The 43,143-nt window shown below is 67.3% G+C and carries 37 protein-coding genes; 21 read left to right on the plus strand and 16 right to left on the minus strand.

Features of this window, described 5'->3' with window-relative positions; all coding sequences use genetic code 11:
- Nucleotides 1–393: 393 nt before the first annotated feature.
- Together N7573_RS17080 and N7573_RS17085 are read right to left on the minus strand one after the other, a co-directional pair.
- Nucleotides 394–1,821 (minus strand): amino acid permease, encoded by a 1,428-nt coding sequence (locus tag N7573_RS17080; RefSeq protein WP_010482555.1) that lies wholly within the window; start codon nt 1,819–1,821, stop codon nt 394–396.
- 82 nt (nt 1,822–1,903) lie between these two features.
- A complete protein-coding gene (locus N7573_RS17085) occupies nt 1,904–3,379 on the minus strand; it encodes an amino acid permease (protein ID WP_121503164.1) in 1,476 nt (491 codons plus the stop codon).
- A 132-nt stretch (nt 3,380–3,511) separates the two neighbouring features.
- Between N7573_RS17085 and N7573_RS17090 the strand changes: the two genes are divergently transcribed.
- A complete protein-coding gene (locus N7573_RS17090) occupies nt 3,512–4,126 on the plus strand; it encodes an NUDIX hydrolase (RefSeq protein ID WP_279913762.1) in 615 nt (204 codons plus the stop codon).
- Between the two features lie 78 nt (nt 4,127–4,204).
- Here N7573_RS17090 and serA read toward each other — a convergent pair whose 3' ends face one another.
- Complete coding sequence (serA, locus tag N7573_RS17095) at nt 4,205–5,446, minus strand: phosphoglycerate dehydrogenase (RefSeq protein ID WP_164080839.1); 1,242 nt, start codon at nt 5,444–5,446, stop codon at nt 4,205–4,207.
- Between the two features lie 169 nt (nt 5,447–5,615).
- Here serA and N7573_RS17100 point away from each other — a divergent pair, with 169 nt between their 5' ends.
- The 3 genes from N7573_RS17100 to N7573_RS17110 all read left to right on the plus strand — a co-directional run bounded on the left by N7573_RS17100 (nt 5,616) and on the right by N7573_RS17110 (nt 9,275).
- Nucleotides 5,616–7,004 (plus strand): FAD-binding oxidoreductase, encoded by a 1,389-nt coding sequence (locus tag N7573_RS17100; protein WP_049400143.1) that lies wholly within the window; start codon nt 5,616–5,618, stop codon nt 7,002–7,004.
- Nucleotides 7,005–7,066: 62 nt separating this feature from the next.
- Nucleotides 7,067–7,366, plus strand: a complete 300-nt coding sequence (locus tag N7573_RS17105; RefSeq protein WP_279943231.1) for a DUF2388 domain-containing protein — start codon at nt 7,067–7,069, stop codon at nt 7,364–7,366.
- A 145-nt stretch (nt 7,367–7,511) separates the two neighbouring features.
- Complete coding sequence (locus tag N7573_RS17110; protein ID WP_279913577.1) at nt 7,512–9,275, plus strand: DUF4105 domain-containing protein; 1,764 nt, start codon at nt 7,512–7,514, stop codon at nt 9,273–9,275.
- Here N7573_RS17110 and N7573_RS17115 read toward each other — a convergent pair.
- Complete coding sequence (locus tag N7573_RS17115; RefSeq protein ID WP_032128780.1) at nt 9,253–10,329, minus strand: ATP-binding protein; 1,077 nt, start codon at nt 10,327–10,329, stop codon at nt 9,253–9,255. The genes N7573_RS17110 and N7573_RS17115 overlap by 23 nt on opposite strands.
- Nucleotides 10,329–11,045 carry a response regulator gene (locus N7573_RS17120; protein WP_185959206.1) on the minus strand — a complete coding sequence of 239 codons (717 nt, stop codon included), beginning with the start codon at nt 11,043–11,045 and terminating at the stop codon, nt 10,329–10,331. Before N7573_RS17120 ends, N7573_RS17115 begins: the two co-directional genes overlap by 1 nt.
- Before the next feature lie 129 nt (nt 11,046–11,174).
- On the opposite strand from N7573_RS17120, the gene N7573_RS17125 reads away from it, so the two are divergent.
- The 4 genes from N7573_RS17125 to N7573_RS17140 all read left to right on the plus strand — a co-directional run bounded on the left by N7573_RS17125 (nt 11,175) and on the right by N7573_RS17140 (nt 16,667).
- On the plus strand, nt 11,175–12,323 hold the full coding sequence (locus tag N7573_RS17125) for an efflux RND transporter periplasmic adaptor subunit (RefSeq protein WP_153854905.1): 1,149 nt from the start codon (nt 11,175–11,177) through the stop codon (nt 12,321–12,323).
- A gap of 36 nt (nt 12,324–12,359) precedes the next feature.
- Nucleotides 12,360–15,509 (plus strand): multidrug efflux RND transporter permease subunit, encoded by a 3,150-nt coding sequence (locus N7573_RS17130; protein ID WP_279913574.1) that lies wholly within the window; start codon nt 12,360–12,362, stop codon nt 15,507–15,509.
- Nucleotides 15,490–15,882: a nuclear transport factor 2 family protein gene (locus tag N7573_RS17135; protein WP_032128783.1), complete on the plus strand. Its 393-nt coding sequence runs from the start codon at nt 15,490–15,492 to the stop codon at nt 15,880–15,882. Before N7573_RS17130 ends, N7573_RS17135 begins: the two co-directional genes overlap by 20 nt.
- 83 nt (nt 15,883–15,965) lie before the next feature.
- A complete protein-coding gene (locus N7573_RS17140) occupies nt 15,966–16,667 on the plus strand; it encodes an MliC family protein (RefSeq protein ID WP_279913575.1) in 702 nt (233 codons plus the stop codon).
- Nucleotides 16,668–16,831: 164 nt separating this feature from the next.
- Here the strand turns inward: N7573_RS17140 and yeiP are convergent, their stop codons facing one another.
- The 5 genes from yeiP to N7573_RS17165 form a co-directional block, all read right to left on the minus strand.
- Entirely contained in the window at nt 16,832–17,398 is a 567-nt protein-coding gene (gene yeiP, locus N7573_RS17145; RefSeq protein WP_279943232.1) for an elongation factor P-like protein YeiP, read from the minus strand.
- Between the two features lie 49 nt (nt 17,399–17,447).
- A complete protein-coding gene (locus tag N7573_RS17150; protein WP_132810025.1) occupies nt 17,448–18,218 on the minus strand; it encodes an SDR family oxidoreductase in 771 nt (256 codons plus the stop codon).
- Nucleotides 18,219–18,319: 101 nt separating this feature from the next.
- A complete protein-coding gene (locus N7573_RS17155) occupies nt 18,320–19,213 on the minus strand; it encodes a hydroxymethylglutaryl-CoA lyase (protein ID WP_132810026.1) in 894 nt (297 codons plus the stop codon).
- Complete coding sequence (locus N7573_RS17160; RefSeq protein ID WP_279913341.1) at nt 19,210–19,611, minus strand: VOC family protein; 402 nt, start codon at nt 19,609–19,611, stop codon at nt 19,210–19,212. The genes N7573_RS17155 and N7573_RS17160 overlap by 4 nt, the downstream gene beginning before the upstream one ends.
- 2 nt (nt 19,612–19,613) lie before the next feature.
- On the minus strand, nt 19,614–20,402 hold the full coding sequence (locus N7573_RS17165) for an enoyl-CoA hydratase-related protein (protein WP_032128789.1): 789 nt from the start codon (nt 20,400–20,402) through the stop codon (nt 19,614–19,616).
- Between the two features lie 119 nt (nt 20,403–20,521).
- On the opposite strand from N7573_RS17165, the gene N7573_RS17170 reads away from it, so the two are divergent.
- The 3 genes from N7573_RS17170 to N7573_RS17180 are packed head-to-tail and all read left to right on the plus strand — an operon-like array spanning nt 20,522 to nt 22,892.
- Nucleotides 20,522–20,776, plus strand: coding sequence for a FeoA family protein (locus N7573_RS17170; protein WP_032128790.1), 255 nt, complete (start codon nt 20,522–20,524; stop codon nt 20,774–20,776).
- Nucleotides 20,773–22,638, plus strand: a complete 1,866-nt coding sequence (feoB, locus tag N7573_RS17175; protein WP_279913340.1) for a ferrous iron transport protein B — start codon at nt 20,773–20,775, stop codon at nt 22,636–22,638. Before N7573_RS17170 ends, feoB begins: the two co-directional genes overlap by 4 nt.
- Nucleotides 22,638–22,892 (plus strand): DUF6587 family protein, encoded by a 255-nt coding sequence (locus N7573_RS17180; RefSeq protein ID WP_197616170.1) that lies wholly within the window; start codon nt 22,638–22,640, stop codon nt 22,890–22,892. The genes feoB and N7573_RS17180 overlap by 1 nt, the downstream gene beginning before the upstream one ends.
- 69 nt (nt 22,893–22,961) lie before the next feature.
- Here the strand turns inward: N7573_RS17180 and N7573_RS17185 are convergent, their stop codons facing one another.
- The 4 genes from N7573_RS17185 to N7573_RS17200 form a co-directional block, all read right to left on the minus strand.
- Complete coding sequence (locus tag N7573_RS17185; protein ID WP_279913339.1) at nt 22,962–23,423, minus strand: DUF4304 domain-containing protein; 462 nt, start codon at nt 23,421–23,423, stop codon at nt 22,962–22,964.
- A 116-nt stretch (nt 23,424–23,539) separates the two neighbouring features.
- Entirely contained in the window at nt 23,540–24,121 is a 582-nt protein-coding gene (locus N7573_RS17190) for an NAD(P)H-dependent oxidoreductase (RefSeq protein ID WP_279913338.1), read from the minus strand.
- Between the two features lie 55 nt (nt 24,122–24,176).
- Nucleotides 24,177–24,572, minus strand: coding sequence for a MerR family transcriptional regulator (locus N7573_RS17195; protein WP_279913337.1), 396 nt, complete (start codon nt 24,570–24,572; stop codon nt 24,177–24,179).
- 4 nt (nt 24,573–24,576) lie between these two features.
- The gene (locus N7573_RS17200; RefSeq protein WP_049400121.1) at nt 24,577–25,356 is read right to left on the minus strand and encodes a 3-oxoacyl-ACP reductase; all 780 of its coding nucleotides are present in this window, start codon (nt 25,354–25,356) and stop codon (nt 24,577–24,579) included.
- Nucleotides 25,357–25,428: 72 nt separating this feature from the next.
- Here N7573_RS17200 and dapB point away from each other — a divergent pair, with 72 nt between their 5' ends.
- From dapB to recJ, 6 genes are all read left to right on the plus strand, one after another.
- Complete coding sequence (dapB, locus tag N7573_RS17205) at nt 25,429–26,157, plus strand: 4-hydroxy-tetrahydrodipicolinate reductase (protein WP_279913336.1); 729 nt, start codon at nt 25,429–25,431, stop codon at nt 26,155–26,157.
- A 308-nt stretch (nt 26,158–26,465) separates the two neighbouring features.
- Nucleotides 26,466–27,593, plus strand: a complete 1,128-nt coding sequence (gene carA, locus N7573_RS17210) for a glutamine-hydrolyzing carbamoyl-phosphate synthase small subunit (protein WP_005413213.1) — start codon at nt 26,466–26,468, stop codon at nt 27,591–27,593.
- Nucleotides 27,594–27,741: 148 nt separating this feature from the next.
- A complete protein-coding gene (gene carB / locus N7573_RS17215; RefSeq protein ID WP_279913335.1) occupies nt 27,742–30,984 on the plus strand; it encodes a carbamoyl-phosphate synthase large subunit in 3,243 nt (1,080 codons plus the stop codon).
- An 8-nt stretch (nt 30,985–30,992) separates the two neighbouring features.
- Nucleotides 30,993–31,457, plus strand: coding sequence for a transcription elongation factor GreA (gene greA, locus N7573_RS17220; RefSeq protein WP_026347191.1), 465 nt, complete (start codon nt 30,993–30,995; stop codon nt 31,455–31,457).
- A 4-nt stretch (nt 31,458–31,461) separates the two neighbouring features.
- The gene (locus N7573_RS17225; protein ID WP_189719519.1) at nt 31,462–32,379 is read left to right on the plus strand and encodes a phosphoglycerate mutase; all 918 of its coding nucleotides are present in this window, start codon (nt 31,462–31,464) and stop codon (nt 32,377–32,379) included.
- A gap of 160 nt (nt 32,380–32,539) precedes the next feature.
- The gene (gene recJ, locus N7573_RS17230) at nt 32,540–34,297 is read left to right on the plus strand and encodes a single-stranded-DNA-specific exonuclease RecJ (RefSeq protein WP_279913509.1); all 1,758 of its coding nucleotides are present in this window, start codon (nt 32,540–32,542) and stop codon (nt 34,295–34,297) included.
- 85 nt (nt 34,298–34,382) lie between these two features.
- Here the strand turns inward: recJ and N7573_RS17235 are convergent, their stop codons facing one another.
- Nucleotides 34,383–35,432 carry a DUF1176 domain-containing protein gene (locus tag N7573_RS17235; RefSeq protein ID WP_279913508.1) on the minus strand — a complete coding sequence of 350 codons (1,050 nt, stop codon included), beginning with the start codon at nt 35,430–35,432 and terminating at the stop codon, nt 34,383–34,385.
- 131 nt (nt 35,433–35,563) lie between these two features.
- On the opposite strand from N7573_RS17235, the gene N7573_RS17240 reads away from it, so the two are divergent.
- Nucleotides 35,564–38,476: a VIT domain-containing protein gene (locus tag N7573_RS17240; RefSeq protein WP_279913507.1), complete on the plus strand. Its 2,913-nt coding sequence runs from the start codon at nt 35,564–35,566 to the stop codon at nt 38,474–38,476.
- A gap of 119 nt (nt 38,477–38,595) precedes the next feature.
- Here N7573_RS17240 and N7573_RS17245 read toward each other — a convergent pair whose 3' ends face one another.
- Nucleotides 38,596–39,798 carry an acyltransferase family protein gene (locus N7573_RS17245; RefSeq protein ID WP_279913506.1) on the minus strand — a complete coding sequence of 401 codons (1,203 nt, stop codon included), beginning with the start codon at nt 39,796–39,798 and terminating at the stop codon, nt 38,596–38,598.
- Nucleotides 39,799–39,973: 175 nt separating this feature from the next.
- Between N7573_RS17245 and N7573_RS17250 the strand changes: the two genes are divergently transcribed.
- From N7573_RS17250 to N7573_RS17260, 3 genes are all read left to right on the plus strand, one after another.
- The gene (locus N7573_RS17250; protein ID WP_279913505.1) at nt 39,974–40,834 is read left to right on the plus strand and encodes a LytTR family DNA-binding domain-containing protein; all 861 of its coding nucleotides are present in this window, start codon (nt 39,974–39,976) and stop codon (nt 40,832–40,834) included.
- 70 nt (nt 40,835–40,904) lie between these two features.
- A protein-coding gene (gene prfB, locus N7573_RS17255; RefSeq protein WP_097048047.1) for a peptide chain release factor 2 occupies nt 40,905–42,030 on the plus strand; the annotation gives its coding sequence in 2 pieces (ribosomal slippage) (nt 40,905–40,979 and nt 40,981–42,030; 1,125 coding nt in all).
- A gap of 225 nt (nt 42,031–42,255) precedes the next feature.
- Complete coding sequence (locus tag N7573_RS17260) at nt 42,256–43,038, plus strand: helix-turn-helix transcriptional regulator (RefSeq protein WP_279913504.1); 783 nt, start codon at nt 42,256–42,258, stop codon at nt 43,036–43,038.
- Nucleotides 43,039–43,143: the final 105 nt, after the last annotated feature.

Genomic DNA, 43,143 nt, shown 5'->3' on the forward strand with positions numbered 1-43,143 from the left:
CCTGCACGGCCCACCCTCCCCGCCTCTGACAGGTTCCGGCGTGCGGCCAGCCACGGAGTGAAGAAGGAAAAGCGAAAAGCGGGTCGCTTCGCTGCGCTTGCTCGGAGCGGAGCATGGCTCCGCTCTACAGAATCATTGATTCCGGAATATTCGTTCATGAGAACGCTCCATCCACGCATGGCGTGGATCTACCGGACGTGCCAGGAGACTGTCGGAGGCGGGGAGGGGGGAGGTTGCGGGGGCGTGAGCCGCATGGATGCGACGACCGAGCTTACAGGGATGTACTTGCAGCGTCCCCCGCAATCTCCCCCCTCCCCGCCAAACCCTCAGCCCAGCTCTTGTCGTTGCTCCGGCTTCAAAGGCGGGTGCAGGGCCGCAGGCCCTGCAATCCCTTTACTTACCCCGCAGGCGGCTGTGCCTGAACCCGTAGCAGAAATAGATCACGAAGCCGACGAACGTCCACACCCCCATCAGCATCCAGTTGTGCATCGTCATCGCCGACAGCAGGGCAAGGCAACTCAGCACGCCCAGGCTGCAGATCAGCCACGCCATCGGCATGCGGAACGGACGCGGCAGGTCCGGCTGGGTGCGGCGCAGGATCAGCACGCCGGCGCACACGGCAGCGAACGCGATCAGCGTGCCCATCGAGGTCAGCTCGCCGAGGATGTCCAGCGGGAACAGCGCCGCCAGCAGGGCGATGCCGATACCGGTGATCACCGTGTTGATGTGCGGGGTACGGTACTTCGGGTGGATCTTGGTGAACACCGGCGGCAGCAGGCCGTCGCGGCCCATGATCATGAAGATGCGCGGCTGGCCGATGATCATCACCAGCACCACCGAAGACAGGCCGACCAGCGCGCCGACCTCGACCACCCAGCGCAGCCAGCCCAGCTGCGGATGCGCCGCCACCGCGGTCACCACCGGCTCGTCGGTGCCCAGCAGCTGGAACGGCACCAGGCCGGTCATCACTGCGGCCATCGCGATGTACAGCACGGTGCAGATCACCAGCGACAGCATCATGCCGAACGGCATGTCGCGCTGCGGGTTCTTCGATTCCTGCGCCGCCACCGACACCGCCTCGAAACCGATGTAGGCGAAGAACACCATCGCCGCGCCACGCAGCACGCCTTCCATGCCGTACTTGCCGGGGCCTTCGTTGGCCGGAATGAACGGGGTCCAGTTGCTGGTGTCCACGTACTTCCAGCCGACCACGATGACCAGCAGGATCAGGCCGGTCTTCAGCACGACCATTGCCATGTTCATCGCCGAGGACTTGCTGATGCCGACGTAGCACAGCCAGGTCAGCAGCAGCACCAGTGCGGCGGCGGGCAGGTTGGCGATCGCGCCGGTCGGGCGCAGCTGCGCGTCGAGTGGCGCGCTGACCAGCGCCGCCGGTAGATGGATGTCGAACTGGCTGAGCAGGCTGAGGAAATAGCCGGTCCAGCTGACCGCGACCGCGGAGGCGGAGACGCCGTATTCGAGCACCAGCATCCAGCCGATGAACCAGGCCGAGAGCTCGCCGAAGGTGGCGTAGGTATAGGTGTAGGCGCTGCCGGAAACCGGCACCATCGAGGCGAATTCCGCGTAGGCCAGCGCGCAGAAGGCGCAGCAGATGGCGGCCAGTACGAAGGACAGCATGATGGCCGGGCCGGCGTGGTTGGCGGCGGCCTGGCCGGTGATGACGAAGATGCCGCCGCCGATCACCGCGCCGATACCCAGGGCAGTCAGCCCCCAGGGGCCGAGGTGGCGGCGCAGGCTCAGGCCGTTGGCGTCTTCATGGGCGGCATGCGGGTGCTTGGTGGCCCACAGTTGCTTGAACATGTGTGGTGGTCTTGTCGAAGCGCGCCATGACCGGCGCGCGGGGAAAACGGACGGGCCGGCGCGAGGCCGGCCCGTAGGCGGATCAGGGCGACTTGGCCAGCTTGCTGTTGCGGATGCCGTAGCCCAGGTAGATCAGGAGGCCGAGCAGCGTCCAGCCAACGAACAGGTGCCAGTGCACCACGAACGCCTGCCAGAACAGGAACAGGCAGGTGGCTGCGCCGAGGGGGCAGATGATCCAGACCGCCGGCACGCGGAACGGGCGGTGGATCTCCGGCTTGGTATAGCGCAGCACCAGCACGCCGATGCAGACCGTGGCGAAGGCCAGCAGGGTGCCCATCGAGACCAGTTCGCCCAGCACGTTCAGCGGTACCAGGCCGGCCAGTGCCGCGGCGATCACGCCGACCACGATGGTGGCGACGTACGGGGTGCGGAAGCGGGCGTGGACCCTGCCGAAGAACTTCGGCAGCAGGCCGTCGCGGGAGATGGTGTAGGCGATGCGGGTCTGGCCCATCATCATCACCAGCACCACCGAGGACAGGCCGGCGATGGCGCCGATCTCGACCAGGGTCTTCAGCCAGGACAGGGTCGGGTAGGGTTCCAGCGCGGTGGCCACCGGCTTGTCGGTGCCCAGCAGGTGGTACGGCATCATGCCGGTCAGCACCGCGCAGACGATGATGTAGACGATGGTGCACACCGCCAGCGAGCCGAGCAGGCCGATCGGCATGTTGCGCTGCGGGTCCTTGGTTTCGCCGGCGGCGGTGGAGACCGCATCGAAGCCGATGTAGGCGAAGAACACGATGGTGGCCGCACGGAACACGCCGCTCCAGCCGAACTCACCCGCCACGCCGGTGTTTTCCGGGATGAACGGCTGCCAGTTGGCCGGGTCGATGTGGGCCGCGCCGATGCCGATGAACAGGCAGATGACGGTGACCTTGATCGCCACGATGATCGCGTTGACGAAGGCCGATTGGGTCACGCCCACGTACAGCAGGCCGGACACCGCCGCCACGATCAGCACGGCCGGCAGGTTGAACAGCTTGCCCGACGCGATGAACTCGCTGCCGGTCCAGGCAATCGGGGCCGCGCTCAGGGCATCCGGGAACGGCATGTGCAGCGTGGTGGTGATGAAGCTGATCAGGTACGCCGACCAACCCACCGCGACCGAGGCCGAGGCGAACAGGTATTCCAGCACCAGGCACCAGCCGATGAACCAGGCCATGCCCTCGCCGAGGGTGGCGTAGGAGTAGGAGTAGGCGCTGCCGGAGACCGGCATCATCGCCGCGAATTCGGCGTAGCACAGGCCCGCCAGGGCGCAGGCGAAACCGGCGATGACGAACGACAGCATCACTGCCGGGCCAGCGTGGTTGGCCGCAGCCTGGCCGGTCAGCACGAAGATACCTGCGCCGATCACCGCACCCACGCCAAGCAGGATGAGGTGTTTAGCCGTGAGGGTCCGTTTCAACGTGGCTTCGCCGTCCAGGCTGCCTTCGATGGGTTCGCCAGCATCGACGTGCCCGGCCGGTTCAACCGGCTTGACCCTCAACAGAGCTTTCAGCATGCAGTACTTCCTAGTGATCGGATTGGGTGGGCCGCCGATACGTTGCCGGCAACCCTGGATGGTGAAGGCCGCGCGAACGGCCCGCTGTACCTTAGCCAAAGCTGAAGCCAACGCACAAGCGCAATCGCAACAATGAACGGCGATAATGAGCAGTATTTTTCCAAACGCCGCCCATTCATGAGCCAGACCGCCGAAACCCTTGCCCTGCTTGACGATCGCCTGCGTGGCCTGCTGCGGGACTATGCCCGGCGCGAGCCCGCCCACGACGCACTGGCTGCCGAATTCGGCACATTGTTGGACGATCCGGAAGATCCGTTCCGGCGCGAGCGCCTGGCCGGCCACTTCACCGCCAGCTGCTGGCTGGTCAGTGCCGACGGCCAGCGCCTGCTGCTGACCCATCACCGCAAGCTGCAGCGCTGGCTGCAGCTGGGCGGCCACGCCGACGGCGATCGTGACCTGGCCCAGGTGGCGCTGAAGGAGGCCGAAGAAGAATCGGGCCTGAGCGGCCTGGTGCTGGAAGACCCGACCATCTTCGATCTGGACAAGCATTGGATTCCGGAGCGCAAGGACGTGCCGGGACACTGGCACTACGACGTGCGTTTCGTGATCCGCGCGCTGGGCGGCGAAGCCTTCGTGCTCAGCGAGGAGTCACTCGACCTGGCCTGGCGGCCGGTGACCGAGGTCGCCGCCGATCCGGAATCTGACGAATCCATGCAGCGCATGGCCCGTCGCTGGCTGGCACGTTGAGGTAAAAGGGGACGGAGGGGATTAAGTCGTTTATGGCGCATGTGCGGCAAACGACTTAATCCCCTCCGTCCCCTTTTCTCAGTACAGAATGCGCGTGCGCAGCGTGCCCGGGATCGCGGCCAGCTCGTCGCGCACGGCGGCGGCCTGTTCCTCGCTGGCGGTGATGTCGATCACCACGTAGCCCACCTTCGGGTCGGTGCGCAGGAACTGGCCGTCGATGTTGACGTTGTGGCGCGAGAAGATCTCGTTGACCTTGGACAGCACGCCCGGCACGTTCTGGTGGATGTGCAGCAGGCGCAGGCTGTCGGCGTGCTCGGGCAGGGTCACTTCCGGGAAATTGACCGCCGACAGGGTGCTGCCGTTGTCGCTGTAGCGCACCAGCTTGGCGGCCACTTCAACGCCGATGTTGTCCTGCGCCTCCAGCGTGCTGCCGCCCACGTGCGGGGTCAGGATCACGTTGTCGTGGCGGGTCAGCGGCGATTCGAAGATATCGCCATTGCCCTTCGGTTCGACCGGGAACACGTCCAGCGCGGCGCCGCCGACGTGGCCGCTGGCCAGGGCCGCGTCCAGCGCATCGATGTCGACCACGGTGCCGCGCGCGGCGTTGATCAGGTGCGCGCCCTTGCGCATCTTCGCCAGCTCGGTGCTGCCGATCATCCACTGCGTGGACGGGGTCTCCGGCACGTGCAGGGTGACGATGTCGGCACGCGCCAGCAGGTCGTCCAGGCTGGCCGCTGAACGGGCATTGCCCAGTGCCAGCTTGGTTTCCACGTCGTGGAAGATCACCTGCATGCCCAGCGATTCGGCCAGCACGCCGACCTGGGTGCCGATGTGGCCGTAACCGATGATGCCCAGCGTCTTGCCGCGCACTTCATGGCTGCCGCTGGCCGACTTCGACCAGCCGCCGCGATGGCATTCGGCGTTCTTCTGCGGAATGCCGCGGGTCAGCATGATCGCCTCGGCGATCACCAGTTCGGCCACGCTGCGGGTGTTGGAGTACGGCGCGTTGAACACCGGGATGCCGGCCAGCTCGGCCGCGTCCAGGTCGACCTGGTTGGTGCCGATGCAGAAGCAGCCCACCGCGATCAGGCGCTTGGCCTCGGCCAGCACTTCGGCGCTGAGCTGGGTGCGCGAACGGATGCCGACGATGTGCGCCTCGGCGATGCGCGCCTTCAGTTCGTCCTCGGGCAGCGCCTTGGTGTGCGCTTCGATCTGGCTGTAGCCGGCGGCGCTGAATACCTCCACGGCGGTCTGGCTGACCCCCTCCAGCAACAGCACGCGGATATCCTGCTTCGGGAACGAGGTCTTCTTCGGCGACATGGGGCGACACGGCCAGTGGGACAGGGGCTGACCACTATGCCAGATCGCAGCGACCATGGTGCAGTGCGCAATTGGTTGCATCCGTAGCTATCTGCACGGCTGCGGGGCTGGACGCTGGCGCGTGCCGCTGGCACGCTTGCCCGTTCTTCACGCACCGCGCTGGACCGTCATGACCGATTCCCGCATTGCCTCGCTGCAACAGGCCTGCCCCGGCTTGAAGCTGAAGACCGATCCGTCCGACCTGGAGCATTACGGGCGCGACTGGACCCGGCGCTGGACGCCGGCGCCGCTGGCGATCGCACTGCCGGCCACGGTCGAGGAAGTGCAGGCGGTGATGCGCTGGAGCGCAGGCGAGGGCGTGGCCGTGGTGCCGTCCGGTGGCCGCACCGGCCTCTCGGGTGGCGCGGTGGCCGCCAACGGCGAGCTGGTGCTCAGCCTGGAACGGATGAACAAGGCGCTGGCCTACGACGCGGTCGATCGCACCCTGGTGGTGCAGGCCGGCATGCCACTGGAGGCCGTGCACAACGCCGCGCTGGACCACGGCCTGATCTACCCGGTGGATTTCGCCGCGCGCGGGTCCTGCTCGATCGGCGGCAACATCGCCACCAATGCCGGTGGCATCCGCGTGATCCGCTACGGCAACACCCGTGAGTGGATCGCGGGACTGAAGGTGGTCACCGCTGACGGCGAGTTGCTGGAACTCAACAAGGGGCTGATCAAGAACTCCAGCGGCTACGACTTCCGCCAGCTGCTGATCGGCTCGGAAGGCACGCTGGGCGTGATCGTCGAAGCCACGGTGAAATTGACCGATCCGCCGCCGGCCAGCAATGTGATGCTGCTGGCCGTACCCAGCTTCGAGGTGCTGATGCAGGTATTCGCCGCGTTCCGCGCGCGCCTGCAGCTGCAGGCCTTCGAATTCTTCACCGACCGGGCGCTGGAGCACGTGCTGGCGCATGGCGCGCAGGCGCCGTTCGACGAAGTGCACCCGTATTACGTGGTGACCGAGTTCGCGGCCGGCGACGAGGCCCAGGAAGCGGCGGCGATGGCCGCGTTCGAGGACTGCATGGGCAATGGCTGGGTCAGCGATGGCGTGATCAGTGCCAGCGACGCGCAGGCCGCGCAGCTGTGGCGCCTGCGCGAAGGCATCACTGAGTCGCTTGCCCGTTACAAGCCCTACAAGAACGATGTTTCGGTGCGGATCTCGTCGATGCCGGCGTTCCTGGCCGAGACCCAGGCGCTGATCGGGCAGGCCTATCCGCATTTCGACGTGGTCTGGTTCGGCCACATCGGTGACGGCAATCTGCACATCAATGTGCTTAAGCCGGACGACACCAGCGACGCTGATTTCGTGGCGCAATGCGAGCACGTAACCAAGCTGTTGGCGCAGGTGCTGGCCCGCTTCGATGGCAGCATCTCGGCCGAGCACGGCATCGGCCTGGTCAAGAAGGGCTACCTGGACAGCACTCGCGGCCCGGCCGAGATCGCGCTGATGAAGGCGGTCAAACGCGCGTTCGATCCCCAAGCGCGGCTGAATCCCGGCAAGCTGTTCGACGTTTGAGTCGGGCAAATCCTTCACGTACCCGTTACGCTCCACGCTTCCTAACAACCGGCTTTGAACCGATGACCCGTCCGCTTCTGCTGCTTGCCCTGCTGTCCCTGCCGCTGGCCGGCTTCGCTTCCAGCTTCGCCGGCACCTCGGCCGGCTCGGCCACCGGTGCGTCCTCCGGTTCCTCGGGCAGCAGCTCGGGCGATGACAAGGTGGTGCTGGCTGCGCGCGACGATGCCGCCGCGTTCGTCGCCAGCGACGGCCAGATCCGTGGCGCTCGCCTGCAGGCGGCGCTTGTCCACCTGCGTGAGCAGAGCACTGCCGCACACCAGCAGAGCGACCTGGAACTGGCCCGCGCGCTGCTGGCGCGTTGATCCGGGCTGCATGACCTCGGCGTCATCGCTTTCTGTAGAGCCGAGCCATGCTCGGCTGAACGCCCAGCGCACGCGGATCCCAACAGCAGCCGAGCATGGCTCGGCTCTACAGTGGTTTGGGCGGTGGAACGCGGCCACGCACGGCGTGGCTCTACTGCTGATCGCTCACGTCGCGCACGCGGCTGACCGCCTGCAGCTCGATCCTGCAGGGCTGAGCCCTGCACAGCAGCAGGTGGCGACGCAGACCCTGGCCGACGTGCAGTCATTGTTGCCAGATGGCCTGCTGCGCGCCCTGCCGGCGCAGGTGCAGGTGCGCTGGAGTGATGGCCTTCCCGCCGAGGTGCATGGCCGCGCCTTCGCCGGCCGCATCACGTTGCGCCGCGATCTGCTGGATGACGGCATGCCCGGCGCCCGGCGCGCACGCCGCAGCGCGCTGGTACACGAACTGAGCCATGTTGCCGACCGTACGGGGGCGAACTGGTCGCGCAGTGTGCGCTGGCGTGATCTGGCCGGGTGGCAGCGCAAGCCGTGGCATCTCGGCCGTGGCGGCAATGACTTCCGAGACCGTAGTCCCGATGCGTATGAACTGAAAGATCCGGCCGAGTACCTGGCAGTGAACGCCGAGCATTTCGTGCTCGACAGCGAGTTTGCCTGCCGGCGCCCGGCACTGGCGCAGTGGTACCAAGCCCATTTCGGAACCCCGCCGTCGCTGCCGCAGTCGCACTGCGCGACCACGTTGCCACTGCTGCAGGCCGAACCGGAAGAGGGTGCGGCGTCGTTGCTGCACCTCGACCCGGCACGCGTCTACGCGGTGGACTACCTGTTTGCCGAAGGCAGCGCGCAGCCGATGAGCCGCTGGGGCCACAGCATGCTGCGGCTGGTGATCTGCCGGCCGGGCCGTGCGCCGGGGCCGGACTGTCGCCTGGACCTGGAATACCACCGTGTGCTTTCGTTCCGTGCCTTCGTTGGTGACGTGCAGATTTCCAACTGGCGTGGCCTTACCGGTGGCTACCCGTCGCGACTGTTCGTGCTGCCGCTGCAGCAGGTAGTGGACGAGTACACCAAGGTCGAGCTGCGCGGGTTGCAGTCGCTGCCGTTGCAGTTGTCGCCCGGCGAGATCGCCAGCCTGCTCGAGCGCACTGCGCAGGTGCACTGGAGCTATGACGGGCGCTATTACTTCGTCAGCAACAACTGCGCGGTGGAAACCGCCAAGCTGCTGCAGGCGGGTGTGCCGCGGCTGGGCGAGGCCGGGCTGGCCCAGCTGAGTCCGCGTGGTTTGAAGCGTCGGCTGTCGCAGCTGCATGTGCTGGACGAGCAGGTACTCACGGACCGCAATGCAGCACAGGCGCAGGGTTACTACTTCGCCTCGGCACGCGATCACTACCAGCAGTTGTTCGGCGTGGCGGCAGCCCAGCTGGCATTGCCCGCACGCGATGTACGCGGCTGGTTGAAGCTGCCCGCACAGCAGCGTGCGCTGTGGTTGCTGCAGGGCGACCTGCGCGCAAGCGCCGGCCTGCTGCTGCTGGAACAGGCTGCGCAACGCCGCGCCGAGCTGCGCGCGCGCGATGTGCTGAAACGGCGCCTGCTGGCCGCACCGGACAGTGCCGAGACCCGGGGCCTGCGCCAGTTGCTGGAGCAGGGTGGGCAATGGCTGCGCCCGGGTACGCTGCTGGCGGACGGCGGCTACGGGTTGCCGCTGGCCGATGAGCAGGCGGTGCTGGCCGAAGCGGTTGCCACCGCCAGCGCACAGGCGGTGCCGGCCTGGCAGGCGCTGCGCGTACAGCTGCGTCAGCAGCTGCCGGAGAAGCAGCGCAACGAAATGGATGCGATCGACGCCAACCTCGCTGCGCTCGGTGCCCGCCTGCGGGAACAGGCAGCCACGCCGGCTATTGGCGCGGCAGCTCGATAACGAAACGGCTGCCACCAGCGTTGCCCGCCGTGCAGTAGACGCGGCCGCCGTGCGCGTCGGCGATGGCCTTGACCACCGCCAGGCCGAGCCCGCTACCGCCACCCTGGCGCGAACGCGAACCGTCGGCACGCATGAACGGAGAGAAGATGTCGGCGTGCAGCTCAGGGTCGATGCCCGGGCCCTCATCCTCGATCGCTACCTGCACATGGCCCGGTGTGTCATGCACGGCAATCCGCACCTTGCCCGGGCTGGCATAGCGGCGCGCGTTCTCCAGCAGTGCCAGCAATGCCTGGCGCAGGCGGGTCGGGTCGCAGTGCGCGTTGTGTTCTTCGCGGCTGGTTTCCAGCTCCAGCACGAAGCCGGCGGCGCGGAACTGGGGATCGACCAGGGTCATCACCGAATGCACTTCGGCCACCACGTCGGTACGTGCGCGGCGCACGTCCAGCCGCGCATTGTCGGACAGGCTCAGCACGCGCAGATCCTCGATCAGTCGTGACAGGCCCTCGACCTGGGCGAGCAGGCTGCGGAACTGTGATTCGTCCGGCTGGAAGACGCCCTCGGCCAGGCCCTGCAGGCGGCCGCGCAGGATCGTCACCGGAGTCCGCAGTTCATGGGCGATGGCTGCATGCCACATCGCACGCTCGCTCTCCACGTGCTGCAGCCGCCGCGCCATGGCATTGAAGTCCTCGACCAAGGTGGCCACTTCGCCCGGCGAGTTTTCCTCGACGCTGGCACGGGCACCGAGGTCGCCGCCCGCGAGCGCGCGCACGCTGTCCACCAGCGAATTCAACGGCGACAGGATGCGATGGGCAAGACGGAACGAGGCGGCAATGGCCAGCGCCAGGCCGGTCAGGATCACGCCGACCATCCATGCCAGTTCAGGGCCGGTCGGCAGCCAGCTTTCCGGCTCCTCGGTAGTGCCGGGGAAGAATTCGACCAGGACCGCATACAGCAGCCACGATGACAGGATCATCATCACGATGACGCCGATCACCATCAGCGACATCGAGACGATGATGTGGCGGCTGAGCCCGGAGCGGCGCAGGCGGGCCATCAGCGGTCGGCCATCAACCGGTAGCCGACGCCACGCACGCTGGCCGGCACATTGACCATGCCCACTTCATCCAGCTTGCGGCGCAGCTTGCTGACATGGCTGTCGACCGTGCGCTCCAGCGCCTCGCTTTCCGGCAGGCATTCGTGCATCAGTTCGCTGCGGCTGAAGATGCGGGTCGGCGCCAGCGCCATGCAGTGCAGCAGCTTGAACTCGGTGAGCGTGAGCAGCACTTCGTGGCTGTAGCCTTCGCCTTCCACGTGTACGGCGTGGGTGGCCGAGTCGATCAGCAGCGGGCCCGCCCGCAGCGCGGTCGGGGCATCCACGCGCGAGGCGCGCAACGTACGCCGCAGCACGGCGCGCACGCGCGCCGCCACTTCGGCCGGATTGAATGGTTTGACCACGTAGTCATCAGCGCCCATGCGCAGTGCGGTCAGCTTGTCCAGGTCCTGGTCCAGTGCGGTCAGCATGATCACCGGCGTCTCGCCGCGCTGGCGCAGCTGGGTCAGCACGCTCCAGCCATCCAGCCGCGGCAGCTGCACGTCGAGCAGGACCAGGTCGGGGCGGGCGCTGCGATGCAGGTCCAGTGCGCTGTGGCCGTCGGCGGCGCGCAGCGTACGCAGTCCTTCGCGTTCCAGATAGGCGGTGAGAATATCGGCGATCTCGGCCTCATCCTCGACGATCAGGACGAGGGCGGCGAGGGCAGGGGAGGCATGCATGCAGGGGCGGGGCCTTAAGGTGCTTGCCTCCATCGTATCTCCACAGTTCCTCCATCGAAACCCCATCATCGCCACGCACACTGGGTTCTTCAGAACCTTTCAGCCGCCTGCGCGGCATTGTGCACAGCAATGAGAACCTTCAGGACTCCGGTCGCGTTGATCGCGGCCCTCGCCTTGGCCATGACGGCCTGCTCCACCCCCGAAGCCGCGCCGGAAGCCGCACCCCGCGTCAGCGTGGTCGCCGTCGGCCCACAGGTGGTGCAGCGTGACGACGAACTGCCTGGCCGCGTGGCCGCCGTGCGCACCGCGCAGATCCGAGCGCAGGTGGGGGGCATCGTGCAGCGCCGCCTGTTCGAACAGGGCGCCGAAGTGGCCGCCGGCCAGCCTCTTTTCCAGATCGATCCGGCGGCATTCCGCGCCGATGTCGATTCGGCGTTGGCCGCGCTGCAGCGCAGTGAAGCGGCGCTGGGCCGCAGTCGCGTGCAGTCGCAGCGCCTGCACGCCCTGGCTGCCGCGCAGGCGGTCAGCCAGCAGCATCGCGACGACGCCAGTGCCGAGTACGAGCAGGCGCGCGCGGCGGTGAATGAAGCGCGCGCGATCCTGTCCCGTCGCCAGCTCGACCTGCGCTATGCGACGGTCAGCGCACCGATTGCCGGCCGTATCGATCAGGCATTGGTCACCGAAGGTGCGCTGGTGGGCGTGGCCGATGCCGAGCCGATGGCGGTGGTGCAGCAGATCGACCAGGTCTACGTGGACGTGCGCCAGCCGGCGGCGCAGCTGGAGTCGCTGCAGCGCAGTGCCGCCGGTGGTGGCGAGCTGCCGGTGACGATCATCGGTGCCGCCGGCAAGCCGCTGCCCGAGCGCGGCCAGCTGCTGTTCTCCGGCATCAATGTCGATGCACGCACCGGCGATGTGATCCTGCGCATCCTGGTCGACAACCCGCAGCGCCAGCTGTTGCCCGGCATGTACGTGCGCGCGAAGGTGCCACGCGGTGCCCCGGCCAGTGCACTGACCGTGCCGCAGCAGGCCGTGCTGCGCAGTGCTGGCGGCCAGGCCTACGCCTGGGTGATCGGCGCCGACGGCAAGGCGGTGATCCGCACGCTGGAGGTGGACGGCAGCGTTGATCGCCAGTGGCTGGTGCGTACCGGCCTGAAGGCGGGCGAGAAGGTGGTGGTCGAGGGCCAGGAGCGCCTGCAGGAAGGCGTGGTGGTCGATGCGCGCGACTGGCAGAGGCCGGTCGCCAGCGCCGGTGCGATGCAGGCCGGCAGCAAGGGCTGAGCCTTTCCCGGGCCGGTCCCTCCAGGGAAATCCAACATGGCACGTTTCTTCATTGATCGCCCGGTGTTCGCCTGGGTGCTGGCGATCTTCATCATCCTGGCCGGCGTGTTGGCGATTCCGCGGCTCGCCGTGGAGCGCTATCCGGCGGTTGCGCCGCCGAGCGTCAGCATCTATGCCAGCTACCCGGGTGCCAGCCCGCAGACGCTGAACGATGCGGTGGTCGGCCTGATCGAGCGCGAGCTGTCCAGCGTCAAGCACCTGTTGTACTTCGAGTCGTCGGTGGACACCTCCGGCGAAGCCTCGATCACCGCCACCTTCAAGCCCGGCACCAATCCGGAGCTGGCGCAGGTGGACGTGCAGAACCGGATCAAGGCGATCGAGCCGCGCCTGCCGCGCAGCGTGCGCCAGAACGGCCTGTTCGTGGAGGCCGCTGATTCCGGCTTCCTGATGCTGGTCGGCCTGCGTTCGCCGGATGCCAGCGTCAGCGAGGCGGCGCTGGGCGATTTCATGGCGCGCAACATCATCGAAGAGCTGCGCCGCATCGATGGCGTCGGCCGCGTGCAGTTGTTCGGTGCCGAGCAGGCGATGCGCGTGTGGCTGGACCCGACCCGGTTGACCGGCTACGGCCTGACCATGGGCGATGTGGCCGCCGCCATCGAGCAGCAGAACCTGGAGATCTCGCCGGGACGCATTGGTGATTCGCCGGGTGTTCCAGGCCAGCGCATCACCGTGCCGCTCAGCGCCGAGGGCCAGTTGTCCACGCCGGAACAGTTCGCCGCCATCGTGCTGCGTGCCGGGGCCGACGGTTCACGGGTGGTGCTGGGCGATGTCGCCCGCGTTGAACTGGGCGCGCAGAGCTATGCCTGGGGCACCCGCGAGGACGGCCATCCGGCCACCGCCGCCGGCGTGCAGCTGCGTCCCGGCGCGAACGCGGTGCGTACCGCGTCGGCGGTGCGTGAGCGCATGGCCGAACTGGCGCCGCTGCTGCCACGCGGCGTGGAATCGAGCATTCCGTTCGACACCGCGCCGTTCGTCAAGATCTCGATCCAGAAGGTGGTGCAGACGCTGCTGGAGGCGATGCTGCTGGTGTTCGCGGTGATGTACCTGTTCCTGCAGAACTGGCGCTACACGCTGATTCCGGCGCTGGTCGCACCGATCGCGCTGCTCGGCACCTTCGCGGTGATGCTGGCACTGGGCTTCTCGATCAACGTGCTGACCATGTTCGGCATGGTGCTGGCGATCGGCATCATCGTCGACGACGCCATCGTGGTGGTCGAGGGCGTGGAACGGATCATGGCCGAGGAGGGCCTGCCGCCGCGCGAGGCCACCATCAAGGCGATGCGCGAGCTGACCGGTGCGGTGATCGGCATCACCCTGGTGCTGACCGCCGTGTTCATTCCGATGGCCTTGGCCAGCGGCTCGGTGGGCGCGATCTACCGCCAGTTCACCGTGGCGATGGCAGTGTCGATCCTGTTCTCGGCGCTGCTGGCATTGAGTCTGACGCCGGCGCTGTGCGCGACCCTGCTGCGCCCGAACACCCATGGCCACCATGGTCGGGGCGGTCTGTTCGGCGCCTTCAATCGTGGCTTCGAGGCGATGACCGGGCGCTACCAGCGTGGCGTGGCCTCGGTGCTGCAGCGAAGCGGGCGGGTGATGGGCGTGTTCGCCGCACTGGTAGTGGCGCTGCTGCTGGGCCTGCACTGGCTGCCGGGCGCATTCCTGCCCGAAGAGGACCAGGGCTATTTCATGACCTCGATCCAGCTGCCGGCCGAAGCCACCGCCGAGCGCACGCTGGCCGTGGTCGAAGCCTACGAACGGCATGTGGCCTCGCGCCCAGGCATCGGCTCCAATCAGTCGATCCTTGGCTACAGCTTCTCTGGCTCCGGCCCGAGCGCGGCGCTGACCTACACCATGCTCAAGGATTGGGGCGAGCGCGCAGGCGCCACCGCGGCCGGCGAGGTGGAGGCCGCGCAGAAGGCGATGTCCACGATTGCCGAGGGCGAGGTGATGAGCGTGATGCCGCCGGCGATCGACAGCCTGGGCCGTTCGTCCGGGTTCTCGCTCGCCCTGCAGGCGCGCACCGGGCAGAGCCAGGCCGAGCTGCGCGCGGCCCTGCAGCAGCTGCTGAAGCTGGCCGAGGCCAGCCCGCTGCTGTCCGAGGTGCATGCCGATGGCCTGCCGGCCGGCACCAGCGTGCGGCTGGACATCGACCGGGCCAAGGCCGAGGCGATGGGCGTGGGCTTCGAACACATCAGCAGCACGCTGTCGGCTGCGATGGGCTCGCAGTACGTCAATGACTTCCCCAACAAGGGCCGGTTGCAGCAGGTGATCCTGCAGGCAGACGCCTCGCACCGGATGGAACTGGAGGACGTGCTGAAGCTGTACGTGCGGAACAGCGAGGGCGGCATGGTGGCGCTGTCCGAACTGGTGACCCCGCACTGGACCGAGGCGCCGCTGCAGCTGCAGCGCTATCTCGGCTTCCCGGCGCTGAATCTGTCCGGCGCCCCGGCCTCCGGCGTGTCGACCGGCCAGGCGATGGCGGAGATGGAGCGGTTGGCGGAGAAGCTGCCGTCCGGCTTCGCTCTGCAATGGACCAGCCAGTCGCTGCAGGAGCGCGAATCCGGTGCGCAGGCGCCGTGGCTTTTGCTGCTGTCGATGCTGGTGGTGTTCCTGGTGCTGGCGGCGCTGTACGAGAGCTGGTCGATTCCGCTGGCGGTGATGCTGGTGGTGCCGCTGGGCCTGCTCGGCGCGGTCGCCGCCGTGTTGTTGCGCGGCATGCCCAACGACGTGTTCTTCAAGGTCGGCATGATCACGGTGATCGGGCTGTCGGCGAAGAACGCGATCCTCATCGTCGAGTTCGCACGCCAGCTGCAGCAGCAGGGCCGTGGCCTGGTCGAAGCGGCCTTGGAGGCGGCACGGCTGCGCCTGCGGCCGATCGTGATGACCTCGCTGGCGTTCGCGCTGGGCGTGGTGCCGCTGATGCTGGCGCAGGGCGCATCGAAGGAAACCCAGCAGGCGATTGGAACCGGCGTGTTCGGCGGCATGGTCAGTGCGACCGTGCTGGCGGTGTTCTTCGTGCCGGTCTTCTATGTAGTAGTGCAGGGCGCGCGGCAGTGGATCGCGCAACGCCTGCGCAGGCGCCGGCCGATGCCGGAAGGATCCGTGGATGGAACGGGACATCGTTGAAGACCTGCATGAGCGGCAGCTGGCAGCGCTGGAACAGCGCCTGCGGCAGGCATTGCTGGATGACGACCACGATGCGCTGACCGCGCTGGTATCGCCGGCCTTGTTCATGATGGACGGGCAGGGCGGGCGCATGCTCGATCTGCCCTGGCTGGGCGACTGGCTGGCCGGGAACCTGCGGGTGAGCAGCCTGCAATCGTACGCGGTGGAAACGCTGCTGTGCGGACGCCTGGCATTGTTGTCCAGCGACGTGCGCTTGTCGGTGCGCGGGCAGGGCCAGGAGCGCGAGCTGAAACTGCGCCTGCTGCGGGTCTGGACCTGCAGTTCCGGCGACAGCGGCGCGCAGCTGCTGTCGATGGCGGTACTGGCCGCATGAACGCGGTCAGGCCGCTTTCAGGCCCCGCTCACCGGCAGGTGGTAGGGTCGAAGATCTCTGTAGTGTCGACAAGGAGTCGAGCCATGCGTGTAGTCCCCAGTCTGTTGGCAGCCTCCCTCGGGTTGGTCCTGGCCGCGTGCCAGCCGGCACAGCCACCCGCTGCGGGCGGCACTGATGCCGCGCCGCCGGCCGCGCCCGAACCGGCTGCCAGCACCGGCGCCGGTACCGGCAGCGAGACCATGTACCGGTGTGGTGATCTGAGCGTGCGCGCGACCTTCAATGGCGAGGATGCGGCCACGGTGGTGATCGGCGACCGTACCTTCGCCATGACCTCCGAGCGTGCGGCGTCGGGTGCCAAGTACGGCGATGGCAAGGGCAACAGCTTCTGGACCAAGGGCAGCGATGACGGCCTGTTGAGCCTGAAGGGCGAAGCCGATCGCGAGTGCCATGCGGTCGAAGCCACCGAAGGCGATGGCAGTGCCGGCAATGCCGCGTTCCGTGCCACCGGCAACGAGCCGGGGTGGCTTGCGGTCGTTGATGGCGACACGCCGGGCCTGCAGGTGGAAGTCGACTATGGCGAGCGCCGCTTCGATGTGGCCAAACCCACCGAAGGCGCTGACGGCTGGAGTGGCAAGGCGTCCGACGGTACCGACGTCAAGCTCAGCTTCCAGCGCACCACCTGCCAGGATGACATGAGTGGCGAGGCATTCGATGCCAAGGTGAACCTGACCATCGGCACCCGCCAGTACCACGGTTGTGGCAACTTCGGCGCGAAGCAGCCGTAAGCTCTCTGTAGAGCCGAGCCCACGCTCGGCTGCTGTGTGCATTGGACAGGCACTGCAGCCGAGCGTGGGCTCGGCTCTACACAACCGCTGTCGCCGATGATCCGTCCGCTGCCTGCGGCGAACACGCCGCAAGCAGGGACGGGCAGCCGATCAGCGCAAGGCGCTTAGTCGGCACGGCCAGCGAATTCGCCGGTGGCGGTGTTCACCAGCACGCGCTCGCCGTTGACGATGTACTCCGGCACCATGATTTCGATGCCGGTGTTGAGCTTGGCCGGCTTCGGGCGCTTGGTGGCGGTGCCGCCCTTCAGTTCCGGCGGCGTCTCGATCACTTCCAGCACCACCGAGGCCGGCAGCTGGATCGCCACCGGCTGCTCGTCGATCACCTGCACGTAGATGCCGGTCAGGCCGACGGTGATGTAGCCGGCGTCGTCGCCGATCACGTCCGCGTCCAGGGTGTACGGGGTGTAGTCCTCGTCATCGAGGAACACGAAGGCATCGCCGTCCTTGTACGAATAGGTGGACTGGCGGCGCAGCAGTTCGACTTCGACCAGGTTGTCGTCGGCATCGAAGCTGGCGTCGAGCTTGTTGCCGCCCGGCACGCTGTACATGATGAAGCGGAAGCGGACGTTGCCGCCGCGACCCTGCGGCGAGCTGCGCTCGATGTCGCGGATCTGGTACACGCCGTTGTTGTACTCGACGACGTTGCCCTTCTTGATGTCGTTGGCTTTCATGGTGATCTAGGTCGTTGGGGGAGGGCGCCGTCCCGGCGCCCGGGGGGAATCACTTCGGAGCGAGGCGGGTAGCGCCGTCCAGGCGGATGGTCTCGCCATTGAGGTAGGTGTTGCCGAGGATGAAGCCAACCAGGCTGGCGAAGTCTTCCGGCTTGCCCAGGCGTGACGGGAACGGGATCGACGCGGCCAGTGACTGCTGCACCGCCTCGGGCATGCCGTCGACCATCGGCGTCCAGAACACGCCTGGAGCAATCGTATTGACGCGGATGCCGAAGCGCGACAGTTCGCGCGCCATCGGCAGCGTCATCGACACCACGCCGCCCTTGCTGGCGGCGTACGCGGCCTGGCCGATCTGGCCTTCGTAGGCGGCGATGCTGGCGGTATTGATGATCACGCCGCGCTCGCCGTCGGTGCCGGCTTCGTTGTGCTGCATGCGGTTGGCCGCGGCCTTTGCAACGTTGAAGCTACCGACCAGGTTGACCATCACCGTGCCCTGGAAGCCGGCCAGCGGCATCGGCCCTTCTTTGCCCAGCACGCGGCCGGCGCCGAGGATGCCGGCGCAGTTCATCGCCACGTTCAGGCCACCGAGGAACTCGTGGGCCTGGTCGATGGCTGCCGAAACGGCCGCTTCATCGCTGACGTTGACGTTGAAATAGCGGGCCTTGTCGGCACCCAGCCCGGCAACGGCAGCAGCACCCTTGTCGTCGTTGAGGTCGAACAGGGCCACCTTGCCGCCCTGGGCGACGAGGTGCTGGGCCACGGCCAGGCCGAGGCCGGAGACGCCGCCAGTGATCACGGCACGTACGGAAGACAGCTGCATTGCACGGTCCTGCAGGTTCGAGAACCGCCGATTCTAACGGAAGCCGCGACCGCCGCTGTTGTGCACTGCGCCGCCCAACGGAGGGCGGCGCAGAACCTGGATCAGCTGGCCGCCAATGCCTGGCCGGTGCGGCTGGCAGTGGCGCGGCCGAGCAGGCCGGCCAGCCAGCGGCCGGTCTCGGCCAGTGCAGGCAGGTCCACGCCGCTGTCCAGGCCCAGGCCCTGCAGCAGGTAGACCACGTCCTCGCTGGCGACATTGCCGCTGGCGCCCTTGGCATACGGGCAGCCACCGGCGCCAGACACCGCGCTGTCGACCACGCGCACGCCTTCTTCCAGGCAGGTGGCGATGTTGGCGATGGCCTGGCCATAGGTGTCGTGGAAGTGCACGGCCAGTGCGGCCATCGGAATCTCGGCGGCAACCGCCTGCAGCATCGCCCGGGCCTTGCGCGGGGTGCCGACGCCGATGGTGTCGCCCAGCGAGATTTCGTAACAGCCCATCTGATGCAGGGCGCGCGCCACCCGCACCACGTCGGCCAGCGGCACCTCGCCCTGGTAAGGGCAGCCGAGCACGGTGGACACGTAACCGCGCACGCGCACGCCATCGGCGGCGGCGCGGCGCAGGATCGGCTCGAACCGGGCCAGCGATTCGTCGATGCCTGCATTGGTGTTGGTGCGGTTGAACGCCTCCGAGGCGGCGGTGAACACCGCCACTTCCTCCACGCCCACCGCACGGGCGCGGTCGTAGCCCTGTTCGTTCGGCACCAGCACCGGGTAGTGGATGCCGGGCCGGCGCTGGATGCCGGCGTAGACCTCGGCGGCATCGGCCAGCTGCGGGATCCACTTCGGGCTGACGAAGCTGGTCGCCTCGATGCTGCGCAGGCCGGTGGCCGACAGGCGGTTGATCAGTTCGATCTTGTCGGCTGTGGACACCGACTGCTTTTCGTTCTGCAGACCGTCACGCGGGCCGACCTCGACGATGCGGACGTAGTCGCTCATGCGGCCACCTCGTCGGCAGGGCGGTGGCATACCGCCTCGATGTTGTTGCCATCCGGGTCGAGCACGAAGGCGCCGTAGTAGTCGGGGTGGTACCACGGGCGCAGGCCCGGCGCGCCGTTGTCGCGACCGCCGGCGGCGAGAGCAGCGGCATGGAAGGCGTCCACCTGGGGGCGGCTGGCGCAGGCGAAGGCCACGTGCACACCGTGGCTGGCGGTGCCGCCATTGCCGAGCCAGAAGAACGGCTTGCCCTCGCTGCCGAAGCCGATGTGGTCGTGCGCGCCGGTCTGTTCGGCGGTGACTTCCATCACCACGCCGATCTGCAGCGGCGCCAGCGCCTGCAGGAAGAAGGTCTTGCTGCGCGCCAGGTCGGCGCTGGTCAAACCAAGATGATCGAGCATGTTCAGGCTTCCGTGACCCAGTGGGGCGCGCGCTTGTCGAGGAAGGCGCCCAGGCCTTCCTGGCCCTCGGCGGACACCCGCAGGCGCGCGATCAGGGCGGCATTATCGCGATCCAGGGCATCGCGGTCATGGCTGTCACGCACCTGCCGCACCAGCTGCTTGGCGCTGGAAGAAGCGATCGGGCCGGCCTTGTCGAGCAGGGCCAGCTGGCGTTGCACGGCCTCGTCCAGGCGTTCTGGCTCGACCAGCTGGTGGACCAGGCCGATGCGCAGCGCGGTGTCGGCGTCGAAATGCTCGCCGGTGGCGAACCAGCGCCGCGCCTGGCGCGGGCCGATGGCCTCGATCACGTAGGGCGAGATCACCGCTGGCAGCAGGCCGAGGCGGCTTTCGGTCAGGCCGAAGCGGGCCGCGGTGCTGGCGATGGCGATGTCGCAGCAGGCGACCAGGCCGACGCCGCCACCGAAAGCCGCGCCGTGGACCCGGGCCAGGGTCGGCTTGGGCAGCTCGTCCAGAGTGCGCATCAGCCGCGCCAGGGCCAGCGAGTCCTCGCGGTTGTCGGCCTCGCTGGCGGCGGCCATGCCACGCATCCACTGCATGTCGGCGCCGGCCGAGAAGGAGGCGCCGTGGCCGGCCACCACTACCGCGCGCACCGCGTCGTCGCGTCCGGCGGCTTCGAGGGCGGCGGTCAGCCGCGCTATCAAGCCGGCGTCAAAGGCATTGTGCAGCTCGGGCCGGTTCAGCCAGAGGGTGAGGACGGCGCCGCTGCGCTCGATCTGCAAAGCATCGTTCATGGGATTCCAGGGTCACTCCATACCTGTATGGATCATAGCGGGCCATTGGTCATGGGCCATGACGCGACGCGGGAATGTTAGAATCGAGAACCATTTACATCCAGCAGAGAATGCGCTAGATGACGCTGTCCGAACTGCCGCTGCACGCCTCGGCCGTGGTCGAGTCCGTGCAGGACCTCCATGCCAACGATGCCATCGCCCGTCGCCTGCGCGAGCTGGGTTTCGTGAAGGGCGAGGAAGTGCGCCTGGTGGCCAAGGGCCCGGTCGGTGGCGAGCCGCTGCTGGTGCAGGTCGGGTTTACCCGGTTTGCGCTGCGTATCAGTGAAGCCAAGCGCGTCGTGGTCGACGCCAACCGCCAGGAGCGTCGCGCATGACCGCTGCAACTTCTACCGCGCCCCTGCGCATTGCGCTGGTCGGTAACCCCAACAGTGGCAAGACCGCGCTGTTCAACCAGCTGACCGGCAGCCGGCAGAAGGTTGCCAACTACACCGGCGTCACCGTCGAGCGCAAGGAAGGCCGCCTGCGCGCGCCGTCCGGCCGCGAGTTCGCCGTACTCGATCTGCCAGGTGCCTACAGCCTGCACCCGGCCAGCCTGGACGAGGCGATCACCCGTGACCTGTGCCGGGGCTTCTACCCGGGCGAGGCTGCACCGGACGTGCTGCTGTGCGTGATCGACGCCACCAACCTGCGTCTGCACCTGCGCTTCGCGCTGGAACTGCGCGAGCTGGGCAAGCCGATGGTGGTGGCCCTGAACATGGTCGATGCGGCCCAGCGCCGCGGCATCCAGGTGGACGTGGCCGCGCTGGAGCGCGAACTGGGCGTGCCGGTGGTGGAAACCGTGGCGGTGCGCAAGCAGGGTGCCAAGGCCCTGGTCGAGCGCCTCGATGCGATGGTGCCGCACCTGGATGCGCCGGTGCCGGGCCCGGAAGGTGGCATCGACTATCACGCCAAGGTGCGCGAGATCCTGTCGGTGGCCGTGCGCATGCCGGCGCGGACCGCGAAGATCGACGACGCGCTGGACCGCTGGCTGCTGCACCCGGTGTTCGGCCTGATCAGCCTGGCGGTGGTGATGTTCCTGATCTTCCAGGCGGTGTATGCCTGGGCGACACCGTTGATGGACGCCATCGAGGCTGGTTTCGCCTGGCTCGGCGCCTTCGTCGGCAGCGTGCTGCCGGAAGGCCCGCTGGCCAGCCTGCTGACCGACGGCATCATCGCCGGTGTGGGTGGCGTGGTGGTGTTCCTGCCGCAGATCCTGATCCTGTTCTTCTTCATCCTGGTGCTGGAAGAGTCCGGCTACCTGCCGCGAGCAGCATTCCTGCTCGACCGCATGATGGCGGCCGCCGGCCTGTCCGGTCGTTCGTTCATCCCGCTGCTGTCCAGCTTCGCCTGCGCGGTGCCGGGTATCATGTCCACGCGCAGCATCCAGGACCCGCGTGACCGCCTGGCCACGATCCTGGTCGCGCCGTTGATGACCTGCTCGGCGCGGCTGCCGGTGTACGCGCTGCTGATCGGTGCGTTCATTCCGCAGAAGACGGTGTGGGGCGTGTTCAACCAGCAGGGCCTGGTGCTGTTCGGCCTGTACGCGGCGGGCATCCTCAGTGCGCTGGCGATGTCATGGATCATGAAGAAGTGGCGCCGCGACAAGAGCGAGCACCCGCTGATGCTGGAGCTGCCGTCGTACCGCCTGCCGCATGTGCGCGACCTGGCAGTCGGCCTGTACGAGCGCGGCATGATCTTCCTCAAGCGCGTCGGCGGCATCATCCTGGCGCTGACCATCCTGCTGTGGGTGCTGCTGTCGTTCCCGGCGGCGCCGGCTGGTGCCACCATGCCGGCCATCGACTACAGCTACGCCGGCCAGATCGGCCATGCGATGGCGGTGTTCTTTGCGCCGCTGGGCTTCAACTGGCAGATCTGCATCGCGCTGATTCCGGGCCTGGCCGCGCGCGAAGTGGCAGTGTCCTCGCTGGCCACCGTGTACGCGCTGTCGGCGGCCGATGATGATGCCGCCAGCCAGGCGCTTACCCCGCTGATCAGCGACGGCTGGTCTCTGGCCACCGCGCTGTCGCTGCTGGTCTGGTACATCTACGCCCCGATGTGCATCTCGACGCTGGCCACCATCAAACGCGAGACCAATTCGTGGAAGACGATGGCCTTCTCGGCGTTCTACCTGTTTGCTGCGGCCTACGTGGCGGCGCTGATCACCTACCAGGTGACCAAGGCGCTGGGAGGCGGCTGATGGACCGTGGACTGCTGCTGCAGTACCTGATCATCGCGGTGGCCGTGCTGGTCAGTGCCTGGGTGGTGCTGAAGAAGCAGTTCCCCGGCACCGTGCGCAAGCTGCGCGGGGCGCTGGCGTTGGCCCTGCTGAAACCCAGCCGCGCCGCCTGGCTGCAGGCGCTGGGGCGGAAGATCGCACCGCCGCCTAGCGGAGGCGGTGGTGCCTGTGGCGGCTGCGACAGCTGCGGACCGACGCCGCCCAAGCAGCACTGAATGTGTCCTGGTAGGTGCGAACCTTGGTTCGCACGCTCCTGGAGTCCATCCACGCATGGCGTGGATCTACTAGACCTCTCTGCGGATGAGCGCGCGGAAGTTCCCGTCCTGATTCAGTCGCCGCACCGACTCCCGGTTTCCATGGGTTGCCGCGAAGCCCGCCACGTCGGCAAGGGCATCGAGCAGCAGGCCTTTGAGCCCGTCGCGGTTTCCGGCCTCCAGCAGATCATCCAGATCCTGCTGGATGAACGCCCGGCGCAGGCCCGGCGTTTCTTCGATCCGCCAGTCGACATGGGGCGTGGGAATGCTGGAGCGGTACCTGAAAGCTGTTTCAAGATCGTCAGGTGCAAGGGGATACTCGAGCAGCTCTGGAAAGTAGAGCCCGGCATTCACATAGAAGCCCCGGCTTTCGCTGGCGCGTTGGTGATTGACGACAAGCAGGGCGGCATCCAGCAAGCGGTAGCGGGTCGTCGACGTGCCGGAAAAGCCGGTCTTCCTGGCGCACTTGCTGAAGACAGTCGAGGATTTCATGGGCTTTGCCTGGGCCGTAAGAAGTGCCCACAGCCTTGAGGCACGGTGCCTGGCGGTCAATTGGCAAACGCGACACATGGAATGTGGCCGGCATTTCATCCACGCATGGCGTGGATCTACCTGGCGCGTGAACCCAGCTCTGCTGCCAACGCCAGCCACTTGCTGCGTTGTGCTGGGGTACTGCTGCGCACCGCACCGAGACGGCTGACCCGCACCGGGCGGATGCCGCAGAATTCCAGAATGGTGGCGCGGATCTGGGTGATGCCCGGGTCGCGGTAGATCCAGCGGTAGTACCAGGGCGGCGTATCCAGCGTGGTGATCACCCGCGCGCTGCGCCCGGCCAGCAGCCGGTCCCACCACACCGAATCGCGCCGGTAGCGGAAGGCGTACCCCGGCAGCAGCGCGCGATCGAAGAAGCCCTTCAACAACGCCGGCATCGCGCCCCACCAGGTCGGGTAGACCAGCACCAGGTGATCGCAGGCCTCGATCGCATCGGCGGCGTCCTGCAGATCGGCTTCCAGTGGCTGGATCTGGCGATAGCCATGCCGCAGCACCGGATCGAACTCGAGTTCACCCAATGCGATCAAGCGCACCCGGTGGCCGGCATTCTCGGCGGCGGTGGCGTAGCGCTGGGCGAGGGCGCCGCACAGGCTGTCGCGGTCGGGATGGCCGAGCAGGATCAGGATGGAACGGGACACGGCAACCTCGGGCAATGGAAAGTGCGCGAGGCTGCGGTCTGCCCCAAGGGCAGAGTCAAGCCTGGGTCGTGCAGCCGCTGGGTTCCAGCACGCAGTCATTGCTGCCGGAGAGCAGCCACTGCTGCAGTTCGTCGCTGACCTGCTGCAGGTCGAGCTCGACCTGCGCCAGCCGTGCCCGCTCGCTGGCAATGCGGCTGCGCTGCTGCTCAAGCAGGGTCAGCACTGCCTGCCAGTCGAGCCGCCCGTCGCGGCCCTGCAGGCGCGAGATTGCCGTCAGCGTGATACCCAGCCCCAGCGCCTGGCGGATCAGCTGCACCCAGGCCACGTCCTGTTCGCTGTAGTCGCGGTAGCGGTTCAGTCGTGGCACCGGCGGCAGCAGGCCGCGCGCCTCGTACAGTCGGATGGCCTTGGCGCTGGCACCGGTCAGGCGGCTGACCTCGGAGATGCGCATCGGCTCAGTCCCGCACCAATCCGCCATCCACCACCAGGTTCTGGCCGGTCACCGCGCGTGACCACGGGCTGGCGAAGAACAGCGCGGCATCGGCGAATTCGGCCGGGGTGGTGACGCTGCGCAGCGGGGTGTTGGCGGCGATGTAGTCGAACACCGCTTCGGGCGTGGCGGAACTGGCATCGGTGGTGCGCAGCAGGCCGCCGGACAGCATGTTGACGGTGATGCCGTGCGGGCCGAGGTCGCCGGCCAGTGTGCGGGTCAGCGACAGCAGTGCGGCCTTGGCGGCGGTGTAGTCGTGGTAGGGCACGACCGGGTTCTGGAACAGGTTGGTGCCGATGTTGATCACACGGCCGAAGCGGCGGGCCTGCATGCCGGGCAGGGCGGCCTGCACGGTGTTCAGCGCGCCGCGCACGCTGCCCTCGAACTGCGCCTGGAAGGCCGGCCAGCCGATATCGGCGGCGCCGTCGCGGGCATCGCCATTGAACGAGAACGCTGCGAGTGCGTTGTTGACCACCGTGGTGACGCCCTGGCCGAAGTGGGCCAGGGCGTGCTGCAGCATCGCATCGACCTGGTTGCGATCAGTGACGTCGGCAGGCAGTGCGATTGCCTGTCCGCCCAGCTCGGCGGCCAGCGCTCGAGCGGTGCCTTCGCTGCGGTGGTAGTTGACGATGACGCGCGCACCCTGCGCAGCGAAGGCGCGGGCGATGTGCTTGCCAAGGCCGCGGCCGGCGCCAGTGACCAGCACCAGCTGTTCGCTGATCTGCATGAAGGAGCTGCCATCCATTGCATGAAAGGGCATGCAGCGTAGCAGCGATGGCGCTTGCCGGAGCGGGCGTGCTGCCGCTAGCCTGCAGGCATGAACCAGACTCCCCTGCGATTGCTCATTCACGGTGCCTCCGGGCGCATGGGCCAGGCCCTGCTGCGGCTGGCCGCCGAACATCCCGAAACCCTGCAGATCGTGGCTGCGGTAACCGGCCGTGCGCCGACCCAGCGCGTGGTCGACGGCGTGCCGTTCTTCGCGGCCAGCGAACTGCCTGGCGCGCCGGTGTTCGATGTGGCGATCGACTTCAGCCTGCCGGAGGGCTTCGACCCGATGCTGGCGCTGTGCGTGGAGCGGGGTGCGGGCCTGGTCTCGGGCACTACTGGCATCTCCAGCCCACAGCGGCAGGCGCTGGAGGCCGCGGCGGCGTCCATCCCGCTGGTCTGGGCGTCGAATTTCAGCCTGGGCGTGGCGGTACTGGACGAGCTGGTCGAGCGCGCGGCGCAGGCGCTGGCCGGTTGGGACTGCGACATCGTCGAATCGCACCACACGCAGAAGAAGGACGCGCCGTCGGGCACCGCGCTGACCCTGGGCGCGGCCGCGCAGCGGGGCGGGGCGGAGCCGCATTACGCCAGCCTGCGTGCCGGTGACATCGTCGGCGAGCATCTGGTGCAGTTCACCGGACTGGGTGAGCGCATCGAGCTGGTGCACCGGGCCACCAACCGCGACATCTTCGCCCGCGGCGCCCTGTTTGCCGCCCGCCAGCTGCAGGGCCGCGCCCCGGGTAGCTACCGGGTGCGGGACCTGCTGGACGGCCCCCGGTAACGGTCCAGGCCGATGGTAGATGCCAACCTTGGTTGGCAGGCTTTCCGGGAAGCGCCAACCAAGGTTGGCGTCTACCAGGGTCATGGCGGCCCGCATACGCCGCCGGATTGAAATGAATGCGCAATCGCCTGTTCATGAAGTGCGATAACCGCTGGCGCGAGCGCCCCGGCAGCGCTACAATTCGCACTCGCCGAATCACGAAAGCCGGACCGGTCCCAGACCGCACGTCCGCGCTTTTTTGCAACCGGATTTCCGTGAAGCGCAGGCGTGACTTCGGCAGCCCCCTCGGTAGCCAAAGTGAGATTCCCGTGACCCAAGCCGCAATCCTCGTCCTCGAAGACGGCACCGTATTCGAGGGCGAATCCGTAGGCGCGCCCGGCCTGTCCGTCGGTGAGGTGGTGTTCAACACCGCCATGACCGGTTACCAGGAAGTGCTGACCGACCCGTCCTACGCCCGGCAGATGGTCACGCTGACCTATCCGCATATCGGTAACACCGGCATGACCGACCAGGACAATGAAGCGTCCAAGGTGTGGTCGGCCGGCCTGATCGTGCGCGATGTTCCCCGCCGTCCCAGCAACTGGCGCAGCCAGGTGTCGCTGCAGGACTGGCTGATCCAGCGTGGCGTGGTCGCCATCGCCGGTATCGACACCCGCAAGCTGACCCGCATCCTGCGCGAGAAGGGCGCGCAGAACGGTGCGCTGATGGCCGGTGACATCGACGTGGAAAAGGCACTGGAAGCTGCCCGCAAGTTCCCGGGGCTGAAGGGCATGGATCTGGCCAAGGTCGTCACTACCGAGAAGACCTACACCTGGACCGAGGGCCAGCTGGACCTGGATGCCAACGCCTTCGTCAGCGTGCCGGCCAAGTACAAGGTCGTGGCCTACGATTTCGGCGTGAAGACCAACATCCTGCGCATGCTGGCCGAGCGTGGCTGCGAAGTGACCGTGGTGCCGGCACAGACCCCGGCCGCCGAAGTGCTGGCGCTGAAGCCGGATGGCGTGTTCCTGTCCAATGGCCCGGGTGACCCGGAACCGTGCGACTACGCCATCGAAGCGATCAAGACCTTCATCGACGTGAAGATCCCGACCTTTGGCATCTGCCTTGGCCACCAGCTGCTGGGCCTGGCCTCAGGCGCGCAGACCATGAAGATGGGCCACGGCCACCACGGTGCCAACCACCCGGTGCAGGACCTGGACAGCGGCCGGGTGATGATCACCTCGCAGAACCACGGCTTCGCGATTGATGAAGCGACCCTGCCGCCGACCCTGCGCGTGACCCACCGCTCGCTGTTCGACGGCACCAACCAGGGTGTCGCCCGCACCGACGTGCCGGCGTTCTCGTTCCAGGGCCACCCGGAAGCGTCGCCGGGCCCGACCGATGTCGGCCCGCTGTTCGACCGCTTCGTGGTGCTGATGGAGCAGGCCAAGGCGTGATCAGTACGCCGCCGGCCCCCCGGTGGCGTCGCGATGGACCGTAAACCCCGCAACGCTGCTGCCGCTGGCGCGGCGCTGCGGATCAAGATTCCTGATCGACAGCGTGCGATCACCCCCCTTGTCACGCTGTACTGACTTAGAGAAGAAAATGCCCAAGCGCACTGACCTCAAGACCATCCTCATCATCGGTGCTGGCCCGATCGTCATCGGCCAGGCCTGCGAGTTCGACTACTCCGGCGCCCAGGCCTGCAAGGCCCTGCGTGACGAGGGTTACCGCGTGGTGCTGGTCAACAGCAACCCGGCCACGATCATGACCGACCCGGAGATGGCCGACGCCGTCTACATCGAGCCGATCAACTGGCAGACGGTCGAGAAGATCATCGCCAAGGAAAAGCCCGATGCGCTGCTGCCGACCATGGGTGGCCAGACCGCGTTGAACTGCGCGCTGGACCTGGCCGACAACGGCGTGCTGGAGAAGTACAACGTCGAGCTGATCGGCGCCAAACGCGAAGCGATCCGCATGGCCGAAGACCGCGAGCTGTTCCGCGTTGCCATGGGTGAGATCGGCCTGGAATGCCCGACCGCCGCCGTCGCCCATACCCTGGACGAAGCGCTGGAAATCCAGACCCGCGTCGGCTACCCGACCATCATCCGCCCCAGCTTCACGCTGGGCGGCAGCGGTGGCGGCATCGCCTACAACCGCGAAGAGCTGGTCGAGATCGTCAGCCGCGGCCTGGAACTGTCGCCGACCACCGAAGTGTTGGTGGAAGAGTCGGTGCTGGGCTGGAAGGAGTTCGAGATGGAAGTGGTCCGCGATACCGCGGACAACTGCATCATCGTCTGCTCGATCGAGAACCTGGACCCGATGGGCGTGCACACCGGTGACTCGATCACCGTGGCGCCGGCGCAGACCCTGACCGACAAGGAGTACCAGCGCCTGCGCGATGCCTCCATCGCCGTGCTGCGCAAGATCGGCGTCGATACCGGTGGCTCGAACGTGCAGTTCGGCATCAACCCGAAGACCGGCCGCGTGGTCGTCATCGAGATGAACCCGCGCGTGTCGCGTTCCTCGGCGCTGGCCTCCAAGGCCACCGGCTTCCCGATCGCCAAGGTCGCCGCCAAGCTGGCCGTGGGATACACCCTGGACGAACTGAAGAACGAAATCACCGGTGGCCTGACCCCGGCCTCGTTCGAGCCGTCGATCGACTACGTCGTCACCAAGATCCCGCGTTTCGCTTTCGAGAAGTTCCCGGCTGCCGACGCCCGCCTGACCACCCAGATGAAGTCGGTGGGCGAGGTGATGGCGATGGGCCGTACCTTCCAGGAGTCGGTGCAGAAGGCGCTGCGTGGCCTGGAAACCGGCAAGGTTGGCTTCGACCCGACCGGCCTGGACCTGAGCAACGAAGAAGACCTGCAGACCCTGCGTCGCGAGCTGAAGGCGCCGGGCCCGGAGCGCCTGTTCTTCGTCGCCGATGCGTTCCGTGCCGGCATGAGCGTGGAAGAGATCTACGCACTGTCGTTCATCGACCACTGGTTCCTGGACCAGATCGAGGAAATCATCGCTGCCGAGGCTGAAGTCGCTGCTGGTGGCATCGACGCGCTGGACGCTGCACGCCTGCGCAAGCTGAAGCGCGCCGGTTTCTCCGACGCACGCCTGGCACAGCTGACCGGCACCAACGAAGCCGCCATCCGCGCGCTGCGTCGTGCGCACAAGGTGCGCCCGGTCTACAAGCGCGTCGATTCCTGCGCCGGTGAGTTCTCCACCGGCACCGCCTACCTGTACTCGACCTACGAGGACGAGTGCGAGGCCGCGCCGAGCAACCGCGACAAGATCATGATCCTGGGCGGTGGCCCGAACCGCATCGGCCAGGGCATCGAGTTCGACTACTGCTGCGTGCACGCGGCACTGGCGCTGCGCGAGGATGGTTTTGAAACCATCATGGTCAACTGCAACCCGGAAACCGTGTCGACCGACTACGACACCTCCGACCGCCTGTATTTCGAACCGCTGACGCTGGAAGACGTGCTGGAAATCGTCGAACTGGAACAGCCGAAGGGCGTGATCGTGCAGTACGGCGGCCAGACCCCGCTGAAGCTGGCGCGCGCGCTGGAAGCCAACGGCGTGCCGGTGATCGGCACCAGCCCGGACTCCATCGACCTGGCCGAAGACCGTGAGCGCTTCCAGCAGCTGGTCGACAAGCTGGGCCTGAAGCAGCCGCCGAACCGCATCGCCCGCAACGACCAGGAAGCCCTGCTGCTGGCCCGCGAGATCGGCTACCCGCTGGTGGTGCGCCCGAGCTACGTGCTGGGCGGCCGTGCGATGGAAATCGTCTACGGTGAAGCCGACCTGGCCCGCTATGTGCGCGACGCGGTGAAGGTGTCCAACGATTCGCCGGTGCTGCTGGACCGCTTCCTCGACAATGCCGTGGAGTGCGACGTCGACATCATTGCCGATGCCCAGGGCAACGTCCTGATCGGCGGCGTGATGGAGCACATCGAAGAAGCCGGCGTGCACTCGGGCGATTCCTCGTGCTCGCTGCCGCCGTACTCGCTGTCGGCTGAAACCCAGGCCGAGCTGCGTCGCCAGGTGGTGGAACTGGCCAAGGCCCTGAACGTGGTCGGCCTGATGAACACCCAGTTCGCGATCCAGACCAGCGATGAAGGTGCCGACACCATCTACCTGCTGGAAGTGAACCCGCGTGCTTCGCGCACCGTGCCGTTCGTGTCCAAGGCCACCGGCATGCCGCTGGCCAAGATCGCCGCCCGTTGCATGGCTGGCAAGAGCCTGGCCGAGCAGGGCGCGACCAAGGAAATCGTGCCGGACTACTACTCGGTGAAGGAGGCGATCTTCCCGTTCGCCAAGTTCCAGGGCGTCGACCCGATCCTCGGGCCGGAGATGCGCTCCACCGGTGAGGTGATGGGCGTCGGCCGCACCTTCAACGCTGCCTTCGCGCGTGCGCAGGAAGCCGGTGGCATCAAGGCACCGCCGGTCGGCAAGGCCTTCGTCTCGGTCCGCGATCCGGACAAGAAGCGCGTTCTGCCGGTGGCCAAGGCGCTGCTGGCGCGTGGCTACAGCCTGGTCGCCACCCGTGGCACCGCCGCGTGGCTGCAGCAGCACGGCATGGACTGCGAGATCATCAACAAGGTGGTCGAAGGCCGTCCGCACATCGTCGACTCGATCAAGAACGGCGAGATCGTCTACATCGTCAACACGACCGAAGGTCGTTCGGCGATCAACGACTCGTTCTCGATCCGTCGCGAGGCGCTGCAGCATCGCGTCACCTACTCGACCACCATCGCCGGCGCCAAGGCGCTGGTGGATTCACTGGAATTCCGCGGCACCGGCCCCGTCTGGTCGCTGCAGGAGCTGCACAAGGAGTTGAATGCATGAGAGCCCCCATCACGATGAAGGGCGCGCAGAAGCTGCGCGACGAACTGGATCACCTGAAGTCGGTCAAGCGCCCGAAGGTCATTGCGGCCATCGCAGAAGCGCGTGAGCATGGCGACCTGAAGGAAAATGCCGAGTACCACGCCGCGCGCGAGGAGCAGGGCTTCATCGAAGGCCGCATCAAGCAGCTGGAAGGCGAGCTGTCGCACGCCGAGATCATCGACGTGAGCAAGCTCAATGCCGGCTCGAAGGTGGTGTTCGGCGCCAGCGTGACCCTGGCCGACGTGGAAACCGACGAAGAGAAGAAGTACCAGATCGTCGGTGACCTGGAAGCGGACATCAAGCTGGGCCTGATCGCCATCTCTTCGCCGGTGGCGCGCGCGATGATCGGCAAGCTGGAAGGCGATTCGATCGTGATCGACGCCCCGGCAGGCCAGCGCGAGTACGAGATCGTCAGCGTCAGCTACGTGGACTGACCCGGTGGCAACGGCGACCCTGCTGTTGCCCGCGCGCAGCCGCTTTGCCGCGGCTGCGCTGCCTGATGACGTGGCGCGTGCCCTGGGCCGCGCCAACGCCTCGCAGTTCGAAGCCGGCGAGCGGGCACAGCTGCAGCGCCATTTCACGGTCGCTGCGCCGCACTGGCCGGTGGCCGCACTGAGCCGCCAGCGTGACGTCGGCGATGCTGCCGGCGCGTGCTGGCTGCGTGCCGATCCGGCCTGCATGGTGCCGGACATGCACGGCGCGCGGATGATGGCCTACGGCGAAACGTTGCGGCCGACGCTGGCCGACTGCCTGGCCCTGCTGCCGGTGCTGCAGCCCTTGTTCGCCGATGCCGGGTTCGTGCTCGACGCGCCCGACCCCTCGCGCTGGTACCTGCGGCTTCCGATCGACCTGGCCCTGCCGGACTTCGACAGTCCGGACGAGGTGCTGGGCGATGACCTGTTCTCGCACCTACCGGAAGGCGAGGGTGGCCGCCGTTGGCGGGCGCTGATGACCGAGGCGCAGGTGCTGCTGCACAATCATTCCTGGAACCAGCAGCGCGCCGCGCAGGGACAACAGCCGATCAATTCGCTGTGGTTCTGGGGTGGCGGCGTGATGCCGGTGTCGGTCAGTACGGCGCATGCGCAGGTGCGCAGTCGTGATGCCCTGCTGCAGGGCCTGGCTCTGGCGGCAGGCGTGGCCGTGGATGGCGAGCAGGCGGTGGATGCACTGGTCGACCTGCGCCAGCTGCGCTCTTTGCAGCAGCTCGGCAATGATGCGATCCGTCCGCTGCTGGCCGCGCTGAAACGTGGCGAGCTGCAGCGGCTGGTGCTGGATTTCGAGGATGGCCTGCAGTTCCAGCTGGATCGTGGCCAGCGCTGGCAGTTCTGGAAGAAGCCGCGGCAGCTTCACGATTGAGCGGGGTCAGATCCGTTTCCCATCGGAAAACGGCTCTGACCCTGGACGTTTGCCGGGGTTGCCGGCCAGCGGCCGGCACTACCGCAGGAGCCGGGCGCAATCCCGCCAGCCTTTCCCACGCGCGGTATCATCCCTCTGTCTTTCGTAACCGGCGATGCCGATGTCCCTTGCCGCCGATGCCGTGCAGCCCTCCTCTGATACGCCGACTATCCGCCGCCGCGATGCGGTTGCGCCCGCCAACTGGCCGGAGGGCACTCTGCCGTTGCTGGCGCGGCTCTACGCCAGTCGCGGTGCCGGTACCCCGGAGCTGGCGCTGCCGAAGCTGGGCAGCCTGCATGCGCCCGAGCTGCTGACCGGCATCGATGATGCGGTGGGACTGCTGGTCGAGGCCATCGCCAACGACAAGCGCATCCTGGTGGTCGGCGATTTCGACTGCGATGGTGCTACCGCCTGTGCGGTCGGTGTGCGCGGCCTGCGCATGCTCGGCGCGCAGCATGTTTTCCACGCGGTGCCGAACCGCATGGTGCACGGCTATGGCCTGTCACCTTCACTGGTGGAGGAGCTGGTCGCGCTACAGCCGGACCTGCTGGTCACGGTCGATCACGGCATTGCCTGCCACGCGGGCGTGACCGCGGCCAAGGCGCGTGGCTGGCAGGTGCTCGTCACCGATCACCATCTGCCGGGCCCGCAGCTGCCGCCGGCTGACGTGATCGTTGATCCGAATCTGGACGGCGACGCCTTCCCCAGCAAGTCGTTGGCCGGTGTCGGCGTGATCTTCTACGTGCTGATGGCGCTGCGCCGGCAGATGCGCGAGGCCGGCGTCTTTGCCGATGGCAAGGGGCCGGACCTGACCACGCTGCTGGACCTGGTGGCGGTCGGCACCGTTGCCGACCTGGTGGCACTGGATCCGAACAACCGTGCGCTGGTCAGTGCGGGCCTACGCCGTCTACGCGCAGGGCAGGGCTGTGTCGGCCTGCGTGCGCTGATCGAAGCCAGTGGCCGTGATGCCGCGCGACTGACCGCCACCGATATCGGCTTCGCACTCGGCCCGCGCCTGAACGCGGCGGGCCGGCTGGAAGACATGGCGCTGGGCATCGCGCTGCTGCTGACCGAAGACCCGCGCCAGGCGCGCGAGATCGCGCAGACGCTGGAGCAGATCAATTCGGAACGGCGCGCGGTGCAGCAATCGATGACCGATGATGCCGAGCAGGCGTTGACCCGCGTGGTGCTGGACATGGCCGGGCAGCGCCCGGTGGCGGCCTGCCTGTTCGATGCCGATTGGCACCCGGGCGTGGTCGGCCTGGTCGCGTCGAAGATGAAGGATCGCCTGCATCGCCCGGTGATCGCCTTCGCGCCTGCAGAACCCGGTGCCGACACGCTGCGTGGCTCGGCGCGCTCGATTCCCGGCCTGCACATCCGTGACGCACTGGCGCTGGTCGATGCGCGGCATCCGGGTCTGATCGAACGTTTCGGTGGTCACGCCATGGCGGCCGGCCTCAGCCTGCGGCTGGATCACGTCGATGACTTCAAGGCGGCCTTCGTGGCTGTCGTGCTGGAAATGCTCGACCCGGCGGCACTGCAGCAGCAGGTGCTGAGCGATGGCGAACTGGCCGCCGACGAGCTGGATCATCGCCACGCCGATGCCCTGCGGTTGGCCGGACCGTGGGGCCAGGGCTTCCCCGAACCGCTGTTCGATGGCCACTTCGAAGTGGCCAACTGGCGCGTACTGAAGGAGCGCCACCTGAAGCTGGAACTGCGCCTGCCGGGCGTGCCTGGCACGATCAATGCGATCCATTTCGGCGGCTGGCACGGCAACGCACCCGGCCGTCATGTGCATCTGGCCTATCGACTGGCCTGCGACGACTATCGCGGCGGCAGCGCCATCCAACTGATCGTCGAGCACTGCCTGCCTGCATGAGAAAAAGGGGACGGAGGGGATTAAGTCGCTTGTGCCTTGTTTGCCACTTGCGACTTAATCCCCTCCGTCCCCTTTTTCTGTGGCGTCAGCGGACCTCGCTGACCAGCATCGGCAGTTCCCAGGTGCCACCGGGCACGCCCCGGCATAGACCTGGCGCCACCTCCGACGTCGCGATGAAGTTCGTCCCGTCCCACGTCCAGGCTGCGTGCGACATGCAGTCAGCGAGGCCGCGGCCCTTCTGCGCGGCAATGATCTGGCCGTCGGCGTAGTCGATCGCATCGCTGGTCACCCATTGCGCCTGGAACGGCGCCTGCGGGCGCGCGACCCAATAGCCATCGCCGATGTTGTAGGCCCCGCGCCAACACGGGACCGTGACCAGCACATGCTGCGCGTCCAGGCGCTGGACCTGCAGCGGGGAGTTGCTGAGCGGAACGTCGGCGTCGGTTTCCTGCAGGCCCTCGCATCTGTCGTCCTCCAGCGTGGCGCGCAGTGCCGCGCGCAGGGCGGGTGAGGCGGCCAGCCGAGCAAACGCGGGATCATCCGGAGTCGAGTCCAGGGTAGCGGCCTTGCGTACAACCGGCACCGGAAGTGCGGCGGGAACGCCGGACTCAGGCGTGCTGCCCCTGCGCATCACGGCGCCGGGCGTGCCGAGGCGGCCCTGGTACTCATCGATCTTCAGCAGTACCGCTGCGGCACCCTTGTCCGACAGCGGCCAGCGATGGCCAGCGTCATCGGTCACGCTGATTCCTCCATCGCGTACCAGTGCGGACAACAGTGCGCTGGTCTGCGCGGCATTCAAGCTGTGCGTGCCTTCGCCCTTCACGGGAGCCAGTACGCCCAGGTCCTGGCGCTGGATGCGCAGATGCAGCGCGCCCTTGGGCTGGGTCTGGCCTTCTTCCGGCTGCAGCGTCAGGCGGCCCTGGATGGCCTGATCCGGGCCGCCCTTGCGGGTGAGCAGCACACTCAGGGTGCTGCCATCGTCGGTGGCGTAGCCGGCGGCGCGGCAGGTCAAGGTGTTGTCACAGGCCACGACCCAGTCGTGGTGCTGGAAATACAGACTCTTGGCCGGAGCCGCAGCAAGCGCTGTCAGGGGGCAGGCCAGTGCCAACAGAGTGGCCAGCAGGGGCAATCGCATCGGCATCCTTGCGCGTGTGGGAGCGTGGGGCATGGTGCCTGTGGATGGGGGCAAAGAAAAGCCGCGCACGGTCCAACCCCATTCCGGGTGTCCGTGCGTTCAAATGTCCACGATCCCACTGGAGCCCTGTCATGGTCTTCGTCCGTTGCTGCGCTGTGTTGTTGCTGGCCCTCGCGGCTGGGCCTGTCGGCGCTCAGGCGCCACGTATTGCCAGGCCGCAAGCCACCACCCCGCTGTTGATCGCGCCTGCCGCCGAACAGCCGGTGCAGCTGCAGCGTGCCCGCATCGAAGGCGAGGTCCAGGCCGGCATCGCCCAGACCAGGATCACCCTCGAATTCCACAACCCGAACCGACGCGTGCTGGAGGGCGAGCTGCAGTTCCCGCTGGCCGATGGCCAGCAGATCAGCGGCTTCGCACTGGACATCAACGGTGAACTGCGTGACGCCGTGCCGGTGCCCAAGGACCGTGGCCGCCAGGTGTTCGAGGAAATCGCCCGCCGTGGTGTGGACCCGGGCCTGCTGGAACAGACTGCCGGCAACCAGTTCCGCCTGCGTATCTATCCGCTGCCGGCCGGTGGCAGCCGGCGCGTGCAGCTAGTGATTCGCGAACCGCTGGCCTTCGCCGGCCAGGGCTGGCAGTGGACGCTGCCGCTGCAGTTCGCCGCTGGCGCTGCATCGGTTGAGCTGAAGCTGCAGGCGCCGGAAGCGGCCACCGCAGGTTCGGCCCCATTCCGCATCAATGCGGGCCAGCTGCACTGGCAGGGCAAGGGCGCGCAGTTGCCGACGCAGCTGCAGTGGAGCCTGCCGGCGGCACGTCAGGCGCAGGTCCAAGTGGCGCCCTGGCAGGACGGGCACTACCTGTTGGCGCAGCTGCCGGTGGCAGTCAGTCGCACGCCGCGCACACTTCCCAGCGAAATCGGCCTGCTGTGGGACGGTTCCGGTTCGGCGGGCCAGCGCGATCGCACACGTGAGTTCGCCTTGCTGGATCGCTATTTCGCAGCGCTGGGTGACGGCACGGTGGCATTGACCGTGCTGCGTGACCGTGCCGAACCGATGCGTCGCTTCCGTGTCCGTGCAGGCAACTGGAGCGAGCTGCGTGCAGCACTCCAGGCCGTACGTCCCGACGGTGCCAGCGCGCTGGCGCAGTGGCAGCCGCAACCGAGCGTGAAGGAGTACCTGCTTGTCAGCGATGGTCTGCTGACCTATGGGCCGGAAGCACTGCCAGCACTCGCACCGCAGCAGCGCCTGTTCGCGGTCAGCAGTGCTGGTGCGCGAACCGATGTAGTGCGCCTGCGCGGCTGGAGCGAAGCGCATGGCGGTCGCTTTGTCGCGCTGGGCAAGGATGTTGATGCGGCCGCTCGCGAACTGCTGTCGTCGCCGTTGGACGTGCAGGTCGATGCGGGCCGTGGCGTACAGGATGTTGTGATCGATCGTCGCAGCGAGGCCGAAGGCTGGCTATGGCTGCATGCCCGCCTTGCGGCGGACGGCGTGCCGATGCGGGTGCGCGTGGGCGGTGGTGAATGGCAGGCGCTGCCGGCAACGCAGAAGAGTGACGACGGTGAGCTGCTGGCCGGCTTGTGGGCGCAGGCCCGTCTGCAGCAACTCGGCGCCGACCGCCGAGGCAGCCGCGAGGCAATGCAACTGCTGTCGCAGCAGTTCGGCCTGGTCGGACCGGACACCTCGCTGATCGTGCTGGAGACTCTGGAGGACTACCTGCGCTACGCGATCCGCCCGTCCGCCAAACTGCGCGCCGAGTACGATGCCCGCTTCGCACGGCAGGTGAGCGATCGCGCCGCTGCCGATCGCCAGCGCCTGGACCAGGTTGCCGCACGTTGGAAGGAGCGCCAGCAGTGGTGGAACCGAAGCTGGCCGAAGGGAGCGCCTCCGCAGTTGAAGGGCGGGGCGCTGGAAGTTGCATCCGCGGATTACGCGATGGACTCGGCGCCGGTGGCGATGCTCGCTGCGCCGGCCCCCGCGGCACCGCCCGCGCCGGCACCGATGGCCGCCGCTGCCGAGCAGCGCATGGAAGCCAGCAGCGCGCGTGCACGTCGCTCAGCGTCCGCATCGAACAAGGCCCTGGATTCAATCACGGTCACTGGTGGTCGTGTCGCTGCGCCCGCTGCCGCCAACAATGGGGAGCTCGGCATCCAGCTGGCGGCGTGGCAGCCGGATTCGGCCATCGCCCGGCGCCTGCGCCAGGGCCCGGCGTCGCAACTGTATGACCGCTACCTGGCCGAGCGCGATGCACACGCCGACAGCAGTGCGTTCTTCCTCGACGTGGCCGACCTGCTGCTGGAGCAGGGCCAGCGCGAACTGGCATTGCGCGTGCTGTCGAACCTGGCCGAGATGGACCTGGACAACCGCCACCTGTTGCGTGTGCTCGGCTACCGGCTGATGCAGGCCGATGCCCCGGCACTGGCGGTGCCGGTGTTCGAGCAGGTGCTCGCGATGGGCCAGGAGGAACCGCAGAGCTTCCGCGATCTGGGCCTGGCACTGGCGGCTGCGGGCAAGCCGCAGCAGGCGTTGGCGCCGCTGTACCAGGTGGTGGTGCGGCCGTGGGACAACCGCTTCGACGGCATCGCCCTGAGCGCATTGGACGAGCTGACCAACCTGGTGGCACGCAGCACGCCACGGCTGGATACCCGCAGCATCGACCCACGCCTGCTGCAGGCGATGCCGCTGGACCTGCGCGTGGTGCTGTCGTGGGATGCCGACAACAGTGACATGGACCTGTGGGTGACCGACCCGAACGGCGAGCGCGCCTACTACGGCAACCGCCTTACCTACCAGGGCGGGCAGATGTCGCAGGACTTCACCGGCGGCTACGGTCCTGAGCAGTTCTCGCTGCGCAACGCCAAGCCCGGCAAGTACAAGGTGGAGGCGAACTACTTCGGCAGCCGCCAGCAGCTGGTGACCGGTGCGACGACCCTGATGCTGCGCCTGACCACGCACTGGGGCACGCCGAAGCAGAAGGACCAGATGGTCACGATGCGGTTGAAGGATCGTGCCGAGACGGTGCTGGTGGGCGAGTTCGAGGTGAAATGATCGATCCCGGGCTTTTGTAGAGTCGAGCTTGCTCGACTGCCTCAAGGTGGAGCCGAGCCCATGCTCGGCTCACGGCAGAAGCAGCCGAGCGCGGGCTCGGCTCTACAACGGCACCGAACTCAGCGCGCCGTTGCGGCGCGTGCAATCGGCGACGCTGGCGGATCGGCACGGAGGCCGAACAGCGGCCGCAGCCAACGCGAGCGGCGGATCAGCAGCTCGTGGATCAGCAGGCAGCCGCCGATGGTACCGGCCAGCAGCAGGGCCGGTTCCATCCACGGGCCCAGTTGCAGTGGCTTGAGCCAGAACAACAGCACGATGATCAGGCTCTGGTGCAGCATGTACCAGGGATAGATGGCCTCGGTGCAGTACCGCAGCCAGCGGAACGGGCGATCAAGGAAGACCTTTCCCCAGCCCAGGATGGCCAGCAGCGCGGTCCATACGTACAGCGACTGGCTGGTTCGGACCTGCAGGTCCCAGAACGGTTCGGGCCATTGCCGCAGGAGGGAATCGGCCGCCAGCACCTGGCCAAGGATGCGCAGGCCCATGTACCAGCCGACCGCCGCCAGCGCCAGCCACACCGTGGTGCGGCGCAGGGCGACCACCCGTTCCCAGAACAGTGGCTCGCGACCCAGCAGGTAGCCGGCCAGGAATACTGTGGCGTACTTCGCGTGCTGGTACCAGTCGCCGAGCAGGGCATTGGTGGACGGATAGATCGGCTCCAGCCAGATCACCCAGGCCAGCAACAGGGCGAACGGAATGCCAATCAGCAGAGCGGGCGAGGCTGCAACGCGTGCCATCGCGCCGCGCACTACTGTCGTTCCCAGCAATGGCATCAACAGGGCCAGCGCCAGGGTGTAGTTCCACAGGTAGGCCAGGTACCACAGGTGGTTCCAGGTGATGCCGTACTGCCAGCCGGCGAAGCTGCCTTCCGGCCATGGCCGCACCTGCCAGTAGCGCAGCAGGAAGTGGCCGAAGCCCGGCGCTACATGGCCGTTGGCCACGCCTTCGCAGTACGGCTGGCTCGGTACGATCACGAACATGCCGAACAGCAGGGGCAACAGCAGCTTCCAGGTGCGCAGGCAGGCGAAGCGCAGCAACCTGCATTCGGGTCGCATCAGTGCGATGGCGATGCCCGAGATCAGGAACAGCAATGACATCCGCCAGCGATTGACGAACACCATCGGCCACTGCAGCCATTCGGCCGTGTGCACGCTCTTGAGGTGGAAGCCCCAGTCGTCCACATAGGCCATGGAGGTGTGATAGAGGATCAGCAGGGCGAAGGCGAACACGCGCAGGGCGTCGATGTCGTGGCGTCGGGTCATGGGGGTGGTGTGCCGGAGAGTCGAGCCAAGGTGACGCCGCCCGGTCCGAGCAGCGACTTCCAAGGGGCCGCCGGAAGCCGCGCAGTGACCAATGGCGGGAGTGGTGGGACCAATGGAGCCGCTACCCTCGGTCCCTTGAGGCAGGCTGGAGCACCGCAACGACATGGATGCAGCAATGACCCAGGGCCGACCACCGCGCTGGCGCACGTCAACCCGCCTGCTGGTATGGGCGGCCATCCTGTCCGCTTCAGCAGTGACCAATGCGTTGGTGGAAGTGATGGATGCCGGTCGCCGTGGTGCCGATCTGGGTTTGTGGGAGCCGGTGATCTGGGAGTTCAGCAGCCTCGTCCCGATCCTGCTGACCCTGCCGCTGCTGTGGCGGGCCTGCGAGCGTTGGCCGCTGCATGCCGATACCTGGAAGCAGCGATTGCCGCTGTATCTGCTGGCCAGCGTCGGCTGGTCGCTGCTGCACGTGGTGGGGATGATGCTGCTGCGGCACCTGGCCTATGGAGCGCTGGGCTATCGGTACCAGGACGATGCCGGCTGGCTGGAGCGTTTTGCGTACGAATACCTGAAGGATGTACGCACGTTTGCGATGTTCGTGGCACTGGAGCACTTTGCGAGCTGGTTTGGCCGGCGCCGGCAGGGTGAGGCGCACCTGCTGGCCGAGCCCGATGTCGGCCCGCCGGTGGAGCCGGTCGAGCGCCCCCAGCACTTCCTGGTGCGCAAGCTGGGCAAGGAGTTCCTGGTCGCCACCGCCGACGTGGAGTACGCCCAGGCGGCGGGGAACTACGTGAACCTGCGGGTACGCGGCCACGACTACCCGCTGCGGATCACCATGGCGGTACTGGAACAGCGGCTGGACCCGGGCGAGTTCCTGCGTCCGCACCGCAGCTGGCTGATCCATCGGGGCCAGCTGCGCTCGATCGAGCCGCTGGACGGCGGCGAGGCCCTGCTGCACATGGCCGACGGGGCGAAGGTGCCCTGCAGCCGGCGCCAGCTACCGCTGCTGCGGCAGGCGCTGGGGGCAGGATGAGGCCCTCATTCCGGGCATCCCCGGCCTGCGGTATCATTACCAGTCATCTTTTGAATGCATAACCGCCGACATGATCGAACTGAATCCTGTCCGCCAGCGCATCACCGATCTGACCGATCGCGTGCTGTCGCTTCGGGGGTATCTTTGACTACGACGCCAAGAAAGAGCGTCTTGAAGAAGTAACGCGGGAGCTGGAAAGCCCCGACGTCTGGAACAACGCCGAATACGCCCAGAACCTGGGCCGCGAGCGTTCCAGCCTGGAAAAGACCGTGGGCGGCATCGCCTCGGTGCTGGACGGCCTGGCTGATGCCACCGAACTGCTTGAGCTGGCTGAGTCCGAACAGGACGAAGACACCGCGCTGGCCGTGGTCGCCGACCTGGACAAGCACCAGTCGCACGTCGAGAAGCTGGAGTTCCAGCGCATGTTCTCCGGCGAGATGGACAATGCCGCTGCGTTCGTCGACATCCAGGCCGGTGCCGGTGGCACCGAAGCCCAGGACTGGGCCGAGATCCTGCTGCGCATGTACCTGCGCTGGTGTGAATCGCGCGGCTGGAAGACCGAGCTGATGGAAGTCTCCGGTGGCGACGTCGCCGGCATCAAGTCGGCTACGCTGCGCGTGGAAGGCGACTATGCCTACGGCTGGCTGAAGACCGAGACCGGCGTGCACCGCCTGGTGCGCAAGTCGCCGTTCGACTCGGACAACCGCCGCCACACCAGCTTCACCTCGGTGTTTGTGTCGCCTGAAATCGATGACAACATCGACATCACCATCAACCCGGCCGACCTGCGGACCGACGTGTACCGTTCGTCCGGTGCCGGTGGCCAGCACGTGAACAAGACCGAGTCGGCGGTGCGAATCACCCACATCCCGACCAATATCGTCGTGGCCTGCCAGACCGGCCGCAGCCAGCACCAGAACCGCGACAACGCGATGAAGATGCTGGCCGCCAAGCTGTACGAGCTGGAGATCCAGAAGCGCAACGCCGAGAAGGATGCCGTGGAAGCCACCAAGTCCGACATCGGCTGGGGCAGCCAGATCCGCAACTACGTGCTCGACCAGAGCCGTATCAAGGACCTGCGTACCGGCATCGAGCGTTCGGATACGCAGAAGGTGCTGGACGGCGACCTCGACGAATTCGTCGAAGCCAGCCTGAAGGCCGGCCTGGCCGTGGGCTCCAAGCGCGTCGATGCCTGATCGACGTGCCTGCGCGGAGATCGTCACCCTCGCGCGCAACGCCGAGGGTGGTTGAACCGTTTTTGTGTAGAGCCGAAGGCAGCGGCAGGAGCCGCTGCCAACGTCGCTCGCGACGGCCCGCAGGGTGCCGGTCAGGACGACCGGGCATAGCCATGCTCGGCTGCTTTTCGCGAGCTGGCGGACGCGTCGAGCATGGCTCGACGCTACAAAGGGTAGGACGGGCCGATGATGCGCAGCGAAAGTGAACGTAAGGAACTCGGCGGCTTCCTCAAGGCCTGCCGTGCCCGTGTCGACCCCGCCACGCTCGGCCTCCCGGCCGGGCGCCGGCGTACCCCGGGCCTGAAGCGCGAGGAAGTCGCACTGGCGATCGGCGTCAGCGTCAGCTGGTACACCTGGATCGAGCAGGGTCGCGAAGTGCGCGCCTCGCCCGAGGTGCTGGAGCGGCTGGCGCAGGTGCTGCGCATGAGCGACGACGAACGCGCCTATGCGTTCGCGCTGTCCGGCTACGGCGTGCCACTGGAATCTCCCGACGAAACGGTGACCGATGGCCTGCGCCAGCTGGTCGAAGCGATGCAGCCGATCCCGGCTTACGTGCGCAATACCCGTTACGACATCCTGGCGTGGAACCCGGCCATCGCCGAGCTGTTCGTGGACTACAGCCAGCTGGCGTCACATGAGCGCAACACGCTGCGGCTGATGTTCCTGTACCCGCCGTACCGCACGCTGATCCTCAACTGGGAAGAAATGACCCGCGGGCTGCTGGCCGGCTTCCGCGCGGCGATGGCGCAGGCGCCGGACAAGGCCCCGTTCCTGGCGCTGGCCGAGGACATCGCCGCGCACAGCGAGGAGTTCCGCCAGTGGTGGCCGGAGCACGACGTACGCCGGTTCGACGAAGGCGCGAAGAAGCTGAACCACCCAACGCGCGGGTTGCTGGACCTGCAGTACGTGGCGCTGGTGCCGGAGAGTCGGCACGACCTGTCACTGGTTACCTACCTGCCGCGTAGGTAGGGGGTTGTTCGGCAGGGCTTGCAGCCCTGCACCTGCAGAGGCTGAAGCAACGGCAACAGCAACAGCGGGCATTCCGTGGGATGGCGGGGCGGTGTGGGTTGGCAG

This window comes from Stenotrophomonas sp. GD04054, from assembly GCF_029836955.1.
In the GTDB taxonomy this organism is placed as follows: Bacteria; Pseudomonadota; Gammaproteobacteria; order Xanthomonadales; family Xanthomonadaceae; genus Stenotrophomonas; species Stenotrophomonas maltophilia_A.

Bases quoted from the DNA above. Each gene is read 5' to 3' on its own strand.
- N7573_RS17245 (WP_279913506.1), bottom strand. From the start codon at position 39,798: ATGACCCGACGCCACGACATCGACGCCCTGCGCGTGTTCGCCTTCGCC.
- N7573_RS17180 (WP_197616170.1), top strand. From the start codon at position 22,638: ATGGACCGTGGACTGCTGCTGCAGTACCTGATCATCGCGGTGGCCGTG.
- N7573_RS17135 (WP_032128783.1), top strand. From the start codon at position 15,490: ATGGAACGGGACATCGTTGAAGACCTGCATGAGCGGCAGCTGGCAGCG.
- N7573_RS17120 (WP_185959206.1), bottom strand. From the start codon at position 11,045: ATGCATGCCTCCCCTGCCCTCGCCGCCCTCGTCCTGATCGTCGAGGAT.
- dapB (WP_279913336.1), top strand. From the start codon at position 25,429: ATGAACCAGACTCCCCTGCGATTGCTCATTCACGGTGCCTCCGGGCGC.
- carB (WP_279913335.1), top strand. From the start codon at position 27,742: ATGCCCAAGCGCACTGACCTCAAGACCATCCTCATCATCGGTGCTGGC.
- N7573_RS17085 (WP_121503164.1), bottom strand. From the start codon at position 3,379: ATGCTGAAAGCTCTGTTGAGGGTCAAGCCGGTTGAACCGGCCGGGCAC.
- N7573_RS17090 (WP_279913762.1), top strand. From the start codon at position 3,512: ATGAACGGCGATAATGAGCAGTATTTTTCCAAACGCCGCCCATTCATG.
- recJ (WP_279913509.1), top strand. From the start codon at position 32,540: ATGTCCCTTGCCGCCGATGCCGTGCAGCCCTCCTCTGATACGCCGACT.
- N7573_RS17150 (WP_132810025.1), bottom strand. From the start codon at position 18,218: ATGCAGCTGTCTTCCGTACGTGCCGTGATCACTGGCGGCGTCTCCGGC.
- N7573_RS17185 (WP_279913339.1), bottom strand. From the start codon at position 23,423: ATGAAATCCTCGACTGTCTTCAGCAAGTGCGCCAGGAAGACCGGCTTT.
- N7573_RS17160 (WP_279913341.1), bottom strand. From the start codon at position 19,611: ATGCTCGATCATCTTGGTTTGACCAGCGCCGACCTGGCGCGCAGCAAG.
- N7573_RS17080 (WP_010482555.1), bottom strand. From the start codon at position 1,821: ATGTTCAAGCAACTGTGGGCCACCAAGCACCCGCATGCCGCCCATGAA.
- N7573_RS17240 (WP_279913507.1), top strand. From the start codon at position 35,564: ATGGTCTTCGTCCGTTGCTGCGCTGTGTTGTTGCTGGCCCTCGCGGCT.
- N7573_RS17100 (WP_049400143.1), top strand. From the start codon at position 5,616: ATGACCGATTCCCGCATTGCCTCGCTGCAACAGGCCTGCCCCGGCTTG.
- N7573_RS17195 (WP_279913337.1), bottom strand. From the start codon at position 24,572: ATGCGCATCTCCGAGGTCAGCCGCCTGACCGGTGCCAGCGCCAAGGCC.
- N7573_RS17115 (WP_032128780.1), bottom strand. From the start codon at position 10,329: ATGGCCCGCCTGCGCCGCTCCGGGCTCAGCCGCCACATCATCGTCTCG.
- N7573_RS17130 (WP_279913574.1), top strand. From the start codon at position 12,360: ATGGCACGTTTCTTCATTGATCGCCCGGTGTTCGCCTGGGTGCTGGCG.
- N7573_RS17200 (WP_049400121.1), bottom strand. From the start codon at position 25,356: ATGGATGGCAGCTCCTTCATGCAGATCAGCGAACAGCTGGTGCTGGTC.
- yeiP (WP_279943232.1), bottom strand. From the start codon at position 17,398: ATGAAAGCCAACGACATCAAGAAGGGCAACGTCGTCGAGTACAACAAC.
- N7573_RS17105 (WP_279943231.1), top strand. From the start codon at position 7,067: ATGACCCGTCCGCTTCTGCTGCTTGCCCTGCTGTCCCTGCCGCTGGCC.
- N7573_RS17155 (WP_132810026.1), bottom strand. From the start codon at position 19,213: ATGAGCGACTACGTCCGCATCGTCGAGGTCGGCCCGCGTGACGGTCTG.
- serA (WP_164080839.1), bottom strand. From the start codon at position 5,446: ATGTCGCCGAAGAAGACCTCGTTCCCGAAGCAGGATATCCGCGTGCTG.
- N7573_RS17165 (WP_032128789.1), bottom strand. From the start codon at position 20,402: ATGAACGATGCTTTGCAGATCGAGCGCAGCGGCGCCGTCCTCACCCTC.
- N7573_RS17260 (WP_279913504.1), top strand. From the start codon at position 42,256: ATGATGCGCAGCGAAAGTGAACGTAAGGAACTCGGCGGCTTCCTCAAG.
- N7573_RS17140 (WP_279913575.1), top strand. From the start codon at position 15,966: ATGCGTGTAGTCCCCAGTCTGTTGGCAGCCTCCCTCGGGTTGGTCCTG.
- N7573_RS17235 (WP_279913508.1), bottom strand. From the start codon at position 35,432: ATGCGATTGCCCCTGCTGGCCACTCTGTTGGCACTGGCCTGCCCCCTG.
- N7573_RS17250 (WP_279913505.1), top strand. From the start codon at position 39,974: ATGACCCAGGGCCGACCACCGCGCTGGCGCACGTCAACCCGCCTGCTG.
- N7573_RS17125 (WP_153854905.1), top strand. From the start codon at position 11,175: ATGAGAACCTTCAGGACTCCGGTCGCGTTGATCGCGGCCCTCGCCTTG.
- N7573_RS17170 (WP_032128790.1), top strand. From the start codon at position 20,522: ATGACGCTGTCCGAACTGCCGCTGCACGCCTCGGCCGTGGTCGAGTCC.
- feoB (WP_279913340.1), top strand. From the start codon at position 20,773: ATGACCGCTGCAACTTCTACCGCGCCCCTGCGCATTGCGCTGGTCGGT.